Below are 56188 nucleotides of genomic sequence, written 5' to 3' on the forward strand. Positions count from 1 at the left end.
TGGTAGCGGGGGCAGGATTTGAACCTACGACCTTCGGGTTATGAGCCCGACGAGCTACCAGACTGCTCCACCCCGCAATAAACCTTTTCATTGAAGCACCTAACGATCACGCCGTTAGGTCGGCCTCATAAGCCGAAGGTCGTGTTACTCCCTTCGACTTTTGCGGTGTGGGAGCCCGACGAGCTACCAGACTGCTCCACCCCGCATCAAACTTTTTAATTCATCTTGAAGGTTTTGGTATCGGCGTCTGGGCGCCTCCCTTCAACGGCTGCGAATACTAATGACGGGGCCTTGGAGTGTCAACTAACTTTTTGATTTTTTTCAATTTTTTCTGTCGAGCCAGGCCTGGCGTGCGGCCTGCATTCGTGCCGCCAGCCGGTCGTAGTCGGGCTGTTCTACCGAGCCGCAAGCGAGCCAGTCCAGCACGGCCTGATCGACGCGTTGTTGATCGACGGTCTGCCCCAAGCCATCCGCCAGACGTTGCACCTGCAATTCCATGCGCAGGTTTTTATCCTCCGCCGGGCTGTCGACCTGCACCAGGGCTTCCAGCTCAATGGTCTGGCGATGCAGTTGAGTCTGTGCTTCCACGGTGGCGGGTTGTCGCCACTGCTCAATACAATCGACCAGACCGGTCGCATTGGCTGGCAGTTTCAGCGCATGAAAAGTCTCGACCAGCTTGGCATCATCACTGCCATCGAAGCGGGCCTGCGCGACCCAGTCGATTAACGCCTGCCAATGTTGATCCCGGCGCTGACGGTGTTGCTCGCGACAGGCGGCGTCGAATTGGTGTTGAGCTTCGTTAAAACGTTCCTGCAGCGCTTTTTGCTGAGCTTTGGGTAAGGCACCCAAGGCACGGAATTGCGCTTTGAGTTCTTCGACCTGGGCTTTTTCAGTCAGCGGTTGATCAGTTTTGGGCAGTGCTTCGAGTTGCTCGATTAAAGCTTCTGCCTGCCTGCGATGTTCATCGAGTTCGGCTTTAAAGGCTTCCACCTGCTGACCGCGTCGCGCGAATAATTCGTCGCATACCACCCGAAAGGCTTTCCACAAACTTTGTTCATCACGACGTGCCAGGGTGCCGACCTGCTGCCACTCCTTTTGCAACTGTTTGGCGGTTTCGGTGGCCTTGCGGGTATCGGGTTCATCGAGCAGCGCCTGGGCGCGTTCGATAATGGCTTCCTTGGCACGCCGGAAATCAACTTGTTCGTCCTGCAATTGAGCGCGCAGTCGTTTGATGGCGGCGTCGAAGGCTTTTTGCACACCTTTGTTGGCGGCACGATCGACCGGTGAAAAACGCCGCCAGTCCTGACGCGCCATGTTCAGGACCCGATCGAGTTCTTTGATGTCCGTACCGCCGTTTTGAATCAGCGCTTCGTATTGTTTGAGTTGCTCCACCAGTTCATGGCGTTTTTTCAGGTTCAGGCTGCGCAGTTTGCTTTGTTCATTGAAATATTCCCGGCACGGTTCATAGGCTTGCTGAGCCAGAGCATGAAAGCTTTCCCACATTTCCTGATGCTGGTTTTGCAATCCTCGACTGAGCTGACGCCATTCATCCTGCATTTGTCGGATCGTGCGGGCGCGATCCTGTGGATCGAGCGATTGGCCGATCAACGCACGCATGCGTTCAATCAAGGCTTCTTTTTTCGGCTGGACGGCGAAACTCTGCCAGTCGCGTAACTGTTCGACCGCACTTTTGGTTTCTTCCAGTTGACGAAACAAGCCCGGATGGGCGGTGTGTTTCAGCTTCGCCAGCGTTTCCTCGACACCGTGCAATAGACCGGACGCGCGCCGCAGATGACCTTCGTTCACGGCCGCCATGCAACGGCGCATCAAACCGCGAGCCTGACGTACCGATTGAATCTCCGCCTGGTGATGCTCCGCCAACTGATCGTGATGACGCGCCAGCGCTTGTTCGACGCGGGCTTTGAGTTGTGGCGCGGGGGTGTTTTCAGGCCAGTCGAGTTCGTGCAGCCATTCATCCAGGGCCTGAGCTTCGGCGTTCAGCTTTTCCGGCGAGTTTTCCAACTGGGTCAGCAAGGTCTGCATCGGGCCAAAGCGCTGGCTGATCGCTGCCTGGTGCGACAGCGCTGTTTCAAAGGCGGTGCATAGCCGATGGAAGGCGCGCTCTTCGGTTTTGTCCGGCCGCGCCTGTTGTTCGGTTTCCTGCCATTGGTGTTGCTGGTCGGTTAAAAAATGCTGGGCATCGCGCAGCGCTGCATCGTCGATATCCAGCGCATCGGTACGTTCGCGCAGTTCGTCGAGGATGCGCTCGACAATCGCCTGGCGGTGCTGGTTGATATTGTTCAATTCGTTAGCTGAATCGACGCCGTCAGTGCTCGCCTCGTCGCTCGTCTGCTGCGGTGTCTGCGCTCTTGCTGCCACTCTTGCCTGGGCTTTTTGCCAGGCCTGTTCAAAGCGCTGTTGCCAGCTCGGTTCTGCATGCTGCCGATACTCTTGCCAGTGATTATTCAAGGCGGTCAGCTTGCCGACATAGAGCGGGTCGAGACTGGCTTCGGCGTGACGCTCCATTCGCGCCACCAGGCTGTGTGCCTGCTCACGCTCGGCCTGATGTTCGCGCTCTTGGGCGCGCTGGGCATCGAGCTTATCTCGGGCGATGCGATACACCGCCTTGTCGTGGCCTTTGGCCGCCCGCGCTAAGGCTTCCAGTTGTTGCTGATCGCGAAGTCGTTCGGCCGCTGCGTTACGAACCTGGGCGGAAAACCCTTCCACGGCCAGAGTAAAACAATCTTCGTCGGACAGGCCGTCGAGTTGGGCATCGCGTTGCAGCTGTAAGGCGAGATGATCCAGTGGCGTTAATGGCAGGTTATCGAGTTCAGCGTCGTCCAGGCGGCCATCGTCGAGTCGGTTGGCAAGTTCGGCCAACGCCGTTTGCCGCTGGCGGCGATCCGGACTGTGACTGCGCTGCGCCAGCTCGGACGGCTCTGTTCGGTCCGTATTCTGGGTAGATTTAACCGGGGTGTTCGATGCTTTTTTGTTATTGAACAGTTTGGAGAGCGCAGCCATCTTGCCTTACCTCGTCTGGCCGGACGAGGCAAGAGGTGCCTCGAATCGGCGAACAGTGCTAGGGTAGTGCCCCTTAGGTGCGGCCGAAGACAGCCAACTTTCGGCGCGGTGCCCAGCAGTGTAAACCCTAAAGACTTTGCCCGGAAACCACCATGACCCAGCCATCGAGCTTTCTCTGGTACGACTACGAGACCTGGGGTATTCAGCCGCGTCGCGACGGTATCGCCCAGTTTGCTGCGGTGCGTACCGATGCCAATCTGAACATTATTGGCGCACCGGTCGACCTGAAATGTAAGCCGCTGCCCGACAGCGTCGTCTCTCCCGATGCGGCTCTGGTAACCGGTCTTAACCCGGCTGATTGCGATAAAACGGGTCTCAGTGAATGGCAGTTTGCTGAGCAGATTCAATCACTGATGGCCGAACCGGGTACCTGTGTAGTCGGCTATAACTCGCTGCGCTTTGACGACGAATTCAGCCGCCACCTTTTCTATCGCAACCTGCTCGACCCTTACAGCCGCGAATGGCGCAACGGCAACAGCCGCTGGGATCTGCTTGACGTGGTCCGACTGACTCATGCGCTGCGGCCCGAGGGCATCAACTGGCCCAAGCACGACGACGGCACGCCCTCGTTCAAACTGGAACAGCTGACCGCCGCCAACAGCATCGAGCACGGCAATGCTCACGATGCGGTCAGCGATGTGCTTGCGACCATCGAACTGGCGCGACTGATTCGCCGGCACCAGCCAAAACTGTTCGACTACGCGCTGGAGTTGCGCACCAAAGCCGCCGTTCGACGCCAACTTAAATTCGATAGCCGCGAGCCGCATCTGCACGTCAGCGGTCGTATTCCGGCGGCACGCGGTTGTCTGGCGGTGGAACTGCCGCTGATCGAACATCCGGACCGACGCAACGAAATCATCGTGCTGGATTTAACCGAGGACCCCAGCTGGTTGCTCGACCACAACGCCGACCAAGTGCGCGACTGGTTATACACCGCCACCGACGATCTGCCCGACGGCATTCCCCGCGTGCCGTTGCGCACCCTGCATTTAAACCGCAGCCCCATGGTCGCGCCTTACGCCATGCTGGATGACCAAGTGGCGCAACGCCTGAATATCGACCGCGATGCCATTAAGCGCCATGGCGCCATTGTCGACCGCTGGCACGATCTGGTCACCCTGGCGCGCGATGTGTTTCGCGACGAAGACAGAGCGCCCTTTATCGACCCGGAACACGCTCTCTACGCTGGCTTTATCGACGATCATGACCGCGGCATTCTGAACCGCATTCGCGCCAGCACCGACCGCCCCGAAGCCTGGCCCGGCCTGGCTGAAGACCTGCACGATGATCGCCAGCAGACTCTGGTATTCAACGCCCGGGCGCGGCACTTCTTCGACAGCCTGAGCGCTGGCGAGGCGGCGCAATGGCGCGACCAGGTGCGAGTCAATCTGACCGATGCCGACTGGGGTTCCAGTCTGACCTGGCAGCAAGCCTTTGATCGCACCGAAGAACTACTGCAGGAACAGCCGGATGCAGCGGTGTTATTGCAGGTGAAAAGCTGGTTGGAACTGCAACAGAAGAAATGGTTGGATGCAGCCGTTAAGACAGAGAAAAACGACGCCGCTGATCAGACTGCCGCGCAAAAAAAAGGCGACCAAGAACAACTGGGTCTGTTCGACTGAACCAGACTCAACTCGCCCTGCCCTGCGGATAAAAAATCAGATTGTGCAGCCAGGCCGGCTGCTCGGTTGAATCGTTGCGGTAACCGTGTGGTTGGTCGGCGTTGAAGCGCCAGACATCGCCTGGGCCCAATCGGTGCCAATCGCCATCGCTGAATATCGACAGCCAGCCACCGATCACAATCACATGTTCCACCACCCCGCTTTCGTGCGCTTCTGATTCGCGCAAACACCCCGGTGCCAGTTCCAACTCCAACAACTCTGAACGCAACTGCGCATCGAACGGAATCAGCGGCCGCACGCGGATACCGCTGTCTGCCGGTTCAAGCCGAGCATCGCCGCTATAGGCCGGAGTGGTCAGCGGTGCCATCAGTTGCGAAAACGACAGCTCATAGCCGCGCGCCAGCTTCCACAGTGTATTGAGCGTCGGGCTGGATTCGCCACGCTCTATCTGTCCCAGCATGGCCTTGCTGACACCGGTCGCTTTGGCGGCCGCATCCAGGCTCCAGCCACGGCTTTGGCGCAGCGCTTTAAGTCCAGTGGTCAATTCTTCAGTCATCTTGCCTGCCTTGCTTGTGCGCTATAACGCACGGTGATAGAGTTTCGCGCATTGTACGTTATAACGCACAGCCGGGCCAAAGCGCGCTGTCATTGCCAAGGAGTTCCCATGCTCAGAGATTTTTCCCCCGCCAGCATCAGCGCTGGATTGGTCGCCGTTCTGGTCGGTTTCAGCAGTTCGGCGGTGATCATTTTCCAGGCCGCTTCAGCGGCCGGTACCAACGCGGCCCAGGCCGGCTCCTGGTTATGGGCGCTGGGTCTGGGTATGGGCATTACCTCCATTGGCTTATCGCTGCAACACCGGCTGCCGCTGGTCACCGCCTGGTCGACACCCGGTGCAGCGGTGTTGGCGGTCAGTCTCGGGGACTTTTCACTGGGCCAGGCGATTGGGGCTTTTATCGCCACCGGTTTGTTGATTCTGCTCGCCGGTTTAAGCGGTCAGGCCGAAAAACTGACCCGCAAACTGAGCCCGGCCATTGCCGGCGCCATGCTCGCCGGTGTGCTGCTGCCCTTCGGTCTGGATGCCTTCGCCGCGCTGAATGAGGCGCCTTTGCTCTCGGGCACCATGGTGGTGAGCTATTTTTTGGCGCGGCTCTGGGCGCCGCGTTTTGCGGTGCTGATTGTCGCGGCGCTGGGATTGGTATTGGCGCTGGCACTCGACCAGGTCGCCACCACTGAATGGCAATGGGCGCTGGGTAAGCCGGTCTGGCAAGGTCCTGAGTTTTCCTGGCAGGCGTTGCTGTCGCTGAGCTTGCCGTTGTTTCTGGTTACCATGGCTTCCCAGAACCTGCCCGGCATCGCCACTCTGACGGCTGCTGGTTATCCATCGCCTACTTCGTCCATGCTCAAGTGGACTGGGGCCACCACCACCCTGCTCGCGCCCTTTGGTGCTTTCGCGCTGAACCTGGCCGCCATCACCGCTGCGTTGTGCATGACCGAGGATGCTCATCCAGACAAGCGCAAACGCTATACCGCAGCGGTCTCGGCGGGATTTTTCTATGTGTTGCTGGGGGTGATGGCGGCGACAGTGGTCGCCTTTTTCGAATCGGTACCGCCGGCTTATCTGGCGACGCTGGCCGGTTTAGCCTTGTTGCCGACGCTGGGTTCGGCGCTGGTGATGGCCTTGCAAGATGAGAGTGAACGCGAAGCGGCCTTGGTGACACTGCTGGTCACCACCGCCAATGTCAGCCTCTTTGGCATTGGCGGCGCCTTTTGGGGGCTGGTATTTGGCTATTTGGTGCGCAGCCGCCAGCCCCTATTAAAAAAATTAAAGCGAAACGTTTAACAGGTGGTTAAGCCTTTTCCTTGCCGCTTAGAAAAGCTTCGGCGGCGCGTTTAAATTCATCGCTCTTTAACCGCTTCATAAACTGCTGCGCTTCGTCGTCGATGGCGTTGAGGATAAAGCTCATATAGCTCTGCTTCATCAGCCGCTTGGTCGCCTGTATCGCTTCGGTCGGTTGGGCGGCCAGCAACTGCGCCTGTTGGTTGGCGGCGTTGAGGTAGTTTTCGTCACCAAACACAGCGTTAATCAAACCCGCCTGCATGGCCTCCTGCGGGCCGAACGACTTGCCTAACATCAGCCATTCCGCGGCCTTGTTATGGCCGACGCGCAACGGCAGTAACACTGAGGATGCAAACTCCGGTACCAATCCCAGGTTCACAAAGGGCAGTTGGAAAACGGCGCTGTCGCCGCTGTACACCAGGTCGCAATGCAGCAATAAGGTGGTACCGATGCCGACGGCCGGACCGTTAACCGCCGCGACGATGGGCTTGGGAAAATCCGCCATGGTTTTCAGGAACCGCATCACTGGCGATTCATCATCGAACGGCTTTTCCAGAAAGTCGTTCAAATCGTTACCGGCGGTAAAGCAGAATTTCTGGCCTGACAGCAGCACTACCTTGGCGTTGTCATCAAACTTGGCTTCGTTGAAAACGCGGTGCAGCTCGATGTACATCGCTTCCGTTAAAGCGTTACGCTTCTCCGGCCGGTTCAGGGTTAACTCAAGCACACCGTTGTTCAAACGCTGGATAATCTCGGTCATGGCGAAGCTCCTCACTGCGTTTTTGTCAGTTCAATTTAAACAAACGTTTGAATTTTGCAAAGTTAGGACGGTGTTTCGCACTGTAAAGCCAGGCGGCCAGTCCTAACGTTCCGCTGCGGAAACCCTCTGTTAACCTCTTGGTATGACTCCGAAAGCGGCGATTTTGGTGTACACTTCGCCGCCATCGCCCACGGCCAGGAGACCTTCATGACGGCTATCAAGCAGGACGACCTTATCCAGAGTGTCGCCGACGCCCTCCAGTTTATTTCCTATTACCACCCCCAGGATTTTATTCAGGCTATTCACGCCGCCTATGAGCGTGAAGAATCCAAGGCCGCCAAAGACGCCATGGCGCAAATTCTGCTCAACAGCCGCATGTGCGCCGAGGGCCACCGGCCGATCTGCCAGGACACCGGCATCGTCACCGTCTTTCTGAACATCGGCATGAATGTGCGTTTCGACGACGCCACCATGGGCGTCGAAGACATGGTCAACGAAGGCGTACGCCGTGCCTACACCCACCCGGACAACGTGCTGCGCGCCTCGGTACTGGCCGACCCGGATGGCAAACGCCAGAACACCAAGGACAACACCCCGGCGGTGATCCACACCCGTCTGGTACCGGGCGATACTCTGGAAGTGCACGTCGCAGCCAAGGGCGGCGGCAGTGAAGCCAAATCCAAGTTCGCCATGTTGAACCCGTCTGACTCGATCCTCGACTGGGTACTGAAAGTGGTCCCGGAAATGGGTGCCGGCTGGTGTCCGCCGGGCATGCTTGGCATCGGCATTGGCGGTACCGCCGAGAAAGCCATGCTGATGGCCAAAGAATCCTTGCTAGAGCCGATCGACATCAACGAACTAAAAGCGCGCGGCCCACAAAACCGCGGCGAAGAATTGCGCCTGGAGATTTTCGAAGGCGTCAACAAGCTGGGCATTGGCGCTCAAGGCCTGGGTGGTCTGACCACGGTGCTCGACGTTAAAGTCATGGAAGCGCCAACCCACGCGGCCAACAAGCCGGTGGCCATCATCCCTAACTGCGCCGCCACCCGTCACACCCATTTCAAACTCGACGGTACGGGACCTGCCGACCTCAAACACCCGCGCCTGGAAGACTGGCCGGACATTGTCTGGGACGCAGGTCCCACGGCGCGCAAGGTCAACCTGGATACGCTGACCAAAGAAGAAATGCTCGAGTGGGAACCGGGTGACACCCTGCTGCTGAACGGCAAGATGTATACCGGCCGCGATGCTGCCCACAAGCGCATGGTCGACATGATCAACAAGGGCGAACAACTGCCGGTCGATCTGACCAACAAGCTGATCTACTACGTGGGCCCGGTCGATCCGGTGCGCGACGAAGTGGTCGGCCCTGCCGGCCCGACGACGGCCACGCGCATGGACAAATTCACCGACACCGTGCTCGAACACACCGGCTTGATCGGCATGGTCGGCAAGGCCGAACGCGGTCCCATCGCCATCGAAGCCATCGCCAAGCACAAAGCCAGCTATCTGATGGCCGTCGGCGGCGCGGCTTACCTGGTGTCCAAAGCCATTCGCAACGCCAAGGTTGTGGCCTTCGAAGATTTGGGTATGGAAGCCATCTACGAGTTCGATGTGGTCGATATGCCGGTCACCGTCGCGGTCGATACCAACGGCGACTCGGTGCACAAAACCGGCCCGCAACAGTGGGCGGCGAAGATTTTGGCGAAGGAAGTTGGGTGAGACGGGAGACGCTGAATAGCGAAACCCTCGCCTAAAATTTCGCATCTTGCCACAACTAAAAGGGAGTCACCGTCAGGTGGCTCCCTTTTTCGTATCCGGCATCCGGCGTCCAGCGTCTTCCGTCTCCCGCGCCGCCAGGCGCAAAACAGCGTCTCCCGTCAAGCATCTCCCCGCTTACGCTCCGCTTCACTCGCCAACACATGCGCATAAATACCAGCGACATCATCGGCAAACCGATCGATGGCAAAGTCACGTGCAAAGTTCAGCGCCTGATAAGCGAGCTTTTCCCGCTCATCATCGTTCTCCAGTAAATACTGCACCTTTTCCAGCCAGAGGTTGCGATCTTCACGGGTTTTAAAACCGTTGTAACCTTCACGCACCACATCGTCGATACCGCTGGAGCGCACCGCCACCACCGGCAAACGCGCCGCCATGGCTTCGAGAATTACCATACCCTGGGTTTCAGATTTGGACGCGAACACAAAGGCATCGCCAAGCTGGTAATAGAGCGCCATCTCATCGGGCGGCACCGGGCCAACCAGATGCACACAGTCGCTCAGGCTTTTGTCATCGATGCGTTGCTGCAAAGCATCACGCTCTTCGCCATCGCCAATTAACAGGCAATGAAAAGAACGTTCACTGCGACGTCGCAATGCCGCCAGCGCATCGATAATAAAATAAATATTTTTCTCTTTGCTGAGACGCGAAACCGACACAAAAACACAGTCGTCTTTTGCGATACCCCAATCAGTGCGCAGCTTCTCGACCGCTTTTTCATCGCGCTGCTGGAAGCGTTCAAAATCAATGCCCGTCGGCTGCACATAAAGATTGGTGGTCACACCGATAACGCGCAGATATTCCTCAGCCGATTGAGTCGGCACGATGACGCCCGCACAGCGATTAGCAAAGCGACGCACTAAAGAGTGCGAAATAAGATTACGGAACAAGGGCCCCGGCAATGGTACATAATGCGAATAATGCTCTAAGCGGGTGTGGTAGGTGTAAACCGCCGGCACTCGCAACGCCTTGGCCCAGAGCAGGCCAAACCAGCCGAGCCAGAACGGATGATGGATATGAACCAGGTCGGGTTTAAACGCCATCATGGCGCGACGGGCACGGCGTGAGATCGGGTTCGCCATACGAAACTCACCACTTTTACCCAAAGCCACCCAGGAACGCAGACGGACAATTTCGTCTTTATTTTCGTTTTTATCCTGATCCTTATAGCTCGGCGAAATAATTAAAACTCTGTGCCCCAGTGCCACCAGGCCACGGCGCAAACGTTCAATCGAAATCGGCACGCCACCAATAAAAGGCAGATAGTTATTGGTCACCATCATCACGCGCAGCGCCTTGTCACGAAAGGGCGCCACGTCGAGATCAAAGTTCGGGTAGTAATCACGATCAACAAAGACCGAGGTATACAACTTGATCGCCAGGGCCATCAGCGCAAAGAGCACCAGCAAAAAATTCAGATGACCAACATAGAACAGCGAATGCACAAAAAACCATAGGCTTTCCAGCGTCTTTAAAAACTGATTCTGGCCAATATCGAGACGCTGCATATCGATGCTGACGTCATCACCATCGACCTTAACGGTCACATAGTGATAGAAGCTGGTATCGTTATTGATCACCAGACCGCCGGCACCACCGGTGGTGATATATTCAACGCCTTTGTGAGTCTGGCGATCGAACAAATGCAGATCGGAAGAGAATACTGCGGTTACCTGATGGCGACTGAAGATCGTCTGTAATTGCTGACCGAAGGCTTCATCGGCCAGATAATCTTCGGCGAAATCCACCGGTGTTTCCTGCATTGGTTTTAACAGCGCATCACCTAAAAATACAAAGCGATGCTTTGGCTGGTCATCAAGTAACTGCTGATTCAACCAATACAACTGAAATTCGTAAGCATCCGGGTCAGTGGTATCGAGAAAAATAAATTGACTGTTACCGGCTTTGAACGAATAAAAATACGGACCAAAATGTTCGTAGAAGTGGAAGGAACCAAAGATGCTGGTTTCATTCTCACCGACCGTTAGCAGATAGGGCATCTCAAGATGGCTCAGCGAACGGTACAGAGCGCGATACTTATCTTCACCCCCACCGCTGACCGCATTACCGGCGGACACCAGAAAGTCGGATTCGGTTTTGTTAATGATAGGAATCATGGTGCGCTCAAAGACGCCCACCGAGTTGTTGATGTTGCCCACCACAGCAAAAGACAGCTGGCTGTGACCGGCTAACTTTTCCTGTACCGCTTCAATCTGGTGCGCATGGACCGCTGAATAATCCTGCTCAAAATAAATCAGGTAAATTCGATAACCGACTAACGACAGTATCAACAGAATATTAATGTAAAAAATAAACTTCAGTCGTCGTGGAGTGAACCAGCCTTTTATTGTCATTTTGGGGCTCCGTCTGTCAGTTCACGCTGAGTAACGAAGATACCGATCAACATACCCAGGTAGATGGTCAAGGCACGCCAGCCAACCGTCACCAGCACCAAATGACCGGCCGTTAATACATCCGCAAAGAAGTGACCGAACACGCCTTCCGCAATACCGGAAGCGCCCGGTGTTGGGGAGAAATACATAACAAAGGTCGTGATCACCATACGGCCGACTACCAGCCAATAGGACAAGTCATAACCCAACGCCCAGCACAGCAACGCCGGGAATGAAAACAGCGACAACAGAAACAAGGCGGTAAACAACCAGGACGCCAGAATATCGCGCCAGCGACCACTGAAATAACGCCCGAACCCTTGCGCGAAACGACGCAGTTCCCGCACCAGACGCAAGCGCCAGCGACGCTGTCGCGCCGCGCTGATCAAATGAAAAACCCGCAGCAATTTTAAAAAGAGCAACAGCGGCCGCGCTAACCAGGAGGGCCTTAATAAAAGCACTGCAAAGAAACTCAAATAGAGCACCACGCAAACAATCAAGGTAGAAACTAATGACGACTGTTGCGCCGCCGATTCGGCTCCCGGCAAAGTCAGCAGTAGCACCGGAGTGGCGCCGAAAATAAACAGCACCGCGAGCACGGTACGAATGGTGGTCGCGGTCATGGCGGTGCCAATGGCCACACCACGACGTTGTAAAAACCACACCTGGGCAAAACCGCCGCCGGTTGCCATGGGTGTTACGTTGGAGACAAAGATATTCAAAAACACCAGCCGGCCCATGGACGACAAGGGCACCTTTTCTCCCAAAGCGCGCAAGGTGTACCACAGCCGTAAGGCATCGGAGGCAAAATAAATAACCAGCAAGAGTGCATAACCAGCTAAGGCAGAAGGCGCCAGCAAGCGGTTATCCCAACTCAAAGAGTGTCCGGCTACCTGGCTGTAAACGGCATAAACACCAGCCAGGCTGAGACCAATAAACAACAGCGTAAACAGCAGTAAACGCCGGGTGTTCGGAGTGCCTTCCCTCGCCCCGGACGAAGCGCGATGAGTGCTATTGGTCATGGTATTCCCTTAGCTGGCTTGTTCGACCAGGCGCCGAAACAAGTGCCGCTGCTGCGACAGATATAAAAGAAACTCGGGATGCCACTGCACGCCGAGCACAAACGCAAGAGATGGGTCTTCAACGGCTTGAATCAAGCCATCCTGATCGCGAGCCACCACCTTCAACCCTTCTCCCAGTCGATCCATCGCCTGGTTATGTAGGCTGTTGACGCGCCCCGGAGCCTGCGACCAATGCCCCAACCATCGGCTATCGCTTTCAACCCTCAGGTTCTTGGTGGGCAATAAAGTTCGTCGGTTGGAAGTGCGCCGACGACGCGAACGAATGTCCTGAAAAAGCGTACCGCCGCGCCGAACATTTAACAGCTGAGCACCTCGACATATTCCCAATAACGGACAATCGCGTTCCAGCGCGGCATCGATAATGGCGCTTTCGAAGGCATCGCGCTGCTCATCATACTTGGGCATGACTTCCGGTTCTTCGGCATAGAGCACAGGGTTGATATCGTGTCCGCCGGTGATAACCACGGCCTGAAAATCATCCCGCCAGTGATCGCCCGGTCGCAATTGCAGCGGTTTGCCACCCGCCATTTTGATTGCCATAGCGACACAAAAACGAGGACCGATTGCGCCTTTAGTCGGCCCGGTTATGGCGACGATGGGTGCAGCCATTGCGCCTCCAATTGTGCCACCCAATCTTTAAACCAACGCTTTAATGGATTGCGTAAATGGCTGCGAAATGCAGCGCTGCAATCGGCCAGGCGCGCTTCATCAAATGCCAGAAATTCCACCTGGCACCAGTCATCCCAAGCCAAGGCCGGACTCCAATCGCTGCGTTGAATCTGGCAATCCGGCAAGCGGTAATGAAAGGTCGGTCGGGCTTTGATCAGTGGATCATCGGTCACTGCTCGGACCCGTGGTTCATCCATTTCGGTGAACAGCGGCAGCATATCCAGTGGCCGGTTGCGGGTGGGGTTCCAATGCAGATAATCATCGATCAAGGTGGCCAGGTCAGGACGATAATCGGGCGCTAACAGATGGCGAATATAATCGCGTGGAAAGGCATCGATATAGGGCGTGACGCGGCGCGCAAAATCGGTTTGATCGCGTTGCTTCAGCCATTCCTCCAGGCAGACAAAGGCCTGCAAATAACGCCGGATAGTATCGGCATCGAGCGCCGGTAATTCCGGGTTGAATTGCAGCCCAAAGGCATTGGTCAGTTGGTCGGAGGAACCCTTAGCGCCGGCGTCATGTAAACGCTGGCTCAGTCGCTCAACTTCATTCAGGCGCGACAAAGGCAAAGGCGGGCTGACCAACTCGAGCGGCACAAAGGGCTCGGAGACACGATGCAGCATAGACTCCAGCCGCTGCTTAACTTCATCGCCCCACTCGCCGACCTGATATTCCTGTTGGCCCATTTCTTTGAGCAGTCGGAAGTCGACTTCCACTTCCCAGTCGCCTGCTGAATCGCCAGTCAACCGATATTGATAGCGACCTTCGGAGCTCAGCTCGAGGTCTAATTCATCGGCAATCAGTTGTGCCAGTTGTTTTAATGGCACGCCATTCATTTCGATCTCGACGCCGACGCGACGTTCCTCACCAGACTCGGTTTTGGTGCTTGGCAAATCCACAATCACGGTCTGTTCTCCTTAGGGGTCCAAGCTAGCGCCTCACCTTCCAAGCGCGGGTCAGCGGCACCACGCCAGCCGTCCGGATAACGCTGGAGCGCATGCACACCGCTGGTTAATGAACGAAGGTCAATCGGATGGCCATAGTCGCGCAAGGTTTGCGACCAATCTTCTGCCGAGGTTCCGGCTTCGACTTCCACCGATCGACCACTGTAAATCACATTGGGTAACGCTATGGCTTGTTCAACCGGCAGCTCCCAGTCGAGTGTGGCGATCAGTGTCTTAAGCACATAGCCGATGATGCGGCTGCCGCCTCGCGATCCCACCACTAGCACCGGCTCGCCGTCTTCATCAAAAACCATAATCGGCGTCATTGATGAGCGCGGACGTTTGCCGGGCCCGGGGGCATTGGGATGCACGCCAAAGTCGGCCTGGGCGTCGAAGCTAAAGTCGGTCAGTTGGTTATTGAGTACAAAACCACCGGCCATCATTCGCGCGCCAAAGGGTTTTTCGTTGGAGCTGGTCAGCGCCACGATATTGCCCTGAGCGTCGACCACACTGAGATGGGAAGTGCCGTCGCGCACCCGGCTGTCCGGTAACAAAGCAACCGCTTCGCTTTGCTCAGCTTCCGGCTCGCCGTAACGAATAACCGAACGCGCCCGCGGTCCAATTAATTGAGCGCGAGCAGCCAGATAATCCTCTGCCAACAGCGCCTCAACCGGCACGTCCACGACATCCGGATCACCGACGTAGCGGTTGCGATCGGCAAAGGCCAGACGGCTGGCTTCCAGAATCCAATGCCAGGCTTCAGGGTCATCGGGGTGACGCAAGTCCAGCGGAAATTGCTGCAACATCCCAAGCGTTTGCAAGACGGCAATGCCGCCGGATGATGGCGGCCCAATCGTGCATAAACGCCACTGTCGATAAGGCGCGCAGACAGCTGGTCGTTGCTTTGACTGGTATTGGTCGAAATCGCTTTGCGTCAAGTCAGACGGCCAGATCAAACCTCGACTGGCGCGTTCAATTATCGCCGATGAAATAGGCGGCTGATAAAACGCAGCAGCACCGTCCTGTGCCAGGCGGTCCAGAGTTTCGGCGAGTTCTGGATTCACCAGACGCGACGGTTGCTGCGCTTGCTGAGCGCGAAAATAACGCCGCGTATCGGCAAATAATCGCAGTGAAAAATCGGTTTCAATTTGCTGCGATAAACGCACCGGCATGGACACACCCTGGCGCGCTGCTTGCGCCGCTGGCGCCACCAAATCGGCCCAGGGCAGTACGCCGTGCTCGCGATGCACCTGCCCTAATAAAGCCGGCAAACCCGGCACACCGACGGCACGGCCGGTCGGTACAGCGGCGAACCAGGGAACGGGGAAATTCAGTAAGGTAAAACGATCGGCTTCGGCGGTTTGCGGCGCGGTTTCGCGGCCGTCGTAGAAACGCACTTGCTGATCGGCGGCGCGGTAATGCAACAGAAAACCACCGCCACCCAAGCCGGTTTCCGGCGCTTCGACAAAGCCGAGCATCAGCGCCATGGCGACCGCTGCATCGACGGCGTTACCGCCGTTTTTCAACACCTCCAAACCGACCGCCGTGGCCAGCGGATCGGGCGAACTGATGGCAGCGCTTCCCAAGGCTGAAACCTTAGGTGTCAGGTCAAGGTTCTGCTCAGGTTCTGCGCAGGCAAACAGCAACAGGCACAGCGAAACCGCCAGCGACAAGGGTCTCATTCAAAGGCCACTGTCGCCGTCGTACTTGGGCAAGCCATCATCGTAGGGTCCAGACCAGGCCGGACGATCACCATAAAAAATATGCTGAACCGGTGCGCTGCCGGGTTCTTCATCCAAGACGCCCAGGGCAAGGCCAATTATCTCGGGACGCTCATGATCGACAAACAATAAAGTGGAGCCACAGCGACCACAGAAAACCCGGCTGGCAATGGCGGATGAGCGGTAAGTCACTAACAACTCTTCACCCTGGTCATAGTGCAAATCATCGCGCGCCACATTGATGTAACTGCCGAAGGCCGCGCCGTGTTGCTTGCGACACATCTGGCAATGGCAATGACTGGCGGTGTTGGGTTGCAGCTTGGCATTGATTTGCACGCCGCCGCATAAACAAGAAGCCCGGGTCATGGCAGTTACCTCAAAGTTCAGCCAGCGCCGCTTTAATTTGCTCGGCCTGCGCTTTCAATTGGTCGGTATCGGCCATCTCACTGCCGTGCGGTTTGCGCAGGTCGGCAATGGAGCCGGGAATGATGTGAAAGTGCACATGCGGCACCGTCTGACCGGCGCCTTTGCCGTTTAATTGAAACAGCACGATGCCCGGCGCATCGAAGGCTTTTTTCACCGCTGCGCTGACTTTACGCACGCTGCGCATCCAGGCGGCGCTGGCGTCATCGGTCAGATCAAAAATAGTTTCGGCGGCCATTTTGGGAATGACCAGAGTATGGCCTTCGGCCTGAGGCATGATGTCCATAAAGGCCAGGGTGTCATCATCTTCATACACCTTGATGGCGGGGATTTCCCCGCGCAGCATCTTGGCGAAAATATTGTCCGAGTCGTAGGCCATGGTAAGCTCCGCACACTGAAAAGGTTGCGCCAGCTTAGCGGATTTCCCGGCGGCACAAAACGGCGCGCCGCATATCAAGGAATTGCGCATGACCGTCTTCAACCTGGGGTCGATCAATATCGACCACCTCTATCGCGTGGACCATTTTGTCCGCCCCGGTGAAACCCTCGCTTCGACTGACTATCGCACCGTCTTAGGTGGCAAAGGCGCTAATCAATCCATCGCTTTGGCTCGCGCTGGTGCTAACACTCAGCACATTGGCGCTATTAGCAAAGCCGATGCCTGGGTCATCGAACAACTGAGTGAGGCCGGCGTCAGTACCGATCACGTCGCCCAGCTCGACGCCGCCAGCGGCCACGCCATCATTCAACTGACGGCAGCGGCCGAGAATTCCATCCTGCTCTACCCTGGCACCAATCATCGGTTGACCAACACGCAAATTGATGCGGCCTTAAGCGCCGCCAACTCTGGCGATTGGCTGCTGTTGCAACACGAAACCAATGCCTTGGCCGAGGCCATGGATAAAGCCGCCGCCCTTGGCTTGCGCATCGCTTTTAACCCGGCGCCCATGGTGGCCGACGCCGTCAAACCGCTGCTGGCGAAAGTTGATTTGTTGATCGTCAACGAAGTCGAAGCCATGGATCTGACCGATACCGACAGCGTCGAAGCCGCCGAGGCCGCTTTACTGCGTGACTACCCACAATTGCGCATCCTGCTGACGCTGGGCAGCTTAGGTGTGGTGCATATCAGCCCGGACGGTCGTCACAGTGTACCGGCCTATAAAGTCGAGGCAGTCGATACCACGGCCGCTGGCGATACCTTTATCGGCTATTGTTTGGCAGCACTGGCCGATGGCCACGATGTAGCCGACGCCTTGCGCCGCGGTAATGCCGCCGCCGCTCTTTGCGTCACTCGGCTGGGCGCTTCTGTTTCCATACCCAACAAAGCTGAAGTTGATGCTTTTCTCAGCGAACATCAGGACTGAACCATGACGCAACGTATTATTATCGACACTGATCCGGGCATCGACGACGCCATGGCCATCCTCTTTGCCTTCCGCTCACCGGAGCTTGAGGTCATGGGTCTGACCAGTATTTTTGGTAACGTCAGTGCCGAACTGGGCGCCCGCAATGCGTTAACGCTGTGCCAATTGGCCGGCACCCAGGTTCCTGTCGCCCAGGGCGCCACCGTGCCGCTGGGGATGCCGCCGCGTCCGCACTCTGATTATGTGCACGGCATTGATGGCTTCGGCAATATCGATTGGCCGCAGGCTGAAGGCGTTATCGACCCGCGCTCAGCAGCTGAGTTTATTGTTGAGTCGGTCAATGCTTACCCGGGCGAAATCACGCTAATTCCACTCGGCCCGCTGACTAATTTGGCTCTGGCGCTGGAACTCGATCCAAGCATCGCCGGCAAAGTCAAAGAAGTGGTGTTGATGGGCGGGGCGGTGCATGAAACCGGCAACGTCAGCCCGGTCGCCGAAGCCAACATCATCAACGATCCGCACGCCGCTGACCGGGTGTTCGGCGCCGACTGGCCGGTGACCATGATTGGCCTGGATGTCACTCATCAGGTGCTGCTGAAAACTTCGGTCATGGAACGCATCGAAGCGGCCAACCCGGTTCAGGGCGGTTTTCTGAATAAGGCAGCGCAGCACTATTTCGATTTTTATCGGGCCGCTCTGGGCGTCGACGGCTGCTATTTCCACGATGCGGCAACCATTGCCTACGTGCTCGATCCGAGCCTGTTCGGTTGCCGTCATGGCCGTATTCGTGTCGCCACCGAAGGGCTGGCCTTGGGTCAAACCATGATGGCACCGGAAGGTCGCGACTTCCCAACCGAAGGCTGGGCCGACCGGCCGTTAATCAAGGTCGCCTTTGAAGTGGACGACGTGCGCGTGCTCAAGCTGTTCGAGCAACGCCTGTCAGAGGAATCCTGATGTTCGATCTGATCTGGTGGTTCTGTGCCCTGGCACTGGCCGCCGGTTGCCTGATTCAAACCGCACTTGGCTTTGGCATGGCGGTTCTGGCCGCGCCCATTATTGTTGTGCTGCGGCCAGAGTGGGTACCCGTGGTGCTGACGGTCACCGCCTTGGTGTTGTCGCTAATGAACGTCTGGCATCTGCGTCACGATATGCAAATTCGCGCCATGCTCTCAGCCATCGTAGCGCGCATCCCAGGCACGGTGGTTGGTACCTGGATTCTGCTGCACCTGCCGGTGCAGGCGTTGCAGATACTGGTGGCTACGGCGGTGTTACTGGCGGTGCTGATCAGCGCTTTAGGCCGCGCCTTTGAAGCCACGCCAACCCGCCTGGGCATTGCCGGTTTTGTCTCCGGGGTGATGGGCGCTACCACCTCCATTGGTGGTCCACCCATGGCGCTGGTGATGCAGCACGGCAAAGCTCGCACCATCCGCGCTAATCTGGCGTTCTATTTTGCCTACAGCTGTGTGCTGTCGCTGGTTAGCTATCAGTTTGCGGGCTTGCTGACGCCCAGGCTGTGGCTGGAAAGTTTGTCTTTTGTGCCCGCCGCCTTGCTCGGCTTTGCGCTCGGTCGACTGTGCCAGAGCTGGGTCGACAGTCGCTTCCGTCCCCTGCTGCTGATTCTGTGTTCACTCTCTGCCGGTATGGCGATGTCCGGAGCCTTGTTCTTCCATAGCTAACTGCGATGTAAGGCTGTAAGACAGTGGTCAAATCGCTGTGCTAAGGTGGCGCTCTGCGCGCATCGCTGGAGGGAGCATGAACAATCCCAAGCAAAGCCTGATCTGGATGAGCCTTTATCTGGCCATCGTCTTAGCCATCTGCGGTCTGATTTACCAGCCGCTGAGCCAGGCTTTTATGGCCAACTGGGTGTTCAATGGCTTAATTCTGGCAGTGCTGCTGGCCGGCATCGTAATGAGTTATCGTCAGGTGGTGCGGCTGCTGCCAGAGATGCAATGGGTCGCCCGCTTTCGCACCGGCCGTGGCAATGCCTATGGCAATGTGTCCCCCAAACTGCTTAAACCGCTGGCGCGCCAACTCGGCGACGATCTGCAACACGAACGGGTGACGCTGTCGCCGATGTCGCTCACCACCCTGCTCGACGGCGTTCGTTCACGGCTTGATGAAGCGCGCGAACTGTCGCGCTATATGATCGGTCTGCTGGTCTTCCTCGGCCTGCTCGGTACCTTCTGGGGTTTATTGGGCACCATCGATGCCATTGGCAGCGTGATCCTCGATCTGAACCTCGGAGACCGTCCCTTTAACGAAGTATTTCGCGATCTGCAGGCTGGGCTGCTGGAGCCGCTCGACGGCATGGGCACCGCCTTCAGTTCTTCGTTATTTGGCCTGGGTGGTTCGCTGGTGCTGGGCTTTCTCGATATCCAGGCCGGCCACGCCCAGAACCGCTTTTTCAACAGTCTGGAAGAATGGCTGACCGGCCTGACACATCTGGTCGACATCAACAGCGACAACGCTCAATTGCTGACCGATGCGTTGTCGCCGGAAGAACTGATCGAGCAACTGCAGCGCCTGGAAGCAGAGAATCGCCAGCTCAAACGCCAACTCGGCTTTACCGACGAGCCTTAAACTATGGCCAACCGTCGTCGCCCCACCAGCGCACTAAACATCTGGCCCGGCTTTGTCGATGCGTTATCGGCCTTGCTGTTGCTGCTGGTGTTTGTGGTGATGGTATTTACCCTGGCGCAGGTTTTCCTGGCCCAGACCGTGGCCAACCGCGACGATCAACTCAGTCAATTAAACGCTCAGCTAGCGGATATCGCCGCCGCCTTGCGCCTGGAGCGCAGCGATAACGACGAGCTGCGCTCAGCACTGGAACAAAGCCAGACGCGCAGCGCTGAACTGACGGCTTCCCTCGCTGCTTTACAGACCCAAAGTGACGACGATCAAGCCCAACTGGCGGCCCAGCGCGACGACCTGGCCGAGTTAAACGCGCAAAATGAAGACCTGGCCGCGCAACTGGCGGCTCGCGATAAACGACTTGGTGAATTGGAATCGAATCTCGCCAGCAGTCGCCAATCACTGGATGAAGAACGGGCGCTCTCTGCCAGCGCCCGCGCCGAAGTAGAGCGCCTCAATAGCCAGATTGCGCAGTTGCGTGAACAGCTCGATGTTATCAGCGCCGCCCTGGCCGCCGAAGAGGCCGCCAGAGCAGCCAGCGAGAGCGAACTGGCTGACTTGGGTGAGCGGCTGAATACTGTCCTCGCCGAGCGCGTTAATGAACTGGAACAGTACCGCTCGGAGTTTTTTGGACGGCTGCGCCAAGTGTTGGTTGATAACCCCGACATCCGTATTGAAGGCGATCGTTTTGTGTTGCCATCAGAACTGTTTTTTGACTCTGCCTCAGCCACGCTCGGCGAAGCGGGCCGAACCGAACTCACCAAAGTCGCCAATACCCTGATCACCGTTGCCGATGAAATCCCCGCCGATTTAGGCTGGATATTGCGCATCGATGGCCATACCGACCGCCGCCCGATCAGTACCGAGCGTTTTGCGTCAAACTGGGAACTATCGACCGCCCGTGCCGTTTCGGTGGTGCGCTATCTGGCTGAACAAGGCATTCCCGCTGAGCGCCTCGCCGCTGCCGGCTTTGGCGAACATCACCCACTGGACCCGGCGGACACCGAAGCGGCCTTTGCGCGCAACCGTCGCATTGAGATCAAATTGACCGAGCGTTAACCAGCCATTGCGGCATTTGTTTCGATCGCCCCCTTCTTTTACCATAACCGCCCTTTTTTTGATCGATAGCAACCATGATCCGAGCCCTTTTGAGTAACCTTCACGGTGCCATTGCTGCCATCATCCTCGTGGTTTACACCCTGACCGTGGGGGTCTTCCTCTATCTCTTTATCGCGCTGCGGGCGGTTATCCGCTTTCGCGCCACCCGTAACTTCTTTCAACGCGCACTGGCTGAAGTCGCGATTGTCTGGATGGCGGGTATTCAGTGGTGGATGCGCACCTTTCACCGCACCCGTTGGGACATCGATGGCGTTGGGCAACTCAATCCCAAAGGCTGGTATCTGGTAACGGCTAACCACCAGTCTTGGGCGGATATTTTTGTGTTGTTCCGGATGTATAACCGCAAGATTCCGCTGCTCAAATTCTTTCTGAAAAGAGACCTGATGCGTGTGCCGGTTGCCGGCCAGGCCTGGTGGGCGCTGGACTTTCCTTTTATGCAGCGGCATTCGAAGTCTTATTTGAAGAAACACCCGGAAAAAGCAGGGCAGGATCTGGAAGCGACCAAAAGAGCCTGTGAACGTTTTTCAGAGACGCCCACCAGTGTGATGAACTTTATTGAAGGCACGCGCTTCAGTCAGGAAAAGCACGATCAACAGAACTCGCCCTATAAGCACCTGCTTAAACCCAAAGCCGGTGGCCTGGCATTTACCATTGCCGCCTTGGGCACCAAGTTCAGTGCCTTGACCAATGTCACCATTGCCTATCCGGCGGGTGCTCCCTCGTTTTGGGACCTGATGTGCGGACGCATGCAGGAAGTCATCGTGCGGGTAGAAGAGATCGATATTCCGGCGCATTTCACCAAGGGCGACTATCAGAACGACCCCAGCTTCCGCATAGAATTCCAGCGCTGGATTAGTCAAATGTGGGAACGCAAAGATCAACTGCTGGACGAAATACTCTCTAGCCACCCCAAGTAACGCTGGTTAAACCATTGCTGATAGCGCTGCGCCTCGGCGTTGGCGCGATCATGCAGGATATTGACGACTTCAATCGCCACCAGCGCCATCGTCTGCAAAACCTGACGCACCAGCCTGGTCTCTGAAAACGGGCAGTCTGGCCAGGTTGAGCGATACAAGCGGACGTAGTCGGTTACTACCGGTTGGCCCGACAGCCCCGGAATCAACGGCGCCAGATCAATCGCAGGAGAACCCCGGCCGAGCCGCTCCCAATCGAATAACACCGCTTCACCGCTGGCCCGACGCCCCCAGTTGCCATGGTTGCTGTCACCTGAAATCAGCAGCTGTGGTGCCAGTAGATCCTCAACTTCCTGATACCAAGGCTGCATTTTCTGCCGAATCGGCGCCCGTTGTTCAATGGGAAAATGCACTAGGGCACGCTCGAGTTGCGGCGTTGTCCAGTTGAACTGAAACAGGCACTCATCGGGGACCTTTAACGACTGGGCATGCAGGCGCGACAGCGAACCGAGCAGGTCAGCCTTAAGCGTTTCATTGGCGGCGATGGGGTTGGGAATCCACTCCAGCAGAACGGCGTCACCTTCCCAGCCATACACTTCGGGAACTAAAGGTCCCTGAAAGTCTGGATGGTGAATCAGGTGGCGGTAGAAATAATCTTCAGTGCGGGTCAGCGGGCCTTTACGGATGGCCACTCGACCATCGACAAGCTGCTGCTCTACCCGCGCTTGGCCCATGGCCGATAAATCAGTCGAACTCACCACCGGCTCCGTCTTGCTGCCAACGCGCCAGACGCTGCTGATCGCTGTCGCGCGACGACACCCAATGACTGCCGTTAGGGGTTTTCTCTTTCTTCCAGAAGGTCGCTTCGGTTTTTAGATGATCCATAATGAATGCAGCGCCGTCGAACGCGGCTTGACGGTGCGGGCTGGATACGCCGACAAAGACGATGGCATCCGACGGATACAGCTCGCCATAACGGTGGGTAATACGAATTCGATTCAGTGGCCAACGCTGGGCGGCACGCTCGGCAATGTTGGCCAGCGTCTTTTCAGTCATGCCGGGGTAATGCTCCAGATGCAGACCGCTAACGGCTTCGCCGTCATTCATATCGCGCACCCGACCGACGAAGAACACCACCGCGCCATCTTCGCGGTTGCCGGCACAGAGTGCATCGTATTCCTGTTGGATATCGAAGGCTTCCGCCTGCACGCGTATCACGCGCATGGCATCGTTAGCCACCGGTCACCGGCGGAAAGAACGCCACCTGATCACCGGGATTGAGGTCGACATTGCCATTGACCACTTCTTCGTTAACCGCACGGGTCAACGGCTGTTGCAGCGCTTCGCGCCAATGAGGGTGTTGGGTTTGCAGCCAATTCATCAAGCTGTCGAGATTGGGTGCCTGATCGGCCGGAATGGCGATCTCGGCAATACCCAGTTGTTCGCGTAAACGAGCAAAAAATTTCAGTTGCACGGTCTTCATTGATTGTGTCCGGTTGCATGAATGAAACGCACCGGCGGCCCCATGTCCGGTCCCTGGTACTCAGGCTTGCCAGTGCCCGCTCTTGCCACCGCGCTTTTCCAGTACTCTCAGTCCTTCGATGCGCATGGCAGGATCCAGCGCCTTGACCATATCGAACAGTGTCAAGGCAGCTATGGAGGCGGCCGTCAGCGCCTCCATCTCCACTCCTGTCTTACCGTCGAGCTTACACCAGCTCTCGATATGTACTCGACCTTGATCCACTTCCAGGCTTAAGTCCACTGCGACCTTAGTCAACATCAGCGGATGACACAGTGGGATCAGCTGCGATGTCTGCTTGGCGCCCTGGATACCCGCCACCCGGGCGACACCAAAGACGTCGCCTTTGTGGTGGTTACCATCAGCGATGCGCTGCAGTGCCTCAGCGTTCATATAAACATAGGCTTCGGCGCGGGCTTCACGACTGGTCACCGCCTTGGTGGTGACATCGACCATATTGGCGTTACCACGGCGATCCAGATGGCTGAATTCACTCATGCTGGCTGTCCGCTCACCTTGGTCTTGCCTTTCAAATGCGTGACAAAGTTACAGGGTTTGTGACGGGCATCCAACTGCTGCGCCAGGATGCCGTCCCAACCGGTGCGACAGGCGCCGGTCGAGCCCGGTAGACAAACCACCAGGGTGCCGTTTGCCAACCCCGCCAGTGCACGGCTCTGCACTGTCGAGGTACCAACGTCCCGATAGGACAGTTGACGAAACAACTCGCCAAAACCTTCGACTTCTTTATCAAGCAACGGCTTAACCGCTTCCGGCGTGGAATCTCGGCCGGTAAAGCCGGTACCGCCAGTCAGTAACACCACCTGAATCTCATCGCTGGCGATCCAGCGTGACAGGTGCATGCGCAGGGCGTAAAGGTCATCCTTCTCAATTTTGCGTTCCACTACCTGATGTCCGGCTTCGGTGGCGCGCTCAAACAACAATTGGCCGGAAGTATCGGTGCTGCTGTCGCGAGTGTCGGATACCGTCAATATCGCCATCTTCAGCGGCACCATCTGGGAAGCAACCTGGCTCATCTGTTCTCCTCTAACAAAAAACCTCAGCCGCCGATGATGCTGAGGTTGGATGTGGCACCACTGTCACCCTGATGCAAAAGGTGACTCGGCGCCTTGTGCTGGATCAATTCAACGAGACGTTGTTGCAACTGTTCTGGTGCAACGTCTTCCTGCATCCAGGGACGAATATCCAAGCCCTGATCGGTAAACAGACACAGATGCAGGCGCCCGGTACTGGACACCCGCAAACGATTGCACGAATCACAAAAATCCGCGCTGTAAGGCATGATCAAACCAATACGGCCGGCATAATCCGGGTGCCAGAATTCCTCCGCCGGACCCGCATCACGGGCACGCAATACCGGCTGCCAGCCATTATCCAGCAACCAGTCCTTTACCCCCTGGCCACTGCGATGATGCTGTCGGAAAAAGACCTGCTGATCGCCGGTCTGCATCACTTCGATAAAGCGCAGCGTCACCGGAGTCTGTTTCAGCCAGCGCAGAAAACTGGGCAGTTGATCGTCCAATCCCCGCATCAACAAGGCGTTGACCTTGGTATTGACGCCCAGCTCGATAGCCCGATCGATGCCGGCGAGCACTTCATCGAGGCGATCATGGCCGGTTATGTCGTGGAATTGTTGCCGATCAAGGCTATCGACCGACACATTCAACTGGGTCAAACCCGCCCGCTGCCAACGCTCAATATGCCTGGGTAGCTTGTAGCCATTGGTGGTGATCGCAACCTGGCGAATACCGGGTGTCGCAGCGGCCATCTCAATGATCTGTGGCAGATCGCGACGCAAGCTGGGTTCGCCACCGGTCAGCCGGACTTTTTCGGTGCCTAGGGCCGCAAAGGCTGTCAGCGTTTGGCGCATTTCAGACAGGCTCAGGAAGGCATCTTCAGGACGTCCCTGATAGCCATCGGGCAGGCAGTATTGGCAACGAAAGTTGCACACGTCAGTAATCGACAGTCGCAGATAATAGAAGCGACGGCCTAGAGCATCTTGCAGCATGTTCCACCTTTCCAAAGTCGGGAGGCGAGGCGGTTTCCCGCCGCACCCTGTCGTTCATCGCAATGAACGAGGCCCGACAGTCGTATTACGCATTAGCGCAACTTAGACCGACCGGGCTCGGTGAGGTTCCATGAGTTTAGTGCAGACGACAGACGGTGACCATGGGGTGCGTCGGGTTCAGACAAATTTCATGTTGTCTTCGAACACCTTGTCGCTGGTGCTGTCTACTGGAGGCAGGTGATAACTTTGGCGTAAGGTATCGCCATCGAAGGAGTGCAGGTGGACATCAAAACCCCATAAGCGATGCAAATGCCGCAACACTTCCTCGGCATCCTGATTCAGCGGGATGTTGTTGTGCCTCCGGTGATGCAAGGTTAACGCCCGGTCACCGCGCAAATTGACATCGACGACCTGAATATTGGGCTCACGGTTGGACAGGTTGTACTGCTCGGCCAGCAAGGCGCGCAATTTTCGATAACCCCGTTCATCGTGAATGGCACTGATGCGGTATTCGCTCTCATCTTCATCATCGAAAACGGCAAACAGATGCATGTCACGCATCACCTTGGGCGACAGAAACTGCTGAATAAAGCTCTCGTCCTTAAAGTTTTCCATGGCGAAATGCAGCGTATCGAGCCAGTCACTGCCGGCAATTTCCGGGAACCACTCGCGGTCTTCCTGAGTCGGTTCCTGACACAAGCGTTTCAGGTCACGGTAGATATTGAAGCCCAACGTATAAGGGTTCAGCCCTGAGTAGTAAGGCGAATCATAAGGCGGCTGAAACACCACGGCCGAATGACTGGCGAGAAATTCCATCATAAAACCTTCGGTGATGTAGCCGCGGTCATAGAGTTCATTCATCAGGGTGTAGTGCCAGAAACTGGCCCAGCCTTCGTTCATCACCTGGGTCTGACGTTGCGGATAAAAATACTGCGCCAGCTTGCGCACAATGCGCACCAGCTCGCGTTGCCACGGCTCCAGCAAGGGCGCGTTTTTCTCAATAAAATAAAGCAGGTTTTCCTGAGGTTCCGCCGGATAGTGTGACTGTTGTTTGGCCTCGGACTTATCTTCCGCTGTCGGTATGGTGCGCCACAGCAAGTTCACCTGTTGCTGCATATAGGCTTCGCGTTCTTCCTGACGAGCACGTTCCTCAGCAGCGGAAATCGGCGATGGTCGTTTATAGCGATCGACACCATAATTTTGCAAGGCGTGACAGGAATCCAGGATGCGCTCAACCTCAGCAACGCCATAACGCTCCTCACACTGGATTACATAATTCTTGGCGAACACCAGGTAATCGATGATGGCCGTGGCATCGGTCCAGGTCTTAAACAAATAGTTGTTCTTAAAAAAGGAATTATGACCGTAACAAGCATGAGCAATCACCAGCGCCTGCATCGGCATGGTGTTTTCTTCCATCAGATAAGCAATGCAGGGGCTGGAATTAATCACGATTTCATAGGCCAGACCCATAAAGCCACGCTGATAATTCTGCTGCGTTTGCAGAAACTGTTTGCCGTACGACCAATGGTGATAACCCACCGGCATGCCAATGGATGAATAGGCATCCATCATTTGCTCGGAGCTGATGATTTCAATCTGATTGGGGTAGGTATCGAGCCGGAATTCCTGAGCGATATCAGCAATAACGGCGTCGTATTCCTGGATCAGTTCAAAGGTCCATTCGCTACCGGTGGAGATCGGTTTGTTGGTCATGCGGATTTCCTCTGAAACAACTGGCGGAACACCGGATAGATATCGCCCGGATCAATAATCTGCTCCATGGCAAAATGCTCAGGGTGTTCCGCCCGGACATCTTCGTAGGCATACCACAACGCCTGGTGATCACGTGGGGTGATTTCGATATAGGAGTAATACTGCACCAAGGGCATCAGATAGTTGGCCAGTAAGTCCTTACATTGCGGCGAATCATCATTCCAATTGTCGCCATCCGAAGCCTGGGCGGCATAGATGTTCCAGGCACTGGGCGGGTAACGGTCTTTAATCACATCGTGCATCATGCGCAGAGCACTGGAGACAATGGTGCCACCGGTTTCCCGACTGTAAAAAAATTCTTCTTCGTCCACTTCCTTGGCGCTGGTGTGATGACGAATAAACACCACTTCGATTTTTTCGTAATTACGGCGCAAAAACATATAGAGCAACAGGAAAAACCGTTTCGCCATGTCTTTGGTGTTCTGGGTCATCGAACCCGATACATCCATCAGGCAGAACATAACCGCCGCATTGCTTGGGATCGGTACTTTCTCGCTGCGGTTGTAGCGCAGGTCGAAATCATCAATAAAGGGCAGCCGTTTTATCTTGGTTTCCAGCTGCTGTTTTTCTTCCAGCCAGTCGGCCAATTGCTGACCATCGCGCAAGGCTTCGTCTTTCGCCTCTTCCTGCTCAATTAGGGCCTTCAGCTCTTTAACGCGACGACGCGACTTGCCACTTAAAGCGATCCGCCGGGCCTGGGCGTTACGCATGGAACGGACGATGTTGATGCGATTGGGCACACCCTGACTGGTAAAGCCGGCCTGACGATAGACAAAATCACTCATCTGCTTAAGGTCTTTGCGCACCAGGTTGGGCAGCTCCAGGTCCTCAAACAGAAACTCCAGAAACTCATCCTGGGTGATGGTGAAGGTAAAATCATCGAGCCCTTCACCGCTGTTCGACGCCTGACCACCCTGCCCCTGGCCGGAGCCGCCCTGAGGTTTTCGCACCCGATCGCCAGTGCTGAATTCCTTATTGCCCGGATTAACGGTGGTCCGGGTTCCGCCCTGGCCGTGACCAAAGACCGGCTCATGAATATCTTCTGAGGGAATAGAGATGGACTCGCCGTGCTCCATATCGGTAATGGAGCGTTTGTTCACGGCTTCATTAACCGCTTTCTTGATGTGCTTACGGTAACGTTCGAGAAAACGACGCCGATTGACGGCACTCTTATTCTTGCCGTTCAGGCGGCGGTCAATAACATAGCTGTTGATCATAGCTCGACCTCATGCAGGGCCTTGCGGCCGTCAGAGTCGAATGTTGGCCCGGTCGTTGGTTGCACCGGGCCGACAGGGTTCAGGACGATTTACGCACTCGCAGATACCATTCGCTGAGCAAACGCACCTGCTTTTCGGTGTAGCCGCGATCGGTCATGCGGCGTACAAAATCCTGATGTTTTTTCTCGTCATCCTTGGACGACTTGGCGGAGTAGGAAATGACCGGCAAGAGATCCTCGGTATTGGAGAACATTTTCTTCTCGATCACCGCACGCAATTTCTCATAACTCTGCCAGCTCGGGTTGCGACCTTCGTTGTTGGCACGGGCGCGCAGCACGAAGTTGACGATCTCGTTGCGGAAGTCTTTGGGATTGGAAATACCCGCCGGCTTCTCGATCTTCTCCAGCTCTTCATTCAGCGCACCACGGTCCAGAATCTCACCGGTTTCCGGATCACGGTATTCCTGATCCTGAATCCAGAAATCGGCATAGGTGACGTAGCGATCGAAGATGTTCTGACCGTATTCGGAATAACTTTCCAGATAGGCCGTCTGAATTTCCTTACCGATAAACTCGACATAACGCGGCGCCAGAAACTCTTTCAAATGCGCCAGGTAGCGGTCGTGCACTTCCTGCGGAAACTGCTGCTGTTCAATCTGATCTTCGAGCACGTAGAGCAGATGCACCGGGTTGGCGGCCACTTCGGTGGCGTCGAAATTGAAAACTTTCGACAAAATCTTGAAGGCAAAACGCGTCGACAGACCGTCCATGCCTTCATCGACGCCGGCGGCATCCCGGTACTCCTGTATCGTCTTGGCTTTGGGATCGGTGTCTTTAAGGTTCTCGCCATCGTAGACGCGCATCTTCGAATAGAGGTTGGAATTCTCCGGCTCTTTCAGACGCGACAGCACCGAGAACTGTGCCATCATGCGCAGCGTATCCGGCGCGCAATGGGCATCGCGTAACGAAGAGTTTTCGATCAACTTGTGATAGATATTAATCTCTTCACTGACGCGAACGCAGTACGGCACCTTGACGATATAAACCCGGTCAAGAAAGGCTTCGTTGTTCTTGTTATTGCGAAACTGCTGCCATTCCGATTCGTTCGAGTGCGCCAAAATAGTACCGCTGAACGGAATCGCACTCATGCCTTCGGTGGCGTTGTAGTTGCCTTCCTGAGTCGCGGTCAGTAACGGATGCAGCACCTTGATCGGCGCTTTGAACATCTCGACAAATTCCATCAGGCCCTGGTTAGCTTTGCACAAGGCACCGGAAAAGCTGTAGGCATCCGGATCATCCTGCGGATAGTCTTCCAGCTTGCGAATGTCGACCTTACCGACCAGCGCTGATATATCCTGGTTGTTTTCATCGCCCGGCTCGGTCTTGGCGACAGCCACCTGGTCGATAATGGAGGGATAGAGTTTGACCACCCGGAACTGGGAAATATCGCCGCCATATTCATGCAGACGCTTAACCGCCCAGGGCGACATAATGGAACGCAGATAGCGTTGCGGAATGCCGTAACGTTCTTCGAGAATACCGCCGTCTTCGTCAACATCAAACAGGCTCAGCGGGCTTTCATAGACGGGTGAGCCTTTGATGGCGTAAAACGGAACCGTCTCGATCAGTTGCTTCAGGCGTTCAGCCAGGGACGACTTACCGCCACCGACCGGGCCTAATAAATAGAGGATTTGTTTTTTCTCTTCCAGGCCTTGGGCGGCATGACGGAAGTAGGAAACGATCTGTTCGATCGGTTCTTCCATGCCATAAAATTCTTCAAAGGCTGGGTAGCGGCGAATGATTTTGTTGGAAAAGATGCGACTGAGGCGAGAGTCTTTGGCGGTGTCGATAACCTCCGGTTCGCCTATGGCTTTGAGCATTCGCTCGGGTGCCGAGGCGTAAGCCATCGCGTCGTCTTTGCACAGCTGCAGGTATTCTTCCAGCGAATACTCTTCATGCTGGCGAGCTTCGTAACGTGACTGGTACTGCTTAAATATATCCATCTAGACCCCCTTGAAAGAAACACGGTTTCGGTTCTTTCCCTGAATGATCATGTCATGGATTCATGCAACGCCCGAAGGCGTAACAGACATTCACTGGCTTGATGGAGCATTCTTCATGCCAATGCCGAAACCGGATTTTTTACAGTGTTCTACTGCGCCATCTAATTTCTTTCTTTGTCTTGTTCTAGACTAGCGCAGTCGAATCAAGAGTGCTGAATTTTCACGCTTTTTCTGGAGGTCTTTACAGTTCAAGCCTGATGATAATGATCAAAAATAACGCTTGAATTATTGGCTGCTTAGCAGTCGCCGTTGCAACTGCAGCACCGAATCAGGGCGTCAATATTTAACCGGTCAGCGTCAATTTCAGAACGCTTTCACAACGATCAACCAACGCCGCCAGCTCTCAGGGTTGCCAGTCGATCGGCGTCTGGCCGGTGCCGCGAAGATAGACATTGGCAGCGGAAAAATGGCCGCTGCCAAACCAGCCACGATGCGCCGATAAAGGCGATGGGTGCGGCGCCTGCAGCACACAGTGTCGGTCCCTATCGATAAACTGGCCCTTTTTCTGGGCATAGCTGCCCCATAACATAAATACCAGTTGATCGCGTTCGCGGTTCAATCGTTCGATCACCGCATCGGTGAAAGTTTCCCAGCCTTTGCCCTGATGAGCACCGGCATTGCCCTGCTCAACCGTCAGCACTGAATTGAGCAACAGCACACCCTGCCGCGCCCAAGAGCTGAGATCGCCATGATTTGGTCGGCTAATGCCAACGTCCTGTTCCAGTTCTTTATAGATATTAAGCAGGCTGGGCGGCAGTTTAACGCCGTCTTGCACCGAAAAACTCAAGCCATGGGCCTGGTTGGGGCCGTGGTAAGGATCCTGCCCCAGAATAACCACCTTGACGGCCTCAAAAGGCGTCAATTCCAAGGCCCGGAAAACCTGATTATCCGGTGGGTAGATTGTCTTTCCAGACGCCGCCTGCGCACTGAGAAACTGCTGCAAACGCTCCATGTAAGGCAATTTAAATTCGCTGACCAACTGCTCGGCCCAGCCCTCGGCCAAGGGCGCCTGAGCCAGGGTCAATTGCCAGGATACCAGCGTCATGGCGCCTCCATATCAATGAGCGCGCGGCCCTGGATCTGCCCGGCGAGCATGGCTTCGATGCGCGCTTCGACCTCATCAAGATGCAGGCTGTCACACAGTTCATGCAGGCGAGGCAATTTCCACAGCCCGGCATACTTGCCCAGCACGCGCTGACGCGCCGCCAAAGTTTCATCGGCACTGGCGATACCCACCAGATTGACGCCGCGCAGGATAAACGGGTAGATGTCAGTCGGCACCGCAGTGCCACCGACAATACCGCAGGCGGCCACGGTACCGCCGAACTTGAGGCTTTTAAGAATGTTCACCAGGGTGGAATCACCGACGGTATCGATGGCGCCCGCATAGGTTTCAGCCAGCAATGCCTTAGGTTGCGCATCGGCCAGTTGCGACCGCGGCACCACCTCGCTGGCGCCGAGAGTACGCAGCCAATCGTGGGCTTGTTGCTTACCCGTGACCGCCGTAACGTCATAGCCCAGCGACCCCAGCAAATGCACCGCCAGGGTGCCGACACCACCGGTCGCACCGGTTACCAGTACCGGGCCCTGCTCCGCCTTCAAACCATTATCGAGCAGTTTTTCCAAGGCATAGGCCGCGGTCACGCCGGCGGTACCCAGACGCATGGAATCGGCCATCGACAGACCTGGCGGTAACGCCATCACCCAACCCTTGGGCACGCGGATATAGTCGGCAAAACCACCATCGGTATTCATCCCCAGATCGAAGCCGATTACAGCCACTTCGGTGCCTTCGGCGAAGCTGTCGCTGCTATCGGATACCACCTTGCCGGCGGCATCGATACCCGGAGTGTGCGGATAATGGCGACTGATGCCTTTGTGGCCGTTGGCCGACAGCGCATCCTTGTAGTTGAGCGAGCTGTAGTGCACCCGGATCAACACCTCTCCGGCGGGCAAATCATCCAGAGTGCGCTCTTCGATAGCGCGGCTGACGCCGTTATCGGTCAGGTGAATTCTCATGGCGCGAAAGGCAGTCATGGCAGTCTCCAGGTTGGCAATTTGCAGCAGGCTAGCAGGCCATATAAGCCGATTCTATGCGACCTTGGATCAATCGCCGTCGAAGGCGCACAGCGTGAACACCGAGTGTCCGGCCTGGCGAATCGCCTGACTGCCGCCCAGGTCCGGCAAGTCAACGATGGCGGCGCATTCAACAATATCAGCACCCAAACGTTCGACCAGTTTGCAGGTCGCCTGCAGAGTTCCGCCAGTGGCAATAAGGTCATCCATAATGACGACACGTTGGCCGGGTTTTAGCGCATCAGCGTGCACCTGCAACACTGCTTCGCCGTATTCCAGTTCATAGGATTCTTCATAGGTTTCAAAAGGTAACTTGCCCTTTTTACGCACCGGGACAAAGGCAGTTTTCAGTTCATAGGCCAGGGGGGCGCCGAGGATAAAACCGCGAGCATCGATGCCGACAATGGCATCCAGCGGCTCATCGTAATAGTGATGCACAAAGGCATCGATCAACTGACGAAATACCTTGGCATCGGACAGCAAGGTGGTGATGTCACGGAACTGCACGCCTGGCTGAGGCCAGTCCGGGACGGTACGAATATGGTCTTTGGGGTTAAACATTGAGGTTTCTCTGCTCTGATCAGCCAATATTGTAACGATCGACCGCTGCGATGACGACCGGCTCGCAGCCATAAAAAAGGGCCCCGCAGGGCCCTGATTCAATGCCTGGCAATGATTGATCAGATCCAGATGTATTTGATCAGCGCCAGAGCAGAGATGATGTAGACCGCAATGTTCACTTCTTTGCCCTTGCCAGCCAGCAGTTTGATAACGGCGTAAGACAGGAAGCCCGCGGCGATACCTTCGGCAATGGAGTAAGTCGCCGGCATCATAAAGGCAGTAATAACCACCGGAGCCGCTTCAGTGATGTCTTTCCAGTCGATGGAAGCGATGGAGGAAACCATCAGCACCGCCACGAAGATCAGCGCAGAAGCGGTGGCGTAGGACGGGATCATCAGCGCCAGCGGCGAGAAGAACAGCGCCAGCAGGAAGAGCACAGAAACCGTCACTGCCGTCAGACCACTGCGGCCACCGACGGCGATACCAGCACCACTTTCGATATAGCTGGTGGTGGTGGATGTACCCAGCAGGGAACCGGCAACAGAGGCCGAGCTGTCGGCCATCAAAGCGCGGTTCAGGCGCGGCAGCTTGCCATCGGAGTCGAGCAATTTACCTTCTTTGGCCACGGCAACCAGGGTGCCCGAGGTGTCGAACAGGTCGACAAACAAGAAAGCAAAAATAACCGAGTACAAACCCAGTTCCAGAGCACCGAAAATATCCAGCTGCAGGAAGGTCGCACCCAGGCCGCTCGGTACCGACACGATACCGTTAAAGCTGACCAGACCAAAGAAAGCACCGACGACGGTGGTGGCCAGAATGCCGATGATGACGCTACCGGTGATGCCTCGGTGGTGCAGCGCTGCAATCAGGGCAAAACCGAGAAACGCCAGCACGACCTGAGGTGAAGTGACATCACCCAGACCGACCAGAGTGGCGTCATTATTGACGACCACACCGGCACCTTGCAGGCCAATCAGCGCCAGGAATAGACCAATACCGACGGCGATACCGGTTTTCATCGAGGCAGGAATGGCATTGATGATCCACTCACGCACTTTAAGAATGCTGATCAGCATAAAGATGATGCCCGACCAGAACACGCAGCCCAGCGCAACCTGCCAGCTCTGGCCCATGCCAAAGACCACACCAAAGGTGAAGAAGGCATTCAGGCCCATACCCGGCGCCAGCGCGACCGGATAGTTGGCGAACAGACCCATGATGGCCGTACCCAGCGCCGCCGCGATACAGGTCGCCATAAAGACGGCCTCAAACGGCATGCCGGTCTCGGACAGAATGCCCGGATTGACGACGATGATGTAAGCCATGGTGAGAAAGGTGGAAATCCCGGCCAGCACTTCGGTGCGGACATCGGTCCCCAACTCTTTCAGCTTGAAGAGTTTTTCCAGCATTTAAGACTCCTTGGTGACTGCCAGTCGCGGTGGAAAGCAGAGTGACCGGCATGATCGTTGTTATCGTTGGAACCCAGAGCCCAGCGGCCCGGCGAGCGCGGCAAGTTTCGCAGAATTCCCGCGCTCAGGCACCTCTGGACCAATCGGTCAACATTTTGTAAAGCAGGAGCTGTGCCAGAAGCAAAAAGGCACCCAGACCAGATGGCGTGGGTGCCTTTTTGATGGAGCGAACGAAGCGGCTAGTTGCCGTTCAATTGCAATTAGTCGCCGTTCAATTGCAACGTTTTCAGCGTGCGGCTGCGAACCTGCTTGAGCAGTTCCGCATCATCGATCAGCGACTGTCCGTAAGACGGCACCATGGCGGTCAATTTCTCACGCCAAGCCGGCTCAGCCAGACGATCGGCAAAGCAGCGCTCGATGATGTTAATCATCGTCTGAGCAGCGGTTGAAGCACCGGGTGAAGCGCCCAGCAAGGCGGCCAGAGAGCCATCTTCGGTGGCAATCACTTCGGTGCCAAACTCCAGCTTACCGCCGGTTTTCGGATCGCGCTTGATGATCTGCACACGCTGACCGGCAATCGCCAGCTCCCAATCTTCATCACGCGCTTCAGGGTAGAACTTACGCAGCGCAGCAACGCGTGATTTATGCGACTGCAGCACTTCGCTGATCAGATAACGGGTCAGGTCCATATTGGCCAGACCGGCGCGGATCATCGGCCAGAGGTTGTTCAAGCGCACTGATTTGATCAGGTCCAGGAAGGAACCGGCCTTAAGAAACTTGGTGGTGAAGCCAGCAAATGGCCCGAACAACAGGGCTTTTTCACCGCTGATGATGCGGGTATCCAAGTGCGGTACCGACATCGGCGGCGCGCCCAATGGCGCCTTGCCATAGACCTTGGCATGGTGCTTGGCGACCACTTCGGGCTTGCGGCACACCAGCCATTGGCCACTGACCGGAAAACCGCCATAGCCGTGGCCTTCACTGACACCGGATTTCTGCAGCAACGGCAAAGCACCGCCACCGGCGCCGAGGAACACAAAGTTGCAATCCACAGCCTGATAACCGTTTTCAGCACTTTTCAGAGTAATGGCCCAGGAGCCGTCGGCTTTCTGGTTCAGGTCGGTAACTTCGGTATTCAACTTCAGTTCGAAACCATTCTGCGTTTCCAGGTGCTTCACCAACAGACGGGTCAACGCCCCAAAATCGACATCTGAACCGTGAGTAACGCGGGTTCCTGCCACCTTTTGGTGCGTATCACGACCTTCCATGACCAGTGGCATCCACTGGCTGAGCACGGCCGGATCTTCGCTGTATTCCATTTCCGCAAACAGCGGCAGCGCCTTGAGCGTTTCATAGCGCTTGCGCAAAAAGGCGACGTTGTCATCACCCCAGACAAAGCTCTTGTGCGGTGCACGATTAATAAAGGCTTTGGAATCGGGCAAGGCGCCACTTTCCACCAGATAGGACCAAAACTGCAGGCTGACTTCGAAAGCGGAGTTGATGTTCAGCGCCTTGGTGGTGTCGATGCTGCCATCGGCCATCACCGGCGTGTAGTTCAATTCGCAATAGGCGGCATGGCCGGTACCGGCGTTATTCCAACCATCGGTACTTTCCAGCGCAACAGCACTGCCCTTCTCGATCATCAGGATGTTCAGGTTGGGATCGAGTTGCTTCAACAACATGCCCAGGGTGGCACTCATCGCGCCGGCCCCTACCAGGACTACATCTGCTTTGGTTGCGGTCATTACGGTCTCGCCCATGGCTGATAAAAGCGGAGATGAAGCGGGCCGATGGCGAAAGGTCATCCTTGAGCGGCCGTCTTGGAGTCTAGACTCCCGAGCCCGACTTCGTGATTCTGGACCGCCACCATCAGATGCTGCTTTTAAAGCGAGTGTTTGCTAACCCGAAGCATCCGATCTCTTGGCGATCGAGGCGCATTATACGGATTTTGTTATAGAAGTCTTGAATAAAAAGGAGGCAACCGCTCATCCATTTGGCTTATGGACGAGGGTCGAAAATCAATCCAGGTGGCGCCAATAACGCGGTACCCGGCTGGAGATTCGGGTCAGTAATTCGTAGCCGACGGTGTCGATATGCTGGGCCACCTCATCGACGCTCAACTCAGGTCCCCACAGCTGCGCCTGGTCACCTACCCGAACCTCACCGAGCTCGGTCACATCGACCGTCAGCATATCCATCGACACCTTGCCCACCAGCGGCACGCGCTGACCACCGAGCCAGACCGGCGTGCCATCGGGGGCATGGCGTGGATAACCATCACCATAGCCAATGGCCAGGGTCGCGATGCGGCTGGGTTTAGTTGCGCGCCAGCGGCGGCCGTAACCGACACCATCGCCTTCGGGCACATCGCGCACCGCTATCACCGGTGCGGTCAGCGTCATAGCGGGTGTCAGGCCCAGTTGCTCGCCGGTTTTAGCAAAGCCCGGCGAGGAGCCATAGAGCATAATGCCGGGTCGTACCCAGTCGCGATGACTGTCCGGCCAGGCCAGAATGCCGGCCGAATTGGCAAGGCTTGCCGGAGCATTTTCGACGCCCTGCTCTGCGCGGGCAAAGGCTTCCAACTGAGCTTCGGTAGCGCTCGGATCCACATCATCGGCGGCGGCGAAATGCGTCATCAGGCCAACGGACTGCTCACTGAGCGCCGACAAGCGTTGCCAATAATCGAGCGCGGCCTCGGGCGTCACACCCAGGCGGTGCATGCCGGTATCGACCTTGAGCCACAGCGATTGCTGACGCACCAGCGATCCCAAAGATTCCAACTGCGCCAATTGATCAGCCTGATGTACGACGCAGGTACAGCCTAACTCAATGGCCTGACGTGCCTGGTCTGCATCGACCGTGCCTTCGAGCAGAATCAGCGGCTTGGTGACACCAGCATCGCGCAACTGTTTGGCTTCACCGAAGGTTGCCAGCGCAAAACCGTCGGCGTCGGCCAAGGCGCGAGTGGCGTTAATGGCGCCATGGCCATAGGCGTCTGCTTTGATCGCCGCCCAAATTCGACTGTTCGGTGCCAGTTCGCGTACCCGCGCCAGATTGGCGGTCAGGGCTCGGGCATCAATGGTGGCGCAAGTTCCCCGGCTCATTCGCTCTGCCAGTCGCCGTATTGATCGGGCGCCAGGTTTTCGAAGCGGCTGTGCTTGCCGATAAAGGCCAATCGACAGGTACCAATGGGACCGTTCCGCTGTTTACCGATGATGATCTCAGCGGTGCCCTTGTCTTTGGAGTCTTCGTTATAGACTTCATCGCGGTAGATAAAGAGGATGATGTCGGCGTCCTGCTCGATCGCACCGGATTCCCGCAAGTCGGAGTTGACCGGGCGCTTGTTGGGCCGCTGTTCCAGGCTACGGTTAAGCTGCGACAGCGCCACGATCGGACATTCAAATTCTTTGGCAATGGCCTTCAGTGAGCGCGATATTTCCGAAATCTCGTTGGTGCGGCCTTCGGTAAAGCCCTTAATTTTCATCAGCTGCAAATAGTCGACCACGACCAGGCCGACATCGCCATGTTCACGCACCAGTCGCCGTATACGACTGCGCATTTCGGTCGGGCTGATGCCCGGCGTATCGTCAATAAACAGCTTGCGGTCTTTGAGCAGGTTGACCGCCTTGGTCAGCTTGGGGAAATCGTCGTCGTGCAGCTTACCGGTACGCACCCGGCCCATATCCAGGCGACCCAGGGAAGCAATGGAACGGGTGATTAACTGGTCGGCGGGCATCTCCAGGCTGAACACCACCACCGGCTTTTCCTGATTCAGCGCCGCCTCTTCGACCATGTTCATGGCGAAGGTGGTTTTACCCATGGCCGGTCGGGCGGCCAGAATCACCAGATCACCGCTTTGCCAGCCGGTCGTCATGGTGTCGAGGTCGGCGAAACCCGTGGAAACACCGGTCAGGTCGCTGTCGGAATGCAGCAACTCGTCGATGCGTTCCAGCGCCCTATCAACCAGCGGATTGACGTGCACCAGACCGCCCTGATTAGGACGCTGCTCGGCAATCTGAAACACCTGGCGCTCGGCATCGTCGAGCAGGGTTTCGGCATCTAGGCCACGCGGATCGTAGGCTTTGGAGGCAATGTCGTTGGCGACGCGAATCAGCCGTCGCAGCACCGAGCGTTCCTGCACAATCTTGGCGTAGGCCAGGAGGTTGGAAATCGAGGGGGTGTTGTCGGCCAGATCGTTCAAATAGGCCATGCCACCGACGGCTTCGAGCTGCTTTTCCGTCTCCAGGGCTTCGCCCAAAGTGATGACATCGAGCGGCTGGGTCTGGTCCGACAGCTTCATCATCATGCGGAAAATCTGCCGATGCTCACCGCGATGGAAATCGTCCGGCATCAATACTTCGGCAACACCGTCCCACTGACTGTTGTCGATCATCAAGGCACCCAGCACCGACTGCTCCGCTTCCAGCGAATGCGGTGGCACGCGCAAATTGGCAACATCGTCGCCAGCGAACAAATCGTCTTCTAGTGCATCAGTCATGGAGGTACAGCGGTATGGCTAAAGTGGGCGGTTATGGTAGCGGGTTGGGGTTTAAATTGGGAGACGCTTGACGGGAGACGGGAGACGCTAAATGCGTTTGCTCCCTCACCGGTTTGGAAAACTCGGTGCCAATAAAAAAACGGGAGCGGAACACTGCCTGGAAAGAAACGCCTGGCTGGCGTCTCACGTCCGGGCGGCGTACCGCTCCCGTTCAGCGTCAAGCAATGGGCGCTAGGCGCCCATTAATCACGCCTCAGGCACCACAATAATGTGCACTTCGGCATCAACATCCGGATGCACCTGGATGGCGATGTTGTATTCACCGGTGTTACGGATCGGACCTTCGGGCATACGCACTTCAGATTTGCTGACTTCAACGCCGGCGGCGGTGACCAGATCAGCCACGTCGCGCGGGCCGATAGAACCGAACAGCTTGCCTTCGTCGCCGGCGTTAGCGGCAACGGTGACTTCGATTTCAGCCAGCTTCTCTGCACGCTGCTGAGCAGAAGCCAGTTTTTCGGCTTCGGCTTTTTCCAGTTCAGCACGACGCTCTTCGAAGTACTTAACATTGTCTTTGCTTGCCGGCACTGCCTTGCCTTGCGGCACCAGGTAGTTGCGGGCGTAACCGCTTTTGACATTTACGGTGTCACCCAGAACACCCATCTTGCCAACTTTCTCAAGCAGGATAACTTCCATCTCGCTTACCTCATTTATCGTCCTGATCCGGCTGTTTTGCCAGTCGCGCCCGGAAATCGACAGCGCCATCGGCAACGGCTACCAGAACCAGTAACGGTAACATGAACTGATTGAACAGGATGATGGCCAAATAAAACGCCACCAACCATTGCCCACCCAATTTCTGTCTGGTCACTAAAGCGTGAACCAGCGCCACCCCGGCAAACACCAAAGGCAGCAATAACAACAACAAAGCCGCAGGCTGTAACCACCAACTGACGATGATCGCGCCCAGTAACAGCCACAAAGACTGTCCGCCGATGCGCAGGCGGTGAAACTCTGCGCGCAGGCCACCGGGGTTATAGAGCCCGGCTTGCCAATAACGCGCCAGCACCACACACAACAGCGCTTCAAAAACCTCAGCCGTGGTCACCAAAAAGGCGGCGTATGGCTTGATGGCTTCGAGCACCTGCCAGCCCATCTGCTGCGGATCGGATGCCATCACAGCCTGTATCTGGCTGACGATAGCGACAAACCGATCGCCCATCAGTTGCTGCGCGATGATCGCCAGAACGATGCCCAACAAAGCTGCAAACAGCAGCAAGGCAGACCAGTCCTGAAAGCGTCGCATGGCCAGAGCCAGGACGGCGGTCAACGGCAGAACCAAGAGGGGCAGCACCATGCCCGTCAGTTGCCAACTCACCAGAGCGCCAGCCATAGCGGCCAGCAACACTCGTGTGCCAGCGGTAGCACCCTGTCGCAATGCGACCAGTGCCACCAGTGCCGCGCTGAGTGCATAAAGCATCGGCAGCACGGCCAAACCTGCGGCGAGAACTCCTGCGTTCAATCGGCTTTTCATCGCAAAGCGAGCAAAGCCCAACATAAGCAGGAACCTCCCCTTACCCGACGATCTTACTGATGGCTGTCGGTGTAAGGCAGTAAAGCCAGGTAGCGAGCACGCTTAATCGCCGAAGACAGCTGGCGCTGATAGCGGGCACGGGTACCAGTGATCCGGCTCGGTACGATCTTGCCGGTTTCAGTGATGTAACCTTTCAACAGGTCTACATCTTTGTAATCGATTTCCTTGATGCCTTCTGCAGTGAAACGGCAGAACTTACGGCGACGGAAAAAACGGGCCATAACAATGCTCCTTTAACTTAGGCTTCGTCAGCCTGCTCGGTGGATTGGTCGTCCAGGTCAACATCATCGTCTTCGACGTCGTCATCCTGTTCAGAGCGAGTGCGAGCAACGGCAGCCTGAGCTTCATCTTTCGCTTTCTTGGCTTCGACGCTCTTCATCATCGGAGAGGCTTCAGTCACAGCGTCCTTACGGCGCATGATCATGTTGCGGATGATGGCATCGTTAAAGCGGAAGGTGCTCTTCAAATCGTCGATGACTTCGTTGTCAGCTTCGATGTTCAGCAGCACGTAGTGAGCTTTATGAGCATTGTCGATCGGGAAAGCCAGTTGACGGCGGCCCCAATCTTCCTGGCGGTGTACTTTGCCGCCTTTGTCGGTGATGACCGAGGTGTAGCGCTCGATCATGGCCGGTACCTGTTCAGACTGGTCAGGATGAACCAGCAGAACGATTTCGTAATGACGCATAGGATCTCCTTGCGGGTTATACAACCTTCTGTGGCAGCACCACAGTAAGGTAAGGAGTTAACGCACAACGCCTCTATACATAGCCAGGCGAAGGCACAACTACCCCCGGCGAGACAGCCGGGAGGGCGCGGATAGTATAGAAAGCAACACGGATAATCAAGCGCTAAAGGCCGGCTGGCGCAGGTTCCGGCGATTTTCAGCAGGCGTCTGGTCAGGCGGCCTGGGAAGCGTTGCCCACAGCCAGCACCTGACGATAGTTGATCGCCTCGATGCCATCACTTAACCAACGCTGCAGCGACGACGCCAGATAATAGCGGTGATCGTGCGGATGAATCGACAGCCTCAGCGCTCGCTGTGACGTAGCGAGACGGCGATTGAGTCCGTTCCAGAGTCGTAAGCTGGGTACTCGCCAGCGAGCGTCTGCTTCGAATCCCGCCAGGGGCAAGGCGTGAAAGCGGCCGGCGTGGAGATCATGAAAACCGGCGGTGCTCTCCAGGTAATGAAATGGAAGATGTCGCCGCGCCGCTGCGGGGAGTTTCCCCAAAGCCCAGGCAGGCGGGACGTAGAGTTCTGGCGATTGGAAATCATTGTCGGTAAACCATTGGTAGTTGCGCTGCACAAGCTCGATTAATTCAGCTTCGCTCAGCGACAGGTGTTCGGCCGCCTGCCGCGACACCAAAGTCGAGTGCAGACGATGATAAAGCGTCGAGATGCGACGCACTCGGTGCAGCCAACCGTGGCCGGCCAGCTCGTAACCTTGTTGTTGCCAGCGACGCAGTTGCGTCAGTTGTTGTGGTTGCCAATCCAGACCCGGCACCACCAACAGCGTTAAATTGGCCGGTTCTATATCGGCCAGCCAGTTATTCAGCCACCAGGCCACCTCATCCAGGGTGTCGGGCATCACATCGTGCAGGCTGACAATGGCGGGCCGGGCTTTCATGGCTGCTCCGTAATAACGTCCAACCACAAATCGAGGTTGGCCTGGTTATGCTGGACGACCGCCTGACGCGCCAGGCGCGCTCTGGAGGCCACTTCAAATTCACTCAACGCCATGGCGCGCTTAAGCACGTCGGTAACGTCTTCTGCGCCGTTCTTGACCACCAGCGTCTGGGCCAGTTCCTGCCAGTCGGCAATACCACAGGCATCGCTGACCACCACCAAACGCTGGCGCGCCATGGCTTCCAGTGCGATGGTGCCAAAGCTTTCCACGTGGCTGGGCAGAATCAAGGCATCGTGCGCATCCATGGCGGCCAGCAAGCCTTCGCGATCCAACCAGCCAATGTAGTCGACATTGGCCAACTCGGCGGCAGCAGCTTCCACTAAGGCGCGCTGCGGACCGTCACCGGCAATGGCAAAACGCAGCTGCGGCAAGGCCCGCGCAGCATCCAGCAAGCCTTCGAGATTTTTCTCCGCTGCCAGTCGACCGGCAAACAACACCGAGCGCACGCCACTGGGCGCGCGCGGTGGTTCGCGTTGCAAAAACAACGGACTGACCGGCGTGCCCATCAAGGCCGCGGCGCGCGCACCAATGCGCTCGGCAATGCCGACCATTTCCTCGGAGTTCGCCAGGACCACATCGGCGTTGCGGAAAATCAGCCGGTTGCTGACTTCGAAATAACCGCGCGTCAAAGAGCCCTGAACCTTATTCCAATAGAGCTCGGTCAGTTTTTCATACCAGGTATGAAAGCCGACCACGACGCGCGCGTTCAGCTGTCGGGCATAGCGGGCGCCAAACATACCAAACAGCCCCGGAGTCGGGATCACCACCACGTCCGGCGCAAAGGCTTCTATCTGCTGGCGCAATTGCAACAGATTAGGAATGCAGAACTTCTGAGTGGCATCACCGGGCAAGGGCAGCATCCAACCGCCCTGCCACTGACCATCGACAATGGCTGGCGAAATGATGTCGATCTGCTCGACCCAGGGCCCAAGGTGATGCATCAGATCCTGATAGTAAGCGCCCACGCCATTGCGGTGCGGCGCGGCATCAGAAACGATCAACACCCGGCGCGGTGCGCTGTCGAATGAACGGTTTGGCTGCAACGCCAGGGAAGTCTGTTCACGCATCAGGCCACCTCCTGGATAACACCAGCCTGAGCACAGTCGGCATCAAAACGATGCGCGACTTCATCCCAGCGCACATTAAACGCCTGCTGCTGATACTGATGGCCGCTGCGGTATTGCTGCGCCTGCTCGATTTCCGCATCCAGTGCCGCGCGATAGGCCAGCGTCATGGGCAAGCCCAGAGCGACCAGCAACTGACTGACGGTGCCATCGAGGTCTGCGGTCAACTGTTGCATCGGCACCAGACGGGCATTCGGATTCTCGCTGCAGAACAAATCGATATCGCGGTAATAACCGGCCAGCATGCCAACAATTCGCTGCTCGAACGCCGGAGTAAAACGCGGCCCGTGAAACAGTTGCCAACCGGGCAACAGCGAGCTGAGCTGTGACGGCAAGGTCTTTTGCGCCGGACGGATGCAGAGCGCGAAATCGGCGTCGGGAAACTGCTGACGCAAGCTGGTCAGCCAGGAAGCGAAAGAGGGGTTCTTACACAGATAACGACACTCAGTGCCTGTTCTCACGCCATGAAAATACAGATGCTTTTGAATCATGCGCCGATAGAAGCGCATCAGCGTCTGCTTGCGTCGGGTCGGCATGGCCGAATCAAAACGCACCAGCCGCCACAACGACGCTTCTTCGGGAAAGAGCACCACCACCAGAAAACAGCCATTGACCGGCAGCAGCGACAGAAAATCTTCTTCGGGTTCCTGCAAACCTAACTGATGGATGGCATCCATTTGCTTAAGAAACGGCAAACGCACTTTGCCGAACAGCCGCGCCAGCGGACTGCACAGCCAACCCAGGGCACGCACCAGATAACGTTCGCTAATGCTGGGCGCAAAGAGGCATTCCCAGGTGCGCATCGAAGTCAGCTGTTGATGATGTGACAGCACCCGGTGCAGATGGGTCGTGCCGGAACGCGGCACACCCGAGATAAAGACCGGACGATGCACCTCGACCTGACGATAACGCCGGAAAAACAGCTCATCGCACAGAAAGCCGACCCAGTGCACCACTTGCAACAGGGTCAAAGCAGGCACCGCCAGCAGGTACATCAACGCCCGCTTGGGTAGATGACGCCAGCCGCCATAAGGCAGGTATTTCAGCGTCCAGAGGCAAATCAACAGCCATTGTCCCAAGGCCAACTTAAAGCCGTGACCCATAGCGCTCCCCTTCTTTACCGGTGGATTGCTCGGAACGGTAGCGACGCTCCATGTCATTTCCATGACAATGCCGTCACGCGGCGGTCATGGTGGCACACTGACCGCCGCTTCGACTAATTCACGACCTTCGCACTCATAACCCCAGCTTGCCCGTCAGCGCTTCGATTTCCGCCTGCCACTGCGCCTGCTTCTCTGGCTTCTGGTGTTTGGGCTTGCGCGCCTGATCGTCATGCAGTTGCTGCTCCAGCCAGGCCAGACGGGCCAATAGGGCGTCGTCATCAACCTCGTCAATCGACACTGACTGGGACGACCCAGCAGATGACGACGCTGCCACCGGTTCTGTTGACGATCCTGCTTCCAATAACCGATAGAAAGGCTCGGGACCATCCACCTCGCTCAGTTGACCGTCATGAATCCACCACCAGCGGGTCGCCACGGCATCCAAAAAGGCGCGGTCGTGGCTGGTCATGAACACCGTCAGTTCGCTGCCGCAGAGCGACTCGATCAGTTCGTCACGACCATCCAGATCCAGATGGTTGGTCGGCTCATCGAGCATCAACACATTGGGGCGCTGCAACCGGAAATAAGCGAACATCAGCCGTGCTTTTTCGCCACCGCTGAGCGTGTTGACCGGCTGATCGAAACGATCGTAAGGCACGCCAGCGTTCAGCAAGGTCTGCTTTATGGTCTCGTCCGGTCCTTCCAGGCGTTCACGCAGCCAATCAAAGCGGCCTTGTTTGATATCCATGCTCGACAGCAACTGATCGTAATACCCCAGCTGCACGCGCGGGTTCCAGCGGATATCGCCGATGTCCGTCTCCAGCGCCACTATCAGGCGTTTCAGGGTGGTCGACTTACCGACGCCGTTGACGCCAAGCAAGGCAATCCGATCACCAGGACGTGCATTGAGAAACTCACCATAGATCGACCGTGAGCCGTCACCCGGCAACGCAATCTGCGCCTCCTCGAGCACCACCACCTGGCGGGCCGACAAGCCTTCTTCGGGCAACGCCAGCGCCAGCCCACTGCCCTGGCTGACAAAGGTCAGATCCGACTTAAGCCGCTCAACACGCTTTTCCATCGACTTGGCTTTGCGCGATAGATCTTCGTTGTCGTAAGTGTGTCCCCAGTGCGCCAGCCGCTTGGCCGATGCCTGCAGACGCGCCACTTCTTTTTCTTCCTGCGCCCGCCGCACTCGCGCTTGCTCATCAGCGTCAGCCAACGCCTGGCGGGCAGCATCAAAGGGCAGATCAAAACAATAGAGGCGTTGGTCGCGCAGAAACCAGGTCTGGGTACAGAGGCTGTTCAACAGATAACGATCGTGCGACACCATCACCCAGGGCAGGGTCTGGGCTTGCAGCCAATGGCGCAGCAGCGTCAGGCTGAGAATGTCGAGATGGTTGCCCGGCTCATCAAGCAGCAACACATCCGGTTCAATCAAAATAGCGCGCGCCAGCAACAGCAGGTTCTGTTGGCCGCCACTGAGCGACTCGACCGACTGTTCCAGCTGTTCAAGGCTGAAACCCAGCTTGTGCAGTTCGGCTTCAGCGCGGAAGGCTTCTTCCAACCGACGAGCCGCGGGAATCGCCGCTTCGGCGGCCGCACGCAACGACACCGGCAGCAACTCGGCGGGCACAAACTGCTCAACCCGGCCAATCACCAAATGTCGCCGCACCTGGCGTCGACCCGCATCGGGCTCATAAGCTCCGGCCATTAAAGCGAGCAGACTCGACTTACCCGAGCCGTTGTGACCGACCAGTCCAATACGGTCGCCACTGTTCACAACCAGTGATAAATCGGCAAAGAGGGGCTTGGCATCCAGACTCAGGGATACCTCGGAAAGCGATAATAAAGCGCTCATATCAACGTCCTATGAAAAATTCATCGAGGACGCCGAAGTAGGCGGGAATAACTAGCCGTTCGACGTCCGTTTAGTTCGGAAAGGACGTCGCAGCCGCGTCTGAGAGGCAATGTGGGCGGCCGAAACGGCACAGACTCACAATCATCTGGGGGCTCCTCTGTTGACGGTGAATGGAAAAAACGTCGGCCAGTCTAGCCAACAAAGACAAATTGGCAAAGCGGGCCTCGGCCAGCGGCACGGGCAATTCGCTAAACCCTTGAATTTTTTGGAAAAAAGAAAGGTAGCTATTGTTGACACCCTTGCGATTTTACGGATAATACGCGGCCGTTACGGAGGCTATGTAGCTCAGCTGGTTAGAGCACAGCATTCATAATGCTGGGGTCGCTGGTTCAAGTCCAGCCATAGCCACCATCCTCCTGGTGGGCCGTCGCCAAGCGGTAAGGCAACGGGTTTTGATCCCGTCATGCGCAGGTTCGAATCCTGCCGGCCCAGCCATTTTTATTCCCCGCATCTCCTCTGTTTCGCCTGATTATTGGGCCGTCGCCAAGCGGTAAGGCAACGGGTTTTGATCCCGTCATGCGCAGGTTCGAATCCTGCCGGCCCAGCCACCTTCTCTTTCACTCAGCAGACCGTTATTGTCGGTCCAGCTTGATGCCGGAGAATATGCATGAATCCTCAATCCCCCCACCTGATCAGCGCCACTGAGCTAAAAGCTCAGCTCGACAATGACCAGCCGTTGGTTTTACTCGATTGCCGTTTTGACTTAAGCGCTCCCGAAGCCGGTGAACAGGCATACCGCCAAGGCCATCTGCCCGGTGCTTTTTATGCCCATCTGGATCGCGACCTGTCGGGGCCGATTGAAGCCGGCGTCACCGGCCGTCATACCCTGCCCGACCCAGCCAGTCTGCAAGCGCGTTTACGTGCCTGGGGCCTATCGGCCGATTCCACCCTGGTGGTCTACGACGCCAATAACGGGCCCTATTGCGCCCGCGCCTGGTGGCTGGCGCGTTGGGCTGGGTTAACCGATGTGCGCGTATTGGACGGCGGCATGAAAGCCTGGCTCGATATAGACGGTGACATCGACAGCGACCTGCCGTCACCACCAGTGAGCAGCGAGCTCAGCGTGCAATGCCCGCCCGACTGGGTGATCGACGCCGATACCTTGCAACAGCAACTGGCCGACCTGACCCTGATCGACGCTCGTGCCGCCGCCCGTTACAGCGGCGACACTGAACCCCTGGATCCCATCGCCGGCCACATTCCTGGCGCCTATTGCGTCGACTTCAGCGCCAACCTGGCTGCCGACGGTCGTTTTCTCGATGCCGCCACCTTAAAGCAGCGTTTTGAACCACTACCGGATTCCAACCCCTGGGTCTGCTACTGTGGCTCTGGCGTGTCGGCCTGCCACAACATCCTGGCAATGGCGATCGCCGGCGTACCGCAACCCAAACTCTACTCCGGCTCCTGGAGCCATTGGATAACCGACAGCCACCGCCCTATTGAAACCGGACTGACTAAGGAACCGCTCTAATCATGCCCGCCCGTCTACTGCTACTTTGCCTGCTGACACTCTGCGCCGGACCTGCCCTGGCCCAGTCGCATTTCAATATTCTGGTCTATCACCACGTTGCTGAAGACACCCCGGCCAGCACTACGGTGAGCCCGGCCACCTTTCGCGAGCACCTGCAATACCTGCGTGACAACAACCACCCGGTGATCGCCATGCAAACCGCGCTCGATGCCGTGCGTAATAATGAAGAGTTGCCCGATGGCGCCGTGGTCATCACCTTCGATGACGCCTTCAGAAACATCTACAGCAACGCCTTTCCTTTGCTGCAGGAATTCGACGCGCCCTTCACCATCTTTGCGGCCACCGACCCGATCGATCAGGGTTTCAATGACATGCTCAGTTGGGACCAGCTGCGCGAGATGCAGGACTGGGGCGCGACCATCGCCAACCACAGCCGCGATCACGACTATATGGTGCGTCACAGCCCGCGCGACAACGCCTGGCGCGAAACCATGGCGAAGAACATCCGCCACGCTCAGCAGCGTCTGGAAGCCGAGCTCGGTGATGAGATTCCACGCTGGTTTGCCTACCCCTACGGCGAATACAGCGAAGGTCTGAAATCGATTTTGCAGAACGAAAACTTCGTCGGTTTTGCCCAACATTCCGGCGGTGTTTACAGCGGCAGCGACTTCCTCGCCCTGCCCCGCTTTGCCGCCGCCGGGAATTATGCCCGCCTGGAAACACTGAGCACCAAACTGAACAGTCATCCGATGCCGATCGACCTGGCGTCCATACCGGACATGCCAACCACTGAATCACAGCCGAGCATGACCGTCCGCGTCGACGACACCTCCGATATGAGCCGCGCCCTGAACTGCTTTGTCGACAGCAGCTGGCAAGATGCGCAATGGATTGACGACCAGCAATTCAGCTTGAGCGCACCAGAACCACTGAGCACTGGCCGCCACCGCTTCAATTGCACTGCCCAGGCGCGCAGCGGCGATTTCTTCTATTGGTATTCGCAGCCTTGGTTAGTGCTTGAAGATTAAGAGCTGAAAATTAACAACTGATTGCCAACCAGCAGACACAAAAAAACCGGCCCAAGAGCCGGTTTTTTAATCACCTGAAACCACCCGATCAATCGGGAATTTCGTAGTCCAGCACCTCAACCCAATCGTTACTGTCGGGCAGACGTTCCCAAACGGTGCCCACTTCGGAGATTTCCAACAGCTCGACAATGCTCGGGTCCAATCGCTCCATACAATCGAGCGGGGCGACACAGGCGGCGTCTTCTTCCATCAGAAAATCATCGGTTTCAAAACCACTGTAAAAACGAAACCCCGTATCGTTAGCATGCTGCGCTTCTTCTTTATAAAAGAAGCGGATGGGCAACGGACGTTCGTTCAGAATCAAACTGGATGCCAGGCAGAGATGCCCACTGTGTTGGCTGGGGCTCTGCTGGATGGTGCTGACCTGAGCTTGCATATAACAAACAACCTCGTAAACGCGGCGTGTATCGGTAGATCCAAAGGGCGGCGGATTATAAGCAAGCCAACCTAAAATGCATCCCGTTTGGGCCGACCGAGCGGTCAGAAAATAACGGCGCGTTTAGAATCAAGCAGTTATAAATGTAATTTTTTGTAACATTACCAAAAACCCCAGGACAGCAAAGCCGCTGCCGCTGGGGTGACCCATGGATCAGGCCGACTGGGTTTCCTGGTTATCGAGTTCAACCGCATCAAAAATCTGCTCGAGGATGTCCGGGATGGCCGACTGCACTCGACTCCAACTCGGCATAAAGGGCGTCGCCATGGGATTCTCCAAAAACTCCTGGCCGGCGCTCATGACATTGCGGGCAAACAGCTCAACCGCTTCTTCTTCGGCGTGGCGATCCAGCGTCAGGCCGTTGAAGATGGCGTCGTTGTAGTAAGTCTCGATGTAATCCAGCGCCACCCGGAAGTAAGTGGCTTTGATGGTGCGGAAATGCTCTTCGGTAAACACCAGGCCTTGAGTCGCCAGTTTGCGGAAGATCGCCTTGGCGATGTCGCGCGACATCTTCGACAAGCCTTTGCGGGCATCTTCCGGGCTCAGCGGCTGGTGCTTGTGGTCATAAACCGAGGCCACGTTGACCTGGCAAATACTGCGCGGGCTGTAATTGCGATGCAGCTCCGCCAGGACGCCCACTTCCAGACCCCAATCGCTGGGGATACGCAGGTTGCGCAGCACGTCGGTGCGCAGGCTGAATTCGCCCGACAGCGCATAGCGGAAAGAATTCATATATTCGAGGAATTCGTTTTCGCCCTTAACCATCTTCAGCGCGCGCAACAGGGGCGACACCAGCAAACGGCAGACGCGGCCGTTCATCTTGTTGTCGGCAATGCGCGAGTAATAACCTTTACAGAACTGATAGCGATAAGCCGGATTGGCGACCGGATAAATCAATCGCGCCAGCATGCCGCGATCGTAGGTTTTGATATCACAGTCATGCATGGCCACCGCCTTGGCGCGGTTGGCCGCGAGAATATAACCGTAGCAATACCAGACGTTACGGCCCTTACCCAACTCAGTTGGCGCCAGGCCTTTGCTGGCCAGCAAGCGATCCACCGCCTGCAGACGCGGACCATCGTTCCACAGAATGCGCACCGGTTGCGGCAGGCGACCAAAATACTCCTGAGCGTGGCGAAACTGATCCCGGTCAGCCCGGTCCAGACCGACCACCACCTCATTCAGATAAGGCACCTGCTTGAGTTCCTGGACGATATTTTCCAGTGCCGGCTGCTCTAACTCCGAATAGAGAGAGGGCAGCACCAGGGCCATAGGATTCTGGTGAGAGAAACCGGTTAACTCCTTTTCCATGGATTCGACCGGACGGTCGATCAGGTTATGCAGATTGGCAATCAAGCCATTTTGAAAGAAATCGCTCATAACAGGGGCTCCTTGGGGATAAAACGCTCAAGCAGGTCCAGCATCGCTCGATTCCAGCCAGCTGGGCCGGGCTCGGGCGCCTGGATGACATCAACAACGGTTTCCGGTCGGGGTTCGCCGTGCGCCGGTGGAATACGCACAGCCAGGTCGGCGGCGGCGAGCATGGCGTCATCGTTACCGCCATCCCCCAGAGCCACACTACGCACCGCCCTGGCATCACCCAACTGACTCAATAAATGCTGTAACGCAGTGCCTTTGTCGGCGCCATTAGCCAAATGCAGAAAACGTCCGCCTTCGAGTAACTGCACGCCCTGCGCCGCTACCGCCTCTTTAAAGGCATCGCGTCCGGGGAAGTGTTCGGGCCAGAACACCGGCAGCGCGCCTTCGCGCTGGCGCGCCAGGCGAGACTGTTCGAGCGACAGACCGGTCCAGTTGGATACGTCCTGGTCGCTGGCTTCGTGAAAGCCAATCGCCGGGGCGCCCAGTTCACCGCGTACACGCTCAAAGACGCTGATCAATTCTGCAAAAGGGCGGCCGAGTGACTGCCACTGCGTCGGAGACTGACGGTCATCAACAATGACAGCGCCGTTTTCACAGCCGGCCAGCGGTGCCAGATAAGGAATTTCCTCGCGCAGCGCCTGCCATTCCAGCCGCGTTTTGCTGGTCATGGCGATCACCGGAATGGAGCGTTCGGCCAGGGCACGTAAAGCGGGTTCAGCCGCGCGCCAGTCGTAGCTGTCGTGGTCGAGCAAGGTGCCATCGAGGTCGGTAAAACAGGCCCAGGTGTCGCTCATGATGCAGTCTCCCGCCAAAGTGGTAAGCCAGGGCGTTGCCGATCATCCAGGGGCACTACCACATCGGCTTGCTCGCCCAGAGTCGCCAAACCGTGTCGGGTCAAGCGCTCATAGTGCTGAATAAAGCGGCGCAGCTGATCGTCGTTCATCACGCCGCTGCCACCCCGGCCGCGCAAGGCCTCTTCCTGGCGCCGACGCCAGTCGAAGACCTGCTCAAAACCCGGCGCTTTGAGCACGATCAGCGCGTCGAGTGACGCAAACAAATGTTGATAGGGTCCGGCCAACTGATCGTTGACATAACGCCGCCAGTCACCCTTGGGGTCTTCTTCACGCTCCAGCCTGTTGATCGGCGCTTCGAGCGCCGCTTCCGGCTGGGCCGTCATCGCCACGCACCAGCCTTCAAAAATCAGCATATCGGGTGGCTCGGCCAGCACCGGCCAATCGGCCTGCGGATGACGGTCATCACGGGACTTATCGAAACGGGGTAAGGCTTTGGCGCCAACGCCGTGACGCACCCAATGCAGGATGGTTTCGCCCAAGGCGAGATCATGAGTTCCAGGTACGCCCCGGGTTGCCAATAAGGGATGTCGCTGAGCGGCCAGGCGCTGTCGCCCAGCCTGCGGCAAATACAGATCATCAATGGAGAGAATGGCAACCGTCAGCCCCTGCTGTTCAAGCTGCCACTTCAACACCTCGGCCAAGGTCGATTTACCCGAGCCCTGAGTGCCCTGAATACCCAGAATGGTCGGCCGACGTTGCAACAGCCAATCGGCCAGCGGCTGATAAAGACGATCGTGATAATCGCTCAGTTCAGCAGGTAAGGACGACCGGGCTAGAAAAGCGTTGAACGCATCAGTAGTAGCCAACCCAATACCTCCCCCTGAATTCAGTTCATGTCGACAGCTCGGATTGACGACCTTTGTCATCAACCAAACCACAACCTCTATTCAGGGTAGAGCAAAATATCGGCCAAGCGGACAGGCCATGGAGAGGCTACTGGGTGCACCATAAAAGTGCAAAAAGAGAGGAACGCACCGAGACGAGCCTATGCAGGCCTCGTTTTAGTGCGCGGAAGACTTAACGGTTGTTACGTTGGCGTTTCAGCGCCTCAAACTGCTCGACCATGTCATCCATGGCAGCAGAATCGTAAGGCATCAAACCACTGACGATCAGCTTTTTAGAACCCGTTCCGACGACTTTGCCAGCCGCGGTGATATTGAACTCGAAGTGCACATCAGCGCGCTTACCATTCACGTCGAGACTGGTATTGGCCAGCTCCAGATCCGGGTCCTGGATATCCAGATGGTTCAATTCAAACGCCATGCTTTCGTAAATCACCAGCGGACGCTTGGGGTTGAACATAACGCCGTGCTTTTCCATCAACGGCACCATAATAAAGGGGAAATTATGGCCCGAAAACGCCACATAACGGCGTGTTAGCTGCTCAATCAGGGCTGAGTCATGGCTGGTCTGACCGCCGTGCTCCAAGTGCAGATAGGCTTTGCCATCGGTGTCCTGAACGTCAATAACGCCCTTATCTACTTCCGGAAAGACCAGGGGCACATTATCGCCGACCATGCCGGAAAAACGCACCGCCATGCGCTCGCTAACACCGTAACGCTCCAGCACCAAGGCGAACAACAAATCGCCAGGCACACAAAAGCGTTTAGCATCCGGGTTATGGATGGGGTTGAAATCACCGGCGACATCCTTGGCAAAATTGCTGGCCTGTTCGGCACTGATCAGGACATAACCGTCTTGTTTGCGGTGAAAAGGATCAAGAAACACGAAAATCGCTACCTATATGACACAGTTTGAGCATGTTCGCCTATTGTGACGACTGCCGTTGCACTATAAAGCATCTGGCCAGGAAAAGATTTGTGAGCAAATATCACTACCAGACGCTAACAAACCGGGTTACTACAACTTTTAGGACACAATAGACTCAACCGTTAAAGTTGGGTTTTCCATCGGCAACAGATGTCTCTGCTGCGGTATATCGATAAATTCTCCCTCAGGCAACAGACGCTGTAAGCGTTGCCAACTCGCTTCAGGTAAGAACAGCGACGGCTTGGCGCGGATCACTCTTACTGGCATGGATAGCTGCGTCAACTCACGCCATACCGCATCTATGCCCATATAGTTGGCCACTTCCCATTCACGACTGAACTGCAGTTGCACACCGTCGGTGGTGGGCTCGAGAAGACCATCCAAGAGCACGTCCAGATGCTCATCCGAAAGATAACGATAAGCGCGGTGACTGCGATAAAAACGCCAGGCGGCTGCGCGATCAGGCCAAGACCCGGGCGACATCAGGGTGGTTTTAATCAGTTGAGTCCGAGCTAACACGGCCTTCGGCAACTGACGAGCCAGGGTCGCCGCCCAGGCGCTTTGCAGCACCGGCTCAATCAGCACCAGGCTGTGGAACAGATCCGGACGTGCAGCCGCCGCCATCACGGTGGTGGTTGCGCCCATCGAATGGCCGATGCCAACGACAGGACCCGGTGCCGTTGTCTCCAGAAAACGCACCAGATCGCCAGCATACTGGCGGCAACGCATCCTCCCTGCCGGCTGGCGGGGCTGGTCTGGCCAGAGCGCGCGATTATCCAAAGCGGTCAGCGAATAATGCGATGACAAGGCCGTCAATAAATGGCGATAAGCCGGAACCGGAAAACCGTTGGCCGCATAAAAGTGAGCAGGGAGCTGTTGGTTCAACTCAAACTGCCAATAAGAAGCGCGTTCACCCGCCAGCTGAACAGGCTGTCGTTGTGCTTCCATCAGGCCAGATCAGCAGAGGTCGGCAAAGATGGAAAAGCACCGCGCTTAGCAACAGCGAAAGAACCGGCGCGTACTGCCCGCTCCAGCATCGCCGCCCAATCCGGCTCTGCCGGCTCACACAAGGCCGCTATGACAGCGCCACAGAAGGCGCCTCCGGCGGCTGTGACATCAACCACTTCAACCTTTGGCGGTTGTTGCGAATGACGTCCCTGGCGAGTGACTACCTCGGCGCTGTCGGCGCCATCGGTAATAAACACCGCCTGAGCTCGATGCTCGAACGCCAGCTCCAGAAACTTCTGTTCAGCGTCGGTTTCCCACAGCAGCGCCAATTCCTCGCGGTTCACCTTGATCACATCGGCACGGGTCAGCATCGCCTTGACCGGTTCGCGGTAGTTGTTCCCGCCCGGCCACAAACCCAGACGCAGATTAACGTCGAAACTGATCAAATTACCGGCATCAAGACAGCGGTCGACAAAACCCAAATGCACTCGTCGAATATCAACTTCGGTCAAGGTATTAGAAGCAACATGCACCACTCCCGGTTCAAACTCACTGGGGCTGGGCAATTTGTGAGCGGGCAACAGCAGATCGGCACTGCCGCTGCGATAAAAGCGAAAATCCGGCCGACCCTGATCATTCAAGGAAACCAGGGCCAGGGGTGTTGGCGCATCGGTGGAGCGCAGGTAACGGGTGTCGACGCCATAGTGGGCCAGTGCCTGCTTCAGATAAGGACCGAACCGATCACGCCCGACCTGGCCGATAAAATGGCTTTTCACTCCAAGGCGGGCAGCCGCTACAGCCACATTGGCCGGTGCGCCTCCGGGATAAAACAAGGCCCCGGGAATGGCCAGACCATCTTCAACCACACCCTGCTGATGCAACGCATCGACGAGCAGTTCACCAAAGGCGTATAACGGCTTCATTCAATTTCCTTAACTTACGACCGGTGGCAGGGGCGGAATTGTCGCATTCCACCCTGACACTGTCGATCTCAGCGCTCGGCGATATGGGACCAAAGGATGCATCTGGGCGTATTGCAATAGCGACCGCTGATGGCCATAGTCGTGACATTTGAACGGTGGGCGATATGGAAATTGCGTTGATTGCTGCCGTCGCCGTTGTGGTTTTGATCATGACGGCAGACTTATTGCGGATGCTGGGGCGGCGTTATCTGACGCGAATCAACTTAAGAAAACGCAACCACCGCCGATGAGCTATATTAGAAAACCAAAGACAGACTATAAAAGTAGGAAGTGGCGTCCCGTAGGGGACTCGAACCCCTGTTACCGCCGTGAAAGGGCGGTGTCCTAGGCCACTAGACGAACGGGACC

Annotated in this window: 53 protein-coding genes, 5 tRNA genes and 1 riboswitch; of the genes, 15 read left to right on the plus strand and 43 right to left on the minus strand. The window is 56.6% G+C overall.

Translation table 11 applies throughout. The features are described from left to right. A tRNA-Met gene (locus ABMA60_RS17630) sits at positions 1 to 77 on the minus strand. A 244-nt stretch (positions 78 to 321) separates the two neighbouring features. Then, positions 322 to 3021, minus strand: coding sequence for a DUF349 domain-containing protein (locus ABMA60_RS17635; protein ID WP_392805977.1), 2700 nt, complete (start codon positions 3019 to 3021; stop codon positions 322 to 324). A 152-nt stretch (positions 3022 to 3173) separates the two neighbouring features. Here ABMA60_RS17635 and sbcB point away from each other — a divergent pair, with 152 nt between their 5' ends. Further along, a complete protein-coding gene (sbcB, locus tag ABMA60_RS17640) occupies positions 3174 to 4703 on the plus strand; it encodes an exodeoxyribonuclease I (protein WP_392805980.1) in 1530 nt (509 codons plus the stop codon). Between the two features lie 7 nt (positions 4704 to 4710). Here sbcB and ABMA60_RS17645 read toward each other — a convergent pair whose 3' ends face one another. Beyond that, a complete protein-coding gene (locus ABMA60_RS17645) occupies positions 4711 to 5259 on the minus strand; it encodes a helix-turn-helix domain-containing protein (RefSeq protein WP_392805982.1) in 549 nt (182 codons plus the stop codon). A gap of 108 nt (positions 5260 to 5367) precedes the next feature. On the opposite strand from ABMA60_RS17645, the gene ABMA60_RS17650 reads away from it, so the two are divergent. Next, complete coding sequence (locus ABMA60_RS17650; protein ID WP_392805984.1) at positions 5368 to 6543, plus strand: benzoate/H(+) symporter BenE family transporter; 1176 nt, start codon at positions 5368 to 5370, stop codon at positions 6541 to 6543. Positions 6544 to 6550: 7 nt separating this feature from the next. Here ABMA60_RS17650 and ABMA60_RS17655 read toward each other — a convergent pair whose 3' ends face one another. Further along, the gene (locus ABMA60_RS17655) at positions 6551 to 7300 is read right to left on the minus strand and encodes an enoyl-CoA hydratase (protein ID WP_392805987.1); all 750 of its coding nucleotides are present in this window, start codon (positions 7298 to 7300) and stop codon (positions 6551 to 6553) included. 207 nt (positions 7301 to 7507) lie between these two features. Here ABMA60_RS17655 and ABMA60_RS17660 point away from each other — a divergent pair, with 207 nt between their 5' ends. Beyond that, complete coding sequence (locus tag ABMA60_RS17660) at positions 7508 to 9022, plus strand: fumarate hydratase (protein ID WP_392805989.1); 1515 nt, start codon at positions 7508 to 7510, stop codon at positions 9020 to 9022. 158 nt (positions 9023 to 9180) lie between these two features. Here ABMA60_RS17660 and ABMA60_RS17665 read toward each other — a convergent pair whose 3' ends face one another. Genes ABMA60_RS17665 through ABMA60_RS17695 form a run of 7 tightly spaced genes read right to left on the minus strand, consistent with a single transcriptional unit; the run spans position 9181 to position 16690 of the window. Continuing rightward, positions 9181 to 11433, minus strand: a complete 2253-nt coding sequence (locus tag ABMA60_RS17665) for a glycosyltransferase (RefSeq protein ID WP_392805992.1) — start codon at positions 11431 to 11433, stop codon at positions 9181 to 9183. Then, positions 11430 to 12494 (minus strand): YbhN family protein, encoded by a 1065-nt coding sequence (locus ABMA60_RS17670; RefSeq protein WP_392805995.1) that lies wholly within the window; start codon positions 12492 to 12494, stop codon positions 11430 to 11432. Before ABMA60_RS17670 ends, ABMA60_RS17665 begins: the two co-directional genes overlap by 4 nt. 9 nt (positions 12495 to 12503) lie before the next feature. Beyond that, a complete protein-coding gene (locus ABMA60_RS17675; RefSeq protein ID WP_392805997.1) occupies positions 12504 to 13163 on the minus strand; it encodes a gamma-glutamyl-gamma-aminobutyrate hydrolase family protein in 660 nt (219 codons plus the stop codon). After that, entirely contained in the window at positions 13139 to 14128 is a 990-nt protein-coding gene (locus tag ABMA60_RS17680; RefSeq protein WP_392806000.1) for an amidoligase family protein, read from the minus strand. Before ABMA60_RS17680 ends, ABMA60_RS17675 begins: the two co-directional genes overlap by 25 nt. Continuing rightward, positions 14125 to 15849, minus strand: a complete 1725-nt coding sequence (gene ggt, locus ABMA60_RS17685; RefSeq protein ID WP_392806003.1) for a gamma-glutamyltransferase — start codon at positions 15847 to 15849, stop codon at positions 14125 to 14127. Before ggt ends, ABMA60_RS17680 begins: the two co-directional genes overlap by 4 nt. Beyond that, on the minus strand, positions 15850 to 16254 hold the full coding sequence (locus ABMA60_RS17690) for a GFA family protein (RefSeq protein ID WP_392806005.1): 405 nt from the start codon (positions 16252 to 16254) through the stop codon (positions 15850 to 15852). It abuts the gene before it with no gap. A 10-nt stretch (positions 16255 to 16264) separates the two neighbouring features. After that, complete coding sequence (locus ABMA60_RS17695) at positions 16265 to 16690, minus strand: HIT family protein (protein ID WP_392806008.1); 426 nt, start codon at positions 16688 to 16690, stop codon at positions 16265 to 16267. Between the two features lie 88 nt (positions 16691 to 16778). Here ABMA60_RS17695 and ABMA60_RS17700 point away from each other — a divergent pair, with 88 nt between their 5' ends. The 6 genes from ABMA60_RS17700 to ABMA60_RS17725 all read left to right on the plus strand — a co-directional run bounded on the left by ABMA60_RS17700 (position 16779) and on the right by ABMA60_RS17725 (position 22342). Beyond that, entirely contained in the window at positions 16779 to 17675 is an 897-nt protein-coding gene (locus ABMA60_RS17700; protein ID WP_392806011.1) for a ribokinase, read from the plus strand. Between the two features lie 3 nt (positions 17676 to 17678). After that, the gene (locus ABMA60_RS17705; RefSeq protein ID WP_392806013.1) at positions 17679 to 18629 is read left to right on the plus strand and encodes a nucleoside hydrolase; all 951 of its coding nucleotides are present in this window, start codon (positions 17679 to 17681) and stop codon (positions 18627 to 18629) included. Then, a complete protein-coding gene (locus tag ABMA60_RS17710; RefSeq protein WP_392806016.1) occupies positions 18629 to 19351 on the plus strand; it encodes a TSUP family transporter in 723 nt (240 codons plus the stop codon). The genes ABMA60_RS17705 and ABMA60_RS17710 overlap by 1 nt, the downstream gene beginning before the upstream one ends. Positions 19352 to 19427: 76 nt before the next feature. Next, positions 19428 to 20255 carry a hypothetical protein gene (locus tag ABMA60_RS17715; protein WP_392806018.1) on the plus strand — a complete coding sequence of 276 codons (828 nt, stop codon included), beginning with the start codon at positions 19428 to 19430 and terminating at the stop codon, positions 20253 to 20255. 3 nt (positions 20256 to 20258) lie between these two features. Continuing rightward, the gene (locus ABMA60_RS17720) at positions 20259 to 21365 is read left to right on the plus strand and encodes a peptidoglycan -binding protein (RefSeq protein WP_392806020.1); all 1107 of its coding nucleotides are present in this window, start codon (positions 20259 to 20261) and stop codon (positions 21363 to 21365) included. A 74-nt stretch (positions 21366 to 21439) separates the two neighbouring features. Next, positions 21440 to 22342 (plus strand): acyltransferase, encoded by a 903-nt coding sequence (locus ABMA60_RS17725; protein ID WP_392806023.1) that lies wholly within the window; start codon positions 21440 to 21442, stop codon positions 22340 to 22342. Here ABMA60_RS17725 and ABMA60_RS17730 read toward each other — a convergent pair. The 24 genes from ABMA60_RS17730 to ABMA60_RS17845 all read right to left on the minus strand — a co-directional run bounded on the left by ABMA60_RS17730 (position 22303) and on the right by ABMA60_RS17845 (position 46850). Then, entirely contained in the window at positions 22303 to 23097 is a 795-nt protein-coding gene (locus ABMA60_RS17730) for a phosphotransferase family protein (RefSeq protein ID WP_392806025.1), read from the minus strand. The two genes, ABMA60_RS17725 and ABMA60_RS17730, sit on opposite strands and share 40 nt — an antisense overlap. Further along, entirely contained in the window at positions 23084 to 23563 is a 480-nt protein-coding gene (gene moaE, locus ABMA60_RS17735; RefSeq protein WP_392806027.1) for a molybdopterin synthase catalytic subunit MoaE, read from the minus strand. Before moaE ends, ABMA60_RS17730 begins: the two co-directional genes overlap by 14 nt. Positions 23564 to 23570: 7 nt before the next feature. Beyond that, positions 23571 to 23822 carry a MoaD/ThiS family protein gene (locus tag ABMA60_RS17740; protein ID WP_392806029.1) on the minus strand — a complete coding sequence of 84 codons (252 nt, stop codon included), beginning with the start codon at positions 23820 to 23822 and terminating at the stop codon, positions 23571 to 23573. Between the two features lie 60 nt (positions 23823 to 23882). After that, positions 23883 to 24356 carry a cyclic pyranopterin monophosphate synthase MoaC gene (gene moaC, locus ABMA60_RS17745; RefSeq protein ID WP_392806032.1) on the minus strand — a complete coding sequence of 158 codons (474 nt, stop codon included), beginning with the start codon at positions 24354 to 24356 and terminating at the stop codon, positions 23883 to 23885. After that, positions 24353 to 24892: a molybdenum cofactor biosynthesis protein B gene (gene moaB, locus ABMA60_RS17750; RefSeq protein WP_392806034.1), complete on the minus strand. Its 540-nt coding sequence runs from the start codon at positions 24890 to 24892 to the stop codon at positions 24353 to 24355. Before moaB ends, moaC begins: the two co-directional genes overlap by 4 nt. 23 nt (positions 24893 to 24915) lie before the next feature. Then, positions 24916 to 25884, minus strand: coding sequence for a GTP 3',8-cyclase MoaA (gene moaA / locus ABMA60_RS17755; RefSeq protein WP_392806036.1), 969 nt, complete (start codon positions 25882 to 25884; stop codon positions 24916 to 24918). Next, a riboswitch (molybdenum cofactor riboswitch) is annotated at positions 25873 to 26019 on the minus strand. Its footprint overlaps the gene before it by 12 nt. A 42-nt stretch (positions 26020 to 26061) precedes the next feature. Continuing rightward, positions 26062 to 27600, minus strand: coding sequence for a SpoVR family protein (locus tag ABMA60_RS17760; protein ID WP_392806039.1), 1539 nt, complete (start codon positions 27598 to 27600; stop codon positions 26062 to 26064). Then, the gene (locus ABMA60_RS17765; RefSeq protein WP_392806042.1) at positions 27597 to 28877 is read right to left on the minus strand and encodes a YeaH/YhbH family protein; all 1281 of its coding nucleotides are present in this window, start codon (positions 28875 to 28877) and stop codon (positions 27597 to 27599) included. The genes ABMA60_RS17760 and ABMA60_RS17765 overlap by 4 nt, the downstream gene beginning before the upstream one ends. Before the next feature lie 79 nt (positions 28878 to 28956). Further along, positions 28957 to 30879, minus strand: a complete 1923-nt coding sequence (locus tag ABMA60_RS17770) for a PrkA family serine protein kinase (protein ID WP_392806045.1) — start codon at positions 30877 to 30879, stop codon at positions 28957 to 28959. Between the two features lie 403 nt (positions 30880 to 31282). Continuing rightward, positions 31283 to 31984: a uracil-DNA glycosylase gene (gene ung / locus ABMA60_RS17775; protein ID WP_392806047.1), complete on the minus strand. Its 702-nt coding sequence runs from the start codon at positions 31982 to 31984 to the stop codon at positions 31283 to 31285. Continuing rightward, the gene (locus ABMA60_RS17780) at positions 31981 to 32976 is read right to left on the minus strand and encodes a YhdH/YhfP family quinone oxidoreductase (RefSeq protein WP_392806049.1); all 996 of its coding nucleotides are present in this window, start codon (positions 32974 to 32976) and stop codon (positions 31981 to 31983) included. The genes ung and ABMA60_RS17780 overlap by 4 nt, the downstream gene beginning before the upstream one ends. A gap of 69 nt (positions 32977 to 33045) precedes the next feature. Continuing rightward, positions 33046 to 33576, minus strand: a complete 531-nt coding sequence (locus ABMA60_RS17785; RefSeq protein ID WP_392806052.1) for an adenine phosphoribosyltransferase — start codon at positions 33574 to 33576, stop codon at positions 33046 to 33048. Positions 33577 to 33695: 119 nt separating this feature from the next. Further along, positions 33696 to 34985 carry an NCS2 family permease gene (locus ABMA60_RS17790; RefSeq protein WP_392806055.1) on the minus strand — a complete coding sequence of 430 codons (1290 nt, stop codon included), beginning with the start codon at positions 34983 to 34985 and terminating at the stop codon, positions 33696 to 33698. A 260-nt stretch (positions 34986 to 35245) separates the two neighbouring features. Further along, positions 35246 to 36730, minus strand: a complete 1485-nt coding sequence (mqo, locus tag ABMA60_RS17795) for a malate dehydrogenase (quinone) (RefSeq protein WP_392806058.1) — start codon at positions 36728 to 36730, stop codon at positions 35246 to 35248. A 273-nt stretch (positions 36731 to 37003) separates the two neighbouring features. Further along, positions 37004 to 38089, minus strand: a complete 1086-nt coding sequence (alr, locus tag ABMA60_RS17800) for an alanine racemase (RefSeq protein WP_392806061.1) — start codon at positions 38087 to 38089, stop codon at positions 37004 to 37006. Then, a complete protein-coding gene (gene dnaB / locus ABMA60_RS17805; RefSeq protein ID WP_392806065.1) occupies positions 38086 to 39483 on the minus strand; it encodes a replicative DNA helicase in 1398 nt (465 codons plus the stop codon). The genes alr and dnaB overlap by 4 nt, the downstream gene beginning before the upstream one ends. 246 nt (positions 39484 to 39729) lie before the next feature. Beyond that, the gene (gene rplI, locus ABMA60_RS17810; RefSeq protein ID WP_392806068.1) at positions 39730 to 40179 is read right to left on the minus strand and encodes a 50S ribosomal protein L9; all 450 of its coding nucleotides are present in this window, start codon (positions 40177 to 40179) and stop codon (positions 39730 to 39732) included. Positions 40180 to 40189: 10 nt separating this feature from the next. Continuing rightward, the gene (locus tag ABMA60_RS17815) at positions 40190 to 41005 is read right to left on the minus strand and encodes a hypothetical protein (protein ID WP_392806071.1); all 816 of its coding nucleotides are present in this window, start codon (positions 41003 to 41005) and stop codon (positions 40190 to 40192) included. 65 nt (positions 41006 to 41070) lie between these two features. Then, positions 41071 to 41298: a 30S ribosomal protein S18 gene (rpsR, locus tag ABMA60_RS17820; protein ID WP_108125226.1), complete on the minus strand. Its 228-nt coding sequence runs from the start codon at positions 41296 to 41298 to the stop codon at positions 41071 to 41073. Between the two features lie 17 nt (positions 41299 to 41315). Next, complete coding sequence (gene rpsF, locus ABMA60_RS17825) at positions 41316 to 41762, minus strand: 30S ribosomal protein S6 (RefSeq protein ID WP_392806075.1); 447 nt, start codon at positions 41760 to 41762, stop codon at positions 41316 to 41318. A gap of 211 nt (positions 41763 to 41973) precedes the next feature. Then, positions 41974 to 42702 carry a DUF2334 domain-containing protein gene (locus tag ABMA60_RS17830; RefSeq protein ID WP_392806078.1) on the minus strand — a complete coding sequence of 243 codons (729 nt, stop codon included), beginning with the start codon at positions 42700 to 42702 and terminating at the stop codon, positions 41974 to 41976. After that, the gene (locus ABMA60_RS17835) at positions 42699 to 43829 is read right to left on the minus strand and encodes a glycosyltransferase (protein WP_392806081.1); all 1131 of its coding nucleotides are present in this window, start codon (positions 43827 to 43829) and stop codon (positions 42699 to 42701) included. The genes ABMA60_RS17830 and ABMA60_RS17835 overlap by 4 nt, the downstream gene beginning before the upstream one ends. Continuing rightward, positions 43829 to 44989 carry a sulfotransferase gene (locus tag ABMA60_RS17840; protein ID WP_392806084.1) on the minus strand — a complete coding sequence of 387 codons (1161 nt, stop codon included), beginning with the start codon at positions 44987 to 44989 and terminating at the stop codon, positions 43829 to 43831. The genes ABMA60_RS17835 and ABMA60_RS17840 overlap by 1 nt, the downstream gene beginning before the upstream one ends. A gap of 133 nt (positions 44990 to 45122) precedes the next feature. Further along, entirely contained in the window at positions 45123 to 46850 is a 1728-nt protein-coding gene (locus tag ABMA60_RS17845; protein WP_392806087.1) for an ABC-F family ATP-binding cassette domain-containing protein, read from the minus strand. Positions 46851 to 47184: 334 nt separating this feature from the next. Here ABMA60_RS17845 and ABMA60_RS17850 point away from each other — a divergent pair. The 5 genes from ABMA60_RS17850 to ABMA60_RS17870 all read left to right on the plus strand — a co-directional run bounded on the left by ABMA60_RS17850 (position 47185) and on the right by ABMA60_RS17870 (position 49409). After that, positions 47185 to 47261, plus strand: a tRNA-Met gene (locus tag ABMA60_RS17850). A 9-nt stretch (positions 47262 to 47270) separates the two neighbouring features. Next, positions 47271 to 47345: transfer RNA gene (locus ABMA60_RS17855), tRNA-Gln, on the plus strand. Positions 47346 to 47383: 38 nt separating this feature from the next. Next, a tRNA-Gln gene (locus tag ABMA60_RS17860) sits at positions 47384 to 47458 on the plus strand. Between the two features lie 59 nt (positions 47459 to 47517). Next, positions 47518 to 48381 (plus strand): sulfurtransferase, encoded by an 864-nt coding sequence (locus ABMA60_RS17865; protein ID WP_392806090.1) that lies wholly within the window; start codon positions 47518 to 47520, stop codon positions 48379 to 48381. 2 nt (positions 48382 to 48383) lie between these two features. Then, positions 48384 to 49409 (plus strand): polysaccharide deacetylase family protein, encoded by a 1026-nt coding sequence (locus ABMA60_RS17870; RefSeq protein ID WP_392806092.1) that lies wholly within the window; start codon positions 48384 to 48386, stop codon positions 49407 to 49409. An 88-nt stretch (positions 49410 to 49497) separates the two neighbouring features. On the opposite strand, the gene ABMA60_RS17875 is transcribed toward ABMA60_RS17870, so the two are convergent. From ABMA60_RS17875 to ABMA60_RS17905, 7 genes are all read right to left on the minus strand, one after another. After that, positions 49498 to 49845: a DUF2185 domain-containing protein gene (locus ABMA60_RS17875; protein WP_392806094.1), complete on the minus strand. Its 348-nt coding sequence runs from the start codon at positions 49843 to 49845 to the stop codon at positions 49498 to 49500. A gap of 213 nt (positions 49846 to 50058) precedes the next feature. Then, a complete protein-coding gene (locus ABMA60_RS17880; RefSeq protein WP_392806097.1) occupies positions 50059 to 51285 on the minus strand; it encodes a glycosyl transferase in 1227 nt (408 codons plus the stop codon). After that, positions 51282 to 52079 carry an HAD-IIB family hydrolase gene (locus tag ABMA60_RS17885; RefSeq protein WP_392806100.1) on the minus strand — a complete coding sequence of 266 codons (798 nt, stop codon included), beginning with the start codon at positions 52077 to 52079 and terminating at the stop codon, positions 51282 to 51284. The genes ABMA60_RS17880 and ABMA60_RS17885 overlap by 4 nt, the downstream gene beginning before the upstream one ends. Beyond that, positions 52076 to 52945: a hypothetical protein gene (locus ABMA60_RS17890; RefSeq protein WP_392806102.1), complete on the minus strand. Its 870-nt coding sequence runs from the start codon at positions 52943 to 52945 to the stop codon at positions 52076 to 52078. The genes ABMA60_RS17885 and ABMA60_RS17890 overlap by 4 nt, the downstream gene beginning before the upstream one ends. 211 nt (positions 52946 to 53156) lie before the next feature. Beyond that, positions 53157 to 53867 carry a DUF3581 domain-containing protein gene (locus ABMA60_RS17895; protein ID WP_392806104.1) on the minus strand — a complete coding sequence of 237 codons (711 nt, stop codon included), beginning with the start codon at positions 53865 to 53867 and terminating at the stop codon, positions 53157 to 53159. A gap of 141 nt (positions 53868 to 54008) precedes the next feature. Then, a complete protein-coding gene (locus ABMA60_RS17900; protein WP_392806107.1) occupies positions 54009 to 54857 on the minus strand; it encodes an alpha/beta fold hydrolase in 849 nt (282 codons plus the stop codon). After that, positions 54857 to 55780: a carbohydrate kinase gene (locus ABMA60_RS17905; protein ID WP_392806109.1), complete on the minus strand. Its 924-nt coding sequence runs from the start codon at positions 55778 to 55780 to the stop codon at positions 54857 to 54859. Before ABMA60_RS17905 ends, ABMA60_RS17900 begins: the two co-directional genes overlap by 1 nt. Before the next feature lie 164 nt (positions 55781 to 55944). Between ABMA60_RS17905 and ABMA60_RS17910 the strand changes: the two genes are divergently transcribed. Then, complete coding sequence (locus ABMA60_RS17910) at positions 55945 to 56070, plus strand: hypothetical protein (RefSeq protein ID WP_392806113.1); 126 nt, start codon at positions 55945 to 55947, stop codon at positions 56068 to 56070. 41 nt (positions 56071 to 56111) lie between these two features. Here ABMA60_RS17910 and ABMA60_RS17915 read toward each other — a convergent pair. Beyond that, positions 56112 to 56187 (minus strand) — tRNA-Glu (locus tag ABMA60_RS17915). Position 56188 lies beyond the last annotated feature (1 nt).

The organism is Saccharospirillum sp. HFRX-2 (genome assembly GCF_043196805.1).
GTDB lineage: Bacteria > Pseudomonadota > Gammaproteobacteria > Pseudomonadales > Natronospirillaceae > Saccharospirillum.

Coding starts and splice junctions, on each gene's coding strand:
- ABMA60_RS17785 (WP_392806052.1), bottom strand. CDS start 33,576: ATGTTTAACCCCAAAGACCATATTCGTACCGTCCCGGACTGGCCTCAG.
- ABMA60_RS17700 (WP_392806011.1), top strand. CDS start 16,779: ATGACCGTCTTCAACCTGGGGTCGATCAATATCGACCACCTCTATCGC.
- ABMA60_RS17660 (WP_392805989.1), top strand. CDS start 7,508: ATGACGGCTATCAAGCAGGACGACCTTATCCAGAGTGTCGCCGACGCC.
- ABMA60_RS17710 (WP_392806016.1), top strand. CDS start 18,629: ATGTTCGATCTGATCTGGTGGTTCTGTGCCCTGGCACTGGCCGCCGGT.
- ABMA60_RS17780 (WP_392806049.1), bottom strand. CDS start 32,976: ATGACTGCCTTTCGCGCCATGAGAATTCACCTGACCGATAACGGCGTC.
- ABMA60_RS17760 (WP_392806039.1), bottom strand. CDS start 27,600: ATGACCAACAAACCGATCTCCACCGGTAGCGAATGGACCTTTGAACTG.
- ABMA60_RS17865 (WP_392806090.1), top strand. CDS start 47,518: ATGAATCCTCAATCCCCCCACCTGATCAGCGCCACTGAGCTAAAAGCT.
- ABMA60_RS17840 (WP_392806084.1), bottom strand. CDS start 44,989: ATGGGTCACGGCTTTAAGTTGGCCTTGGGACAATGGCTGTTGATTTGC.
- ABMA60_RS17705 (WP_392806013.1), top strand. CDS start 17,679: ATGACGCAACGTATTATTATCGACACTGATCCGGGCATCGACGACGCC.
- ung (WP_392806047.1), bottom strand. CDS start 31,984: ATGACGCTGGTATCCTGGCAATTGACCCTGGCTCAGGCGCCCTTGGCC.
- ABMA60_RS17665 (WP_392805992.1), bottom strand. CDS start 11,433: ATGACAATAAAAGGCTGGTTCACTCCACGACGACTGAAGTTTATTTTT.
- ABMA60_RS17790 (WP_392806055.1), bottom strand. CDS start 34,985: ATGCTGGAAAAACTCTTCAAGCTGAAAGAGTTGGGGACCGATGTCCGC.
- ABMA60_RS17635 (WP_392805977.1), bottom strand. CDS start 3,021: ATGGCTGCGCTCTCCAAACTGTTCAATAACAAAAAAGCATCGAACACC.
- ABMA60_RS17715 (WP_392806018.1), top strand. CDS start 19,428: ATGAACAATCCCAAGCAAAGCCTGATCTGGATGAGCCTTTATCTGGCC.
- ABMA60_RS17875 (WP_392806094.1), bottom strand. CDS start 49,845: ATGCAAGCTCAGGTCAGCACCATCCAGCAGAGCCCCAGCCAACACAGT.
- dnaB (WP_392806065.1), bottom strand. CDS start 39,483: ATGACTGATGCACTAGAAGACGATTTGTTCGCTGGCGACGATGTTGCC.
- ABMA60_RS17655 (WP_392805987.1), bottom strand. CDS start 7,300: ATGACCGAGATTATCCAGCGTTTGAACAACGGTGTGCTTGAGTTAACC.
- ABMA60_RS17770 (WP_392806045.1), bottom strand. CDS start 30,879: ATGGATATATTTAAGCAGTACCAGTCACGTTACGAAGCTCGCCAGCAT.
- ABMA60_RS17900 (WP_392806107.1), bottom strand. CDS start 54,857: ATGGAAGCACAACGACAGCCTGTTCAGCTGGCGGGTGAACGCGCTTCT.
- ABMA60_RS17675 (WP_392805997.1), bottom strand. CDS start 13,163: ATGGCTGCACCCATCGTCGCCATAACCGGGCCGACTAAAGGCGCAATC.
- ABMA60_RS17845 (WP_392806087.1), bottom strand. CDS start 46,850: ATGAGCGCTTTATTATCGCTTTCCGAGGTATCCCTGAGTCTGGATGCC.
- moaC (WP_392806032.1), bottom strand. CDS start 24,356: ATGAGTGAATTCAGCCATCTGGATCGCCGTGGTAACGCCAATATGGTC.
- rpsF (WP_392806075.1), bottom strand. CDS start 41,762: ATGCGTCATTACGAAATCGTTCTGCTGGTTCATCCTGACCAGTCTGAA.
- ABMA60_RS17765 (WP_392806042.1), bottom strand. CDS start 28,877: ATGATCAACAGCTATGTTATTGACCGCCGCCTGAACGGCAAGAATAAG.
- ABMA60_RS17835 (WP_392806081.1), bottom strand. CDS start 43,829: ATGCGTGAACAGACTTCCCTGGCGTTGCAGCCAAACCGTTCATTCGAC.
- ABMA60_RS17650 (WP_392805984.1), top strand. CDS start 5,368: ATGCTCAGAGATTTTTCCCCCGCCAGCATCAGCGCTGGATTGGTCGCC.
- ABMA60_RS17740 (WP_392806029.1), bottom strand. CDS start 23,822: ATGAAGACCGTGCAACTGAAATTTTTTGCTCGTTTACGCGAACAACTG.
- moaB (WP_392806034.1), bottom strand. CDS start 24,892: ATGAGCCAGGTTGCTTCCCAGATGGTGCCGCTGAAGATGGCGATATTG.
- ABMA60_RS17885 (WP_392806100.1), bottom strand. CDS start 52,079: ATGAGCGACACCTGGGCCTGTTTTACCGACCTCGATGGCACCTTGCTC.
- ABMA60_RS17720 (WP_392806020.1), top strand. CDS start 20,259: ATGGCCAACCGTCGTCGCCCCACCAGCGCACTAAACATCTGGCCCGGC.
- ABMA60_RS17880 (WP_392806097.1), bottom strand. CDS start 51,285: ATGAGCGATTTCTTTCAAAATGGCTTGATTGCCAATCTGCATAACCTG.
- alr (WP_392806061.1), bottom strand. CDS start 38,089: ATGAGCCGGGGAACTTGCGCCACCATTGATGCCCGAGCCCTGACCGCC.
- rplI (WP_392806068.1), bottom strand. CDS start 40,179: ATGGAAGTTATCCTGCTTGAGAAAGTTGGCAAGATGGGTGTTCTGGGT.
- ABMA60_RS17905 (WP_392806109.1), bottom strand. CDS start 55,780: ATGAAGCCGTTATACGCCTTTGGTGAACTGCTCGTCGATGCGTTGCAT.
- ABMA60_RS17910 (WP_392806113.1), top strand. CDS start 55,945: ATGGAAATTGCGTTGATTGCTGCCGTCGCCGTTGTGGTTTTGATCATG.
- ABMA60_RS17830 (WP_392806078.1), bottom strand. CDS start 42,702: ATGAAAGCCCGGCCCGCCATTGTCAGCCTGCACGATGTGATGCCCGAC.
- sbcB (WP_392805980.1), top strand. CDS start 3,174: ATGACCCAGCCATCGAGCTTTCTCTGGTACGACTACGAGACCTGGGGT.
- moaA (WP_392806036.1), bottom strand. CDS start 25,884: ATGCTGCAAGATGCTCTAGGCCGTCGCTTCTATTATCTGCGACTGTCG.
- ABMA60_RS17695 (WP_392806008.1), bottom strand. CDS start 16,690: ATGGCCTACGACTCGGACAATATTTTCGCCAAGATGCTGCGCGGGGAA.
- mqo (WP_392806058.1), bottom strand. CDS start 36,730: ATGACCGCAACCAAAGCAGATGTAGTCCTGGTAGGGGCCGGCGCGATG.
- ABMA60_RS17645 (WP_392805982.1), bottom strand. CDS start 5,259: ATGACTGAAGAATTGACCACTGGACTTAAAGCGCTGCGCCAAAGCCGT.
- rpsR (WP_108125226.1), bottom strand. CDS start 41,298: ATGGCCCGTTTTTTCCGTCGCCGTAAGTTCTGCCGTTTCACTGCAGAA.
- moaE (WP_392806027.1), bottom strand. CDS start 23,563: ATGCGCGTGATACGCGTGCAGGCGGAAGCCTTCGATATCCAACAGGAA.
- ABMA60_RS17725 (WP_392806023.1), top strand. CDS start 21,440: ATGATCCGAGCCCTTTTGAGTAACCTTCACGGTGCCATTGCTGCCATC.
- ggt (WP_392806003.1), bottom strand. CDS start 15,849: ATGAGACCCTTGTCGCTGGCGGTTTCGCTGTGCCTGTTGCTGTTTGCC.
- ABMA60_RS17670 (WP_392805995.1), bottom strand. CDS start 12,494: ATGACCAATAGCACTCATCGCGCTTCGTCCGGGGCGAGGGAAGGCACT.
- ABMA60_RS17870 (WP_392806092.1), top strand. CDS start 48,384: ATGCCCGCCCGTCTACTGCTACTTTGCCTGCTGACACTCTGCGCCGGA.
- ABMA60_RS17690 (WP_392806005.1), bottom strand. CDS start 16,254: ATGACCCGGGCTTCTTGTTTATGCGGCGGCGTGCAAATCAATGCCAAG.